Source organism: Pseudomonas sp. WS 5051, from assembly GCF_012985715.1.
Lineage (GTDB): Bacteria > Pseudomonadota > Gammaproteobacteria > Pseudomonadales > Pseudomonadaceae > Aquipseudomonas > Aquipseudomonas bubulae.
The window spans coordinates 1-56,495 of record NZ_JAAQWV010000010.1; the positions used below are offsets into that span (position 1 = coordinate 1).

Consider the following 56,495-nt stretch of genomic DNA (forward strand, 5'->3'; position numbering starts at 1 on the left):
GATATTAGCCAGTACCTGATGCATCACTACAACTGGATCCGACCTCATCAATTTAACGATGGATTGGCCCCAGCGAAAACGGAAGAAAAACTCAAAACCGTGTCCGGGATGAGTTGACCACTACAGACCGTACTCTTGGTTTCAAACATGTAGCCTTCAGTGAAGGTTTTTCCGAAGTTACTGCGTACCCACATGCCAGATTGAAAACGACCTTTACTGTCCAGTACGATTTCGTGAGCGAAAAGCGTCATGGGAAGTAGACCCAGACTCGTAAGTTTTTCCCTTTCAACCGGCGTCACGGTGAGGTCGATCAATATCCACTGTTTCACCACACAGAATGCTTTGCCCGGGAATGTCTTTGCTGCCAAAGAGATCAGGTCTTCTTGTGAGCCTTCCCAGCCGGCAACCTCCTCTCAAGCGCCGTACAAGAGTTGCGAAACATCTTCCAATGTCACCATCAAAAATCCTCCATCCCGTTGAGCTCGGCCAGCCACGCGAACGTGTCCAATAGCCAATCACTGATAATCAAAGCTCGATCAATAAATCAGGATCAAAGCCCGTGTTCTGCCCCGGATAACCGCGTGGATTGGACACCACTCGACACCCCTCCTTTGAGAAATCCGCCGCAACGTGGGTATGCCCATAAACCCAAAGATCAGCCTTACTAAGTAACTCTGACCAATCGTTTGCATAGGCTGCAGCCAGATGTCCTGGGTGATCATCCCCCAGATAATCCAACACAGGTGCATGGTGTGTGACCACTACTGTTTTGCCGTCGAAAGGTCTATTAAGCTCTTGGGTTAGCCATAGGTGAGCTCTCACTGACTTAGCGACTAGGTCGTCTGGACGCAAGCGCCTGTAATCCAAGTCGGCTCGAATCACCAAAAAATCGTTCATCGAATCCCAAGCAATTCTCTTTGCCGCAACCACATCACCCGTAGACGAATAATCCGTCCAGGCAGTTGTGACCAAAAAGCGTGTGCCATCGAGAATGAGCATCTCGTTTTCGAGTACATGCACATGGGGCAATGCAGCGTCTTTCATCTTTAGCAGTGTGTGACCTATGTGCCCGCCGTAGTACTCATGATTACCGCATACATAGATCACTGGGCATTGAAAAACCTCGCTTGCCCATTTCACGCCCCGCGATTTGATATCAATGTCGCCGGCGAGAATTACTACGTCCGCGTCGCTTGGGGCGGGATCGAACCGAGCGAACTCGAGGTGCAGGTCAGAGTAAATCTGAATTTTCATAACGGACGACCAGTTTCGATTTAGTTGTACTTTGGATGCCGCTGCGGCGGCCGGCCTCCGAGCATGGCTCGCCTTGCAAGGAGAGGCTGCGTTTGCGTACTTGGATTAAAAAATCACTCGAATATCTTTGAGAGACTGAACGTCGATAAGACGGCCAGGCGCATCGGTATAAGCTTTTTCGTTTTCAACGTTGTGAAGGAAAACCCGACCTCCTGTTGAGTCATATCCGACCAGCAACCCCGAAAGCCCCTCCATATTCCATTTGCCGGCTTTGTTCATCCACCCAGGCGTGACGACCTGAATTTCGGCAACGACGAAGTCGCTGGTTTGTTTGGAAAGTATTTCTTCGAGCATATCGACGTCACTAATCATCATGGTGCGTGGCCACACCTTGCCATCCAAGCACTCTTCAATAACGACGTGATACCAAGGATGAGCCAAGTGGCGTTCAAATATCCGCCAGTTTGAATAACCATCCCCAAAGATATTAGGGGTGCCCTCGGCAAAGGCTTCGTGACTTCTAAACATTTCACATTCCCGTGAATCTACAGACCGCAGTTGCAGCTGACATCATTGATAAAGAGACAGTATCGCGGCGAGACGGGCTGACTTTTCGTCGCCGTCTCCCATCAAAACGTACACAGTGTTTTTGGTTTCAAAGAGAAAACCATCTTGGAATGAAATGGCCATGGTGCTTCTCACCCAATTCCCATGATCGAAGCGTCTTCGGCTGTCTAGGATGACTTTTTCGGCGAAAACAAAGAGCGGCAGGTGGCCATGAACGTGGATTTTGGTGAGATCACCATCGCTCGCTATCGCGCGCACGATTGTCCACTGCTGGACGATGCAAAAGCCTTTGTTTGGGAAGCGGGTCTGCGCGATATGAATTAGTGCTTCTTGGCTTTCTCCAGATCCAGAGCGGGGCTCTCCGGTGGTGGAGAGGAGCTCGCTGGATGCTTGGATTTCTTCGAATTCCAATCAAAAAACCTCTGACAATACACGTGATATGTTTGGGTGCTCAGGTCGCTAAAACTGCCTGATGCCCATATCCAAAAGACCCTGAACCTATGATTGTGCGGCTTAGCTCTGAGAAAGCGTCACTGCGAACTTCCAATACTACCACCAAACGTGGTTTATCGGAAGGCAGGCGTTATGGCTCTATCCTCGCTTTTAGGGCTGACTATGTCGCTTAAGAATGAGATCGCCGGAGTACTCAGGGCAATCAGGACAATCCGGGGATTTGACTATGGTGATTTGGCAGACGTCAGTGCAAAAGCAAACATAGGAAAGCTGGAGCAAGGAAAGAGCAATATCACGGTCGCGAAATTGATCGAGCTAGCAGATGCCCTCCAGTTTGATCCTATTGCTCTTATAGCCCTATGTGTCGCTATCCAGAAGGATGAACCTACCGACACCACCTTTGAGAGAGCACGGGCAGAACTTGACTCATTCAAAGCAGAAGGAGGAGAGGAGCTTCTCCGGAGTCAGTTTGTGGGCAAAGAGCTGAAAAAGCGGCCTGCGGGTAAGCCTAGCAATACCAAGAATGCCGATGCTGTGAGAGAATTGAAGGCTCTAGGATTGAGTCAGGCTGAGGTGGTGCAGAGGCTTGGATTGGCCAGCTCAACGGTGTATCGGTACTGGCAGAAGGAATAAAGGCAATTTAGGGGAGGCTCGAGACCATGGGTCAGGAGAGGAGTTATTTGTCGCTAAAGATCTGAAACCTATTGTTCTGAGCCGACCTACAAGATCGCTTGGATGTTGGTTTAAGTTTCGGGCTCGATCAAAGAGGTTAGCCATGCTGAGTGAAACCTGCTCTACGGTCGCAATCAGAAAAGTGAGGATCGGCTGAAGTGTGTGTAGCAAGGAAAGCAGAGGCTCTGAATCTTGAGACGAACAGACCAGAAGAGGCACTAGGCTGAAATCCATCCGCAAGGTGAACATACGAAGGGAGAAGTGCAGAAAGGATGTGTCCCCTGCAGGAATCGAACCTGCATCTAACCCTTAGGAGGGGCTCGTTCTATCCGTTGAACTAAGAGGACGTAGCGTGTACATCTTGGATTTTTTTGCGGCTAGATTCAAGCAATTAACAGGAAAAACAAGGCATTAACTCGTAAAGCTTACACCTCTACATCCTTGCCCACGCACCAAAGACCGTGTCCATTCAGTCAGATCTCTTTACACCACTCCCAGTCAATTGCTGGATCTCAATAGGAGTCTAGTGAGTACCCCAGATAAGAACCTGCAACCTTCCCCTTAGGAGGGTCAACCGCAGACCAGCAGATACAGGACGACCCCAGCAAACAAAGGGCTTATCTGTCTGGTTGTGTGTTCTGATACTGACTGATACTGTACTTTCTTCTGTCACGCTGCTGTCACGACTGGAATCATGAAGACTAAGATCACCCAAAGACTCATCACCAGCCTGTCAGCAGAACCGAAAGTCTATCGTGTTCACGACACCCACCTTCCCGGTTTTTTTATTCGCGTTCTGCCCAGTGGGCACATGAGCTATATGGTGACGTGGGGGCGCAACAAGAATGCCACTCTAGGCCGAGTGGGAGTGCTGACGCTTGATCAAGCCCGCACGGAGGCTGGCAGGTATCTAACAGACGCGCATGAGCACGGAGAACCACTGGCGGTTACTCAAAACCGCAGAAATGCCAACACCCCTACCCTGCGTGAATTCCTCGACGACACCTATCTGCCGTGGTTCGAGGCCCACCACAAAGGGCATGAAAAAACGCTCCACACCTTGGACAATAACTTCGCCTCAATCCTGCTGCAGCGCCTTAATGAAATCACCGGGCGCGACCTGGAGCTACTGAGGACTTCTTGGCTCACAGGTGGAAATAAGCCTGCAACTGCGAATCGCAAGATGGGCACCATCAGTGGCGTGCTCAGTCGCGCCCTGGAGTGGGGCTTCATCAGCGAACACCCACTGACAAAATTGAAGCAACTAAAGGTCGATACCAAGGGAAAGGTACGCTATCTATCGAAAGATGAATCGAGAAACCTCAGAAACGCACTGGAAGTTCGAGAGCATCGTGCTTGCCTAGAGCGTGACAGCGCTAACCAATGGAGAGCAGAGCGTAACAAGCCACTACATTTAGACTTGCGAGAGCTGGCATTTACCGATCATTTAAAGCCTATGGTTCTTGTATCACTTAACACAGGAATGAGGCGCGGCGAACTATTCGGCTTAACTTGGCAAATGGTAAATTTTCAAAGTAAAACTATCACGGTAGGCGGCGATACCGCGAAGACTTCTGAAACGCGGCATATACCGATGAATGCCGAAGTATTCGGGACGCTCAGTGCCTGGAAAGAGCAAAACTTCGAATCTAAATTCGTGTTCGCGGGGATGGGTGGAGGCAGGATGGAAGACGTAAAAAGTGCGTGGCTCAAGCTGCTACAAGAGGCGTGCATCACCGGGTTTCGTTGGCACGATATGCGTCACGACTTCGCGTCACGCCTCGTAATGGCTGGTGTCCCGCTTAATACCGTGCGTGATCTGCTTGGGCATTCAGACATAAAAATGACTCTACGCTACGCTCACTTGGCACCTGACGTTAAAGCGGCAGCAGTCGAATTACTTTGATCCCGAGTTTTTAATCATCGATTTAAAACCATCATAATCAACATCCAATCCCTTGTTGCGCTCTATAAACTTCACGTATCCAGATATAAGATCCCATTCATCACGAATTAAATCTAGATCCAACCAAATTTCAGATGGAAAATACCCAATTTTTTTCCTACCAACACTTAGATCGCCAAATAAATTAAAATCACCCATAAAGTAAATATTATTAGCAACCAGAGTTGCCATATCCACTGTTTCCATATCAGCATACTTATAACCCAAACTCCCAACTCTAAGCTTATAAATAACTTCATCCTCCGACCATATATTTTTCATTAGTTGGAGGAATGAGGTTTTAGCGTCGGCAGTTTCTCCAAACGGATCATCCACAAGCGTCGTGCTTAGCACTCCCTGTATCCCGCACTCCAACAACGCCACGATCTTTTCATTTTGTGTGGTCGCTGCCAGCTCGAGCCCGGCCTTCAAAAACGGATCAATCCGAGCGGATATCACAGCCTTTTTTGATCGGTTTGCCATTCGTCGCTCCTCGAGAAAATCTTACAAGCAGATAGCTTGCATTGCTTGTTACTTACAAATACAGTGTCTACACCGTCCAGTATCGTCCGGGCGTTAGGCTTACACAACTGGAGTTTTATACAGATGAATCAAATCCACCAGGTCCCAGCCCTTGCCTTAGGCATCGATGAAGCAGCCCGAGTGATCGGCGTAGCTCGCTCGATGCTGTACGAAATTGTTGCCCGCGGTGAAATCGAGAGTTTCAAGCTCGGTCGCCGTCGTCTGATCTTAGTCAAGACGTTGGACACCTATATCAATCGTATCGCTAAGGAGAACGCACGATGAACATACGGATACTCGATAACGCCGGAAACATCCTGGGCACGCTTCAACTACCAGTCAGCACGCTCCTGACCGATCTTGAGGTAATGCGTCGTTTCGGGGCTCGGCGGGTAGAGGTAATAAAAACTATTGGAAGGGGAAGGTCATGAAGACAAGCATCGGTGGTGCCAAATATGACGCAAGCCTTTTAAAAGGCGCAGGAGTTTTTATAAAGACAGTGGCCTGTCTAATCGACATTAATTTAACTGAAGAAGATTTCGATGATGGCCGGCCCTTTATGACTAACTTTCATATTTCGGGGCTGATGACTGGTTTGCAGATGATAAGTGACGCGCTCAGCGAGCGCGGCGAATACATCGAGAACCTGGTGGAGAAAGAAGAAGCAAAGCAGGAAAAGATAGCCCTGGCAGCGTTGGCGCGCCGCCAGAGCGAAAACACACTGGATGACACCAATATGAGGAAAGAATCGTGACAGATTCCCATGCCGCTAGCAATCACTCCACAGCCGCACAAGCCAAAAGGCTTGTACACGCTTTACGCGCCGGCCCCGTGTCGAGCATCGACGCCGCCCGCTCATTGGATATCGTGCATCCACCATCATCAGTCAGGTGGCTTCGCAATCACGGATACTCAATCAAAACAGAGTGGACCTATAAAACCACAGGGCCTGGGCGTCGGCCGCACCGGGTAGGTTTGTACGTCTTGGCCAGCGAGCCTTCCTGATTTGAGTTGCCACATGGTTCCGTCTTTGCGGCGCCCTGTGGCCAGCCTGTGAGCTGCGCAATGGCATTAAAAGCAAAGGGGTTCAAACTCAAGGCCAAGCCCTTCGCCATGATGCTGTGGACGATGGGCCAATCTGCACCGTATCGATCTCTGAGCTTCACCGCGCGGGGCGTCTTAATGGAACTGCATATGCAGTACAACGGGAGCAACAACGGTGACTTATCAGCAACGCGCACCATGGCGAAAGAATGGGGGGTCAGTTCTCCAAACATCCTTCAAAAGGCTCTGTGCGCCCTGCTGGATGGCGGATGGATCATTCAGTCCCGTAGCAGTATGTTTTCAAGGCACGGCTCAAGGTGCGCACTGTATGCACTTTCGTGGTACGCAATCGATGAATGTCCCGGAAAGGGTCTAGAAATCGCGGCGACAAGAACGCCACCCAAAACCGTGGCGGAGCTAACTAATTCGGCTTAATCCGGTATCGAATCAATACAAGAAGCGGTATTGATTCGATACACGTAACGAGCGTAATTAGTCCCGTTGTGTCCGGTCTCGTTTTAAAGATTAATCATCGTGTATTGATTCGATACCACTAAATCAACTCATCCGGTATTGAATCAATACACCCTTATATATATCTACCAACCAAGCTCTGCTTTTCACGCCGTGGGGGTGAGGATTCATCACTGCGCAAAGGGGGCATCTGTTGCCGGGGTGCAACTCATGCGGGGTGCATATGCCGCACCCCGTCAGCCCAGATCAAGAGGTCAATCAAGCCAAGTTCGGCCGCATTACAACCAGCGCAATTCTGCACCCGTTACTCACCGTTAACGCACTGGCTGATAACCGTTAAAGCACCAGTGTTAGACAGAAAGCGCAGACAGGCCATTCTCATGCAGACAGGCGTTAGATTTGAAGATTCCGGTAATCGCTTGCAGGCCACGCAGTATAAGGGCTGTAGCGTTTTCAAGAATTAACCATAGGAGAGGATTGAAAACACTGGTTAGCGCTACTGAATGAACCGGACGACTCGCCAAAATGGGCGCATCGTCCGAGTGCTCGACAACTGTTCGACGATGGCTCGCCGAACAATCGAATAGGCCTCGTATAAACGGGGTGCAGCCGCCGCACCCCGCCGCCACCGTGTAATTTTCTACACAGTGGAGAGAACGAATAGCCCTCCACCATATGCCGTTCGTCTGAAACAATCCCGCCTGTATGTGCCCATAAGTCCCACGACACAAAACCGGACAGAGCGCATCACCGGCATACGGCAAGCCACTGTTTTGACAAATAAAACCCGCCTATGGTGAGCCCTGAGAAACCCTCATCCCATAGGAAATCCCCATGAAACTGAACGCCCTTCGTGAGCAGCGATCCACCAAAGTCGCCAGCATGAAAGCATTGGTGGACAAAGCCGCGACGGAGAGCCGCGACCTATCCGCCGACGAAATCAAACAGTTTGACTCGCTCAAGGTTGAAGAACGCACCTTGGCCAGCCAGATCGAGCGCGCCGAATACATGAGCGACATCGAACGTCGCGCTGCTGGTGAGCCTGTATCAGGTGCGCCTGCGTCTGACCTGGACAAGCTGGCCGGTTCCGTACTGACCATCAAGGTCATTCAAGCCCAAATGAATGGCACTCCGCTTGACGGCGCAGAAGCCGAGTACGCCAAAGAGGCCGAGCGCCGCAGTGGTCGCAAAGCCGAAGGAGCGTTCATTCCGTTCAAGAACCTTGAGCGCCGCGCCAACACCACGACCACAGCGTCTGATCTGGTGGGCGTCGATCACCGTGCCACAGATTACATCGGACCATTGCGTGAAAGCCTGGTGGCTCGCTCGCTGGGTGTCCGTGTTCTGTCTGGCCTGGTTGGTAACGTCAGCATTCCGAAATACGGGAACGGCCTCGAAACTGGCTGGGTCACTGAAGGTCAGGCCGTACCTGAAGGCGTGATGGGTTTCGATTCCGTCACCCTGACTCCGCGTCACGTTGGTGGCAAAACTGAAATGTCCCGCCAGTTGATCCAGCAATCGGCCCCAGGCATCGAGCAGTTAGTTCGTGAAGACTTGTCGTTCCTGATCGCCAAACAGATTGACCGCGCCATCATCAATGGTTCGGGCTTGCTGGGCGAGCCACTGGGCATCTTGAACACCGCGGGCATTCAAACCGCCGAAATGCCGGATACCTGGCTTGAAGTGCTGGCGATGCTGGAAAAGCTGGATGACGTGGAAATCGCCAATGGTCGCTGGTTGACCACCGCTGCGATACGCACGCTACTGGCCGGTACCGAAAAGGTCGTGGGTTCTGGCTCCGGCTTCCTGTACCAAGGCGGCAGCCTGGCCGACCTACCGCTGGTGACCAGCAAGAATGTTCCGGCCAAGAAACTGATCCTGGGCGACTTCAGCCAAGTGTTGCTGGGTGTCTGGTCAGAAGTGGACATCCTGGTAAACCCATTCGCCGAACCTGCCTATAGCCGTGGCGGTGTGCAAGTTCGGGCAATGGCCACCCTCGACACCGCAGTGCGTCACGCACAAGGCTTCGTCGTAGCGACAGGGGCTTAATCATGGAGCGGCGTACTTTCAGCATCGAGCAAAAGGGCCGGACGCTGTATGGCTACGCCGCCCGTTTCGGGGAGCCTGCTGCCATTGGCAACTTCTCCGAAGTGATCCATCCGGGAGCGTTCACCCGCTCCCTTGCAGGGCCTGCCGCCGCCAGCATCCGGGCTATTTACGAGCACGACGATGCAGCCCTATTAGGTCGTGTCGGAGCGGGCACCCTGCGCCTTAAAGAAGATGACGTGGGGCTGGCCTTTGAGCTGGATCTACCCGACACCAGTCTAGGGCGCGACGTGGCCGAACTGGTCAAGCGTGGCGACGTGGACGGCTGTTCGTTCGGCTTCGTGTCGGTCACTGATAAATGGGAAGGCGAGCAACGGAGCTTGCACGCGGTGGATCTGCACGAAATCACCATCACAGCGAACCCGGCCTACATGACCACCAGCGTTTCGGTGCGTAGCAAAAAAACAGTACAGGCGTTGGTTCATGCCCGCCGCTACCTTGAAATCCTGGAGTGCATCCGATGAAGTGGCTTCCTCGTTTCTTCGAGAAGCGCAACAACACACCCGCATTCGACAAATACTTCGACCGTTTTACCGATGCCCAGAACGTGGCGGGCGTATCCGTCACCGTAGATACCGCCGAATCAATCAGCGCGGTCTATGCAGCGGTGGCTGCGATCAGCGAGACCGTTGCCAGCCTGCCACTGGATGTGTACCGCCGCACCGATGATGGACGAGAGAAGGCCCGTACTCACCCGCTGTATGCCTTGCTCCATGATTCGCCCAACGACTGGCAGACAGCCCTCGAATTCCGGGAGCAGATGCAGCGCCACGTCCTGCTGCGTGGCAATGCCTATGCCGAGGTAGTGTGGAGTCGGTCAGGTCGTGTCGAAGCACTCAAGCCCTTACACCCTGACAGCGTGTCCATTCTGCGTACTGCTGATGATCGCCTGCTGTATGAGGCAACCGATCGTCATGGCCGTACCCGTCGCCTGCTATCTGATGAGATGTTGCACCTGCGCTATCACAGTGATGATGGCGTGCTGGGTCGCAGTCCATTGAAGGTAGCGCGTGACACCGTGGGTCTAGCACTGGCCGAGCGCACACACGGTGAACGGATGTTTGCCCAAGGCACCAAGCTCTCAGGCGTGATCGAGACCCAGGCCGGAACAACCAAAGCCCAGGCCGGTGAGATTCGTGAGAGCTGGGCTGCTGGCTATGGTGGCGTGGGAAGTCATGGCAAGACCGCTGTGTTGCCACAAGGCGCAGTGTTCAAAACCGTCAGCATGACGCTAGAGGATGCCGAGTGGATCGAAGCCCGACGCCTCTCCGTTGAGGAGGTAGCCCGTTTGTTTCGTGTGCCACCTGTACTGATCGGTGATCTGCGCGAAGCGAACTACAGCAACGCCGTAGAGCTGGGCCGCTACTTCGTCACTCACACCCTGCGCCGCCACTTGGTCATGTGGGAGCAGTCAATCAGCCGCACCCTTATCAATGACTCAGGTAGCTACTACGCTGAGCACAACGTGGAGGGATTGCTGCGTGGTGACAGTGTGGCCAGATCCAACTTCTATCAGCGCGGCATCGAGGACGGATGGATGCTCCGCTCCGAAGTCCGCAGCCTAGAGAACCTACCGACAATTGAAGGTATCGATGATGTCCAAGAAACCCCGCCTAAAGATGTTGCAACCCCGCATTAAGGAAGCACCAACCCCACTCGAGGCAATGAAAGCCAAGGCAAAGGAGAAGAAGAATGAGCAAGTACAAACCGAAGGCAAGGATAGTTCCTCTGGGTAGCGCAGCCTGGAAGCGTCTGCGCGCACAAGTACTGGCAGAGGAGCCTTTGTGCCGATGGTGCCTGGCTCGCGGCTGGTATGTGGCATCGACAGACGTTGACCACATCAAAGACAGCCGCGAAGACTACAGCGACGACAACCGTCGCGAGAATCTGACAGCCATGTGCCATGAGTGCCACTCAGTGAAGACCGCTTTAGATATGGGTAAGAGCACGACTCCGGGCCATGATATCAACGGTTTCCCGATTGATCCGGGTCACCATTGGAACCTAAAAAGCGCACCAGATCAGTGCAAAAAAGAGGGCCTCAGACGTGCTACAGAATGTGACAGCTAAAATCACCAGCAACCGTAAGCACGTGCTCCGCCCCCTCCCAGCTCTTCAATCGCTAACTGCCTAAAAACATGAAAACGACCGAGCGCCGCACCCGTTCCGACAGTGCCAAGGCCGCTGTAGCTGCTAGCCAGGCTGTAGCACTTGGCCCACTCCAACCGCCAAGCCATATTCGGCTGCGCGGTTGTGACCGACCTTTCTGGGATGCCATCGTGACCGCTCGCCCACGAGACACCTGGACCGACGCCGACTTGGTGCTGGCCGGGAACCTCGCCCGAGCGTATGCCGATATGGAAACTTTGCAGGAGAGCATCGAGCGCGACGGGATGTTGATCGAGGGCAAGATCAATCCGGCGTGCGACCTACTGGACAAGATGACCCGCCGAGCCCTGGCGACTGGTCGACAACTTATGGTCGCCACCATCGCCACCGTGGGCAAGGCCCAAGACATTCACAAGGGTGCTGCCCTGGAGCGGGGAGCGCGCCAGCACGAGGATGACGATCTGATCCCAACACTGGGAACATTGCAATGACCCGCGCCGAAAAGATCATCACCTTTATCGAGCGCTACTGCGTCACACCAGAGGGCGCGGACGTAGGCAAACCCATGAAGCTGGCAGAGTTCCAATGCCAGTTCCTGCGCGACGTGTACGACAACCCAGCGGGCACCCGGCGAGCCATACTGAGTGTGGCTCGCAAAAACGGTAAGTCAGGCCTAATCGCTGGTCTGCTGCTAGCGCACCTGATCGGCCCCGAGGCAAAGCAAAATAGCCAGCTTGTGTCGGGTGCCATGAGCCGCGACCAAGCCTCCCTGGTATTCAACCTCGCCAGCAAGATGGTGCAACTGTCACCATCCCTATCCAAGATCGTCCGTATCGTGCCCAGTGGTAAACGTCTGCTGGGACTGAACCTAAACACCGAGTTTCGCGCCCTGGCTGCAGATGGCAAGACAGCACATGGTCTGTCGCCCGTACTGGCCATCCTCGACGAGATCGGCCAGATACGCGGGCCGCAATCTGACTTTGTTGACGCCATCACCACTAGCCAGGGCGCCCACGAAGCGCCTCTACTGATTGCTATCAGCACCCAATCAGCCAACGACGCCGACCTGCTGAGCCAATGGATCGATGACGCCAAGATAAGCAAAGACCCGCGCATCGTGTGTCGGCTCTACGCAGGGGCCAAGGGTTGCGATCTGATGGATGTGGAAGCCTGGAAAGCAGCCAATCCAGCACTGGGCCTGTTCCGCTCCGAGACCGATCTGCGCGAACAGATGCAACAGGCCGAGCGGATGCCCAGCATGAGCAACACAGCCCGTAACCTGCTGCTGAATCAGCGCGTAAGTCTCGACAGCCCGTTCATCAGCCCAGACGTGTGGATGCTTTGCGATGCTGAGCCGGAACCATTCGAGGGGCAGGTTTACGCCGGCCTCGATCTTTCCGCTCGAACTGACCTGACTGCTTTGGTGTTGATCGGAAAGACCGCGGGCGTCTGGCAGGTTCGCTCGTACTTTTGGACACCAGAGCTGGGGATATTCGACCGGGCCAAGAAAGACCGGGCGCCCTATGACTTGTGGGCGCGACAAGGATTTATCCGCACCACGCCAGGCGCTACAGTGGATTTGGAAGCCGTCGCCCTCGATCTAGCCGAGATACTGAGTGACTGCGACGTTGCCGCAATCGCGTATGACCGTTGGCGCATCGACGTACTGAAAAAGGAACTGGAACGCCTGGGCCTGGAATTGCCACTGGTGCCACACGGTCAGGGCTTCCGAGATATGGCACCGGCCCTCGATGCCCTGGAAGGTGAACTACTGAATGGCCGGATTGCCCACGGTGGCCACCCAGTCCTGACCCTGTGCGCAGCCAACGCCGTGGCAGTGAAAGACCCCAGCGGTAACCGCAAGCTGGACAAGAGCCGTCGTACTGGCCGCATTGACGGCTTGCAAGCCCTTGCGATGGCGTTCGGTGCCTCGCTGGTGGCTGAGGCCCCCTTTGATATCGACACTGAGGTATTTTTCGTATGACCACCCTGGACGAAGCCAAGCTACACCTGCGTGTCGATCATGATGCAGAGGACGAATATCTGCGGGGGTTGATCCTGGCTGCCGAGACGCACGTCGGTATGTACCTAGGCGATACCTTGCCCGATCCTATGCCCGCCCCAATCAAGGCCGCTATTCTGCTGCTGGTGGGCGATCTGTACGAAAATCGAGAGCGCCAGGCCGACCGCACCTTGAGCGAGAACACTGCATATTCAATGCTGCTGGCACCATATCGCTCGATGGCGGTGCAGTGATGATGATCGGCAAGCTGCGTCACCCTATAGATATTCAAGTGTCTACCTTCCTGCAGAACCCAGAGACAGGGGAAATGAAACAGACCTGGGCCACGCTGAGTAGAGAATGGGCGCGAGTAGAAGGGATCAGTGGCCGGGAGTTCATCGCCGCCGGGGCGGAGCAAAGCGCGACCACAGTCAGAGTGACGCTCAGGTTCAGAGCCGACTTAGATGCCACGATGCGATTTAGGCATTCAGGCAAGGTCTACAGCATCAAAGCCGTACTGCCCGACAATGAGGGCAAGCTGCTGGTGTGTATGTGTGAGGAAGGCCCGGGCTACTAACGCGCCACCCGTTCCCTTTGGTGGAAAACAAAAGGCCTCGCCTGCACGGATCCGCGCAGACGAGGCCTTTCTTTTGCCGCCTGCTGTCACCCTGCTGTCAAAACCAAACTGACTGTCACGGTAAATATGCTGGAAGCCTTGAATTATATGGTGTCCCAGGCGGGGTTCGAACCTGCAACCTTCCCCTTAGGAGGGGGATGCTCTATCCAATTGAGCTACTGAGACAAATAACGGCGTGCATGGTAACGGGCATGCCTGGGTTTGTCATGTCGTGAGTGGTCTTTTTAACTGTAAGACAGCGGCCTAAACAGACTTTTTTGCCTCCGATGAGCGGTACGAGGTTGCGATCGACTGCACAGCACAGGCAAGGCTCAGGCGGCCATCGTGCAATTTGCACTACATCAAAAAGCCATCATTGCAAAATGCAATTAAACACTCTTGAATATACGGCTCAACTCGCTGTTTTATAAGGTTTTTTAGCCTTGTTACAGTTGGCACGAAGACTGCTCTATTAACAGTATCCCGTCCATGCTCTCAGAGATGACCGCCATGAACAGCACGCTACTACTGTTAAATACCCTCGCGCTGGCCGTATTGCTGGTTTTTCATTTTCTGCCCGAGCCCGTTTCGGCCGAGCAGCCTGTTGAAATGACGGCTACCTTCAACAAACCGCGGCCACAGGTTGCGGTGATGAAAGAGACCAGCCGCGTGACACCTCGTCTGGCTGCCAACCAGCCCGTCGCCGACCAGGCACCTGCGGGTGAACGCTGGGTCTTTTGAAAGCACATTGAGAGATGGGTAAGAAATCATGTCCAAAATCGCTTTGGCTCTGTTAATGCTGGCACTGTCGAGCCTTGCCCTGGATGTATTCACCAGTAACGAATTTGGCAATCTGCCCTTGATCGCCGCCGCGGTATTTTTCGCTTGCTGGCTGGTGGCGCTGATGCTTGGTCGCAGGTTCAAGTTTGACCCGCAATTGCGCTGAAACTGCCCATAGGCAAGGGGGAAAACCCATTAATTTGCTGGGTTAATCGCTAAGCCACCCATTCGAGTGTATATTTTTAACAAGACCTACTGGCATAACGCCTTTATCCGGTTCAATATTTGTCACAGAATTGACGCCAGGGAAGTGGCAGATTTGAGGCATGATGCGCGCCTCTTAGCAATTCAGGTTGAACATTTGGCTATAAGGACGGTCTTAAACACATCCTGCGGCCAATTCCCGAGAACCGCTCCCCTGAACTAACCGGTTAACTAAAATGCGCCCATTGAAACAGGCAATTTACTCCAGCCGCACGGCTGACAAGTTCGTCGTTCGCCTGCCAGACGGAATGCGCGAGCGCATCGCCGAAGTGGCTCGCAACCATCACCGCAGCATGAACTCTGAAATCATTGCTCGTCTCGAGCAAAGCCTTATCCAGGAAGGCGTTCTGGGTGATGAGCTCAGCATGCGCCTCGACAGCCCCGAGCTTTCCCTGCATGAGCGTGAGCTGCTGCAACGCTTCCGCCAGTTGTCACACCGCCAGCAAAACGCCCTGGTATCACTGATTGCTCACGATGCTGAAGCAGCCTCTGAAGAATCCTGATTTAACCCAGGCATAAAAAAAGCCAGCAAATGCTGGCTTTTTTTATGGGCGCTGTTCGCGCCCTGTACAGAATGATCAAAGCAGGAAGATAGTCGCCAGCCCCAGAAAGATGAAGAACCCACCACTGTCGGTCATGGCGGTGATCATCACGCTTGCGCCCATGGCCGGATCACGCCCCAGCCGGGCCAGCGTCATGGGTATCAATACCCCCATCAGTGCTGCCAGCAGCAGGTTGAGGGTCATCGCTGCGGTCATCACCACGCCGAGCGACCAGCTGCCATACAGCAGGTAGGCCACAACACCAATCACCCCACCCCACACCAGACCATTGATCAGGCCCACGGCGAGCTCCTTGCGCATCAACCGCGAAGTGCTGCCGGTGTTAACCTGATCCAGGGCCATAGCGCGCACGATCATGGTAATGGTCTGGTTGCCGGAGTTACCGCCAATACCTGCCACGATGGGCATCAGTGCTGCCAGAGCCACCAGCTTTTCAATCGAGCCTTCGAACAGGCCAATCACCCGCGAAGCAATAAATGCCGTGACCAGGTTGACTGCCAGCCAGGCCCAACGGTTACGCAGGGACTTCCACACCGAGGCGAAGATGTCTTCTTCTTCTCGCAGACCGGCCATGTTGAGAACTTCGTTTTCGCTCTCTTCACGAATCAGGTCGACCATTTCATCGATGGTCAGACGGCCGATCAGCTTGCCGTTCTTGTCGACTACGGGGGCCGAAATCAAGTCATAACGCTCAAATGCCTGAGCAGCATCGTAGGCATCTTCGTCCGGGTGAAAACTCACCGGGTCGTTGGCCATCACTTCTGACACTTGCTTTTCAGGGTCGTTGACCAGCAAACGCTTGATCGGCAACACGCCTTTGAGGGCGCCGTCATAATCGACCACAAACAGTTTGTCGGTATGGCCCGGCAACTCCTTGAGGCGACGCAGGTAACGCAGCACGACTTCAAGGCTGACATCCTCACGGATGGTCACCATCTCAAAGTCCATCAAGGCACCGACCTGGTCCTCGTTATAGGACAGTGCGGAGCGCACGCGCTCACGCTGCTGGCCATCCAGGGTCTCCATCAGCTCATGGACGACGTCTCGCGGCAGCTCGGGAGCCAGGTCAGCAAGTTCGTCGGCGTCCATCTCCTTGGCGGCTGCCAGGAGCTCGTGATCGTCCATGTCGGCGATCAGGGTTTCACGCACCGAGTCGGATACTTCGAGCAGGATGTCGCCATCGCGATCAGCCTTGACCAGCTGCCAGACCGTCAGGCGGTCGTCCAGAGGCAATGCTTCGAGGATATAGGCAACGTCTGCGGAGTGCAGGTCTTCCAGCTTGCGCTGGAGTTCAACAAGGTTTTGCCGATGGACCAGGTTCTCGACCCGGTCATGGTGATGTCCTTCCTGACGATGAGTCAGATCTTCGACCACACGCTGGCGATTAAGCAGCTCAATAACTTGAGCAAGGCGGCTTTGCAGGCTTTCTTGGGTTTTCTTTACTTCAACTTCGGTCATAGGCGAACTCCACTCCCAGCAGCAGGGCACGCCGGAAGGATCAATCAGTCAATTCATGATTGGTAAAGCGGGATGCTGAGTTACTACTGGGTAAGTCCATGGAGGTATTCCACAAGCCCCGGCGGGGCTGACGGGCGCAATCATACACGGCTTGAAAATTAATGACGCAAAAATCTTGGAGATAACAAAAGCTTGCGAAAAACCGCCAGACGGCGCCTGCGCACTGCTTGTGCGACGAAGGATGAGTTGCACAGGGCACAACTCAAAGCTGAAATTCAACCTTGTAGCCGTTGACGAGCAGGGACAAGAACCAGAATAAACACAAGACAAGTCGCGAGGATGACAGCAATAGCCAAATCGCAGATAACAAAAAGCCCGCACAATGTGCGGGCTTTTTGATGTTTGGTGCACTCGACAGGATTCGAACCTGTGACCGCTCGGTTCGTAGCCGAGTACTCTATCCAGCTGAGCTACGAGTGCAGGTTGTGTTTGTTAAACCAGACCACCGCTGGCTGAAGCAAAGCCAACTGCCTGGGCAATTGACTCTTAAATGGTGCACTCGACAGGATTCGAACCTGTGACCGCTCGGTTCGTAGCCGAGTACTCTATCCAGCTGAGCTACGAGTGCAAGTTGTGTTTGATAGACCAGACCACCGCTGGTTGAAGCAAAGCCAATCGCCTTGGCAATTGACTCTTAAATGGTGCACTCGACAGGATTCGAACCTGTGACCGCTCGGTTCGTAGCCGAGTACTCTATCCAGCTGAGCTACGAGTGCATTTGAAGCGGCGCATTATAGACCGTTGAATCTCTCTGGCAAGATTTTTTTCAGTATTTTCAACAACTTACTGAACTGCCTAGATTACAACGTGCTACATGAATAATGGCGGAGAAGGGGGGATTCGAACCCCCGACACCCTTTTGAGATGTACTCCCTTAGCAGGGGAGCGCCTTCGGCCACTCGGCCACCTCTCCGCAACACGGGGCGTATAATAACCAGCCTTTTCCCCGCATGCAACTAAAAACTTAAATAAAATTAAAGACTTGGTTCTTCATCCTTTTCATTCTTGATCCGCAGGTAGATCTCTTCACGGTGTACGGCCACTTCCTTGGGAGCATTGACGCCAATGCGCACCTGGTTGCCTTTGACGCCCAATACGGTCACGGTAATTTCGCCATCGCCTATGATCAGGCTTTCCGCACAACGGCGAGTCAGAATCAGCATACGTTTCTCCTCACACTTATCTTTTCAGGGACAACAGTCTGCAAAAAAAAAGAGCCCGAGCCTACTAGCGACTAGTAGCACTCTGCGCTCCTTAGTATTGACCAACATGACAAAACGGGTGGGCTTCGTGCATGCCTGCCAAAAAACAAAGGGCGCGGATTAACCGCGCCCTTCTGCCAACGCCTTACTCGCCCTGTCGGGCTGGCGCATCCAGATCAAAAGCGGTGTGCAGGGAACGCACGGCCAGCTCCAGGTACTTTTCTTCGATCACAACAGACACTTTGATCTCGGAAGTCGAGATCATCAGGATGTTGATGTTTTCCTTGGCCAGCGATTCAAACATGCGGCTGGCAACGCCTGCATGAGAGCGCATGCCCACACCCACGATCGAAACCTTGGCAATGTTGGTGTCGCCCACCACTTCACGGGCACCGATCTCGCGAGCGGTATTTTCCAGCACGCTTTGCGCCGCATTGTAGTCATTGCGGTGTACGGTGAAGGTGAAATCGGTTGTGTTATCGTGCGCAACGTTCTGCACGATCATGTCGACTTCGATGTTGGCCGCGCTGATCGGGCCCAGAATCTTGAACGCCACGCCCGGGGTGTCCGGCACGCCACGGATGGTCAGCTTGGCTTCGTCACGATTGAACGCGATACCAGAAATGATCGGCTGTTCCATGGATTCCTCTTCATCAATAGTAATGAGGGTACCTGGACCCTCCTTGAAGCTGTGCAAAACGCGCAGCGGAACGTTGTACTTGCCGGCGAACTCGACTGCGCGGATCTGCAACACCTTGGAACCCAGGCTGGCCATTTCCAGCATTTCTTCGAAGGTGATCTTTTCCAGACGCTGCGCCTTGGCCACAACCCGCGGGTCAGTGGTGTAGACGCCGTCAACATCGGTGTAGATCTGGCATTCATCAGCCTTGAGGGCCGCTGCCAGCGCCACACCCGTGGTGTCGGAACCGCCACGGCCCAGCGTGGTGATATTGCCGAGCTCATCAACGCCCTGGAAACCGGCAACCACAACCACACGACCGGCCTTGAGATCAGCGCGAATCTTCTGATCGTCAATTTTCAGGATACGGGCCTTGGTGTGCGAGCTGTCCGTGAGGATGCGCACCTGGCTGCCGGTGTAGGACACGGCCGGCACACCACGCTTGTTCAGCGCCATGGACAGCAGACCAATAGTCACCTGCTCGCCCGTGGATACAATCATATCCAGCTCACGCGGCAACGGCTGATCGCTGATTTGCTTGGCCAGGTCGATCAGGCGATTGGTTTCGCCGCTCATGGCCGATAGCACGATCACCAGATCATTGCCGGCTTCGCGGAACTTCTTAACTTTATCGGCGACCTGCTCGATTCTCTCGACAGTGCCGACCGAGGTGCCTCCGAATTTCTGTACGATCAAAGCCATTTCAAAGCAGCCTCAGCCCATAAAGGGCGCCCATTTATCATTCAAACGACGCGCCGTTACTAGACAACGGCGCGTTCTGGACCTCAGATACCCTGCTCGACAAATGGCACGGTCAGAGCCAGCGCGGCGTCCAGGGCTGCAGCATCAACACCGCCACCTTGCGCCATGTCCGGACGACCACCGCCCTTCCCGCCCACTGCCGCAGCAGCCTGCTTCATCAAATCACCGGCTTTGAGTTGGCCAGTCAGGTCTTTGGTTACGCCTGCAACCAGTACAACCTTGTCTTCATGGACACTGCCGAGCAGGATCACCGCACGGCCGAGCTTGTTCTTCAGCTGATCTACCAGCGCCAGAAGCGCCTTGCCGTCTTGACCGTCCAGGCGGGCGGTCAACACTTTCACGCCTTTTACGTCCACCGCCGACGATGACAGATCATCACCCGCTGCGCTTGCGGCCTTGGCCTGCAACTGCTCAAGCTGTTTTTCCAGCTGACGGTTGCGCTCAAGTACCGCCGACAATTTGTCGACCAGGTTCTCGCGCGAGCCCTTGACCAGGCTGGCGGCTTCCTTGAGCTGCTCTTCGGCAGCATTGAGGTAAGCCAGTGCGGCTGCGCCGGTCACCGCTTCAATACGACGGATACCGGAGGCTACACCGCCTTCGCTGATGATTTTCATCAGGCCGATATCACCGGTGCGCTTGGCGTGGATACCACCACACAGCTCAACCGAGAAATCACCACCCATGCTCAGCACGCGCACGCTGTCGCCGTACTTCTCGCCAAACAGCGCCATGGCGCCTTTTTCCTTGGCGGTTTCGATGTCGGTTTCTTCAGTCTCGACCGGGGTATTCTTGCGAATCTCGGCGTTGACGATATCTTCCAGCGCCTTGATCTGCTCAGGCTTGATCGCTTCGAAGTGGCTGAAGTCAAAACGCATGCGCTGGCTGTCAACCAGAGAGCCTTTCTGCTGAACGTGCTCGCCCAGAACCTGGCGCAAGGCGGCGTGCAGCAAGTGGGTGGCCGAGTGGTTCAGCGCCGTGGCGTGACGCACATCGGCGTCCACCTGGGCTTCAACGGTTTCGCCCACTTTCAGGCCGCCCGCAGCAACCACGCCGTGGTGCAGGAAAGCGCCACCGGTCTTGGTGGTGTCGCGCACGTCAAAGCGGGCAGCACCCGCCTGCAGGTAACCGCAATCGCCGACCTGACCGCCCGATTCGGCATAGAACGGGGTCTGGTCGAGAATCACCACACCCTCGTCGCCTTCGTTCAGGCTGGCAACCGACTGCCCTTCTTTATACAGCGCAACCACCTTGGCCGAGGCCTGGGTAGCGTTGTAACCGACAAACTCGGTCGGCACGTCGACTTTGACCAGGGTGTTGTAGTCCAGGCCAAACGAGCTGGCCGAACGGGCACGCACACGCTGGGCTTCCATCTCGCGTTCGAAGCCTTCTTCGTCCACGGTCAGGTTGCGCTCGCGGGCGATATCGGCCGTCAGGTCCATCGGGAAGCCGTAGGTGTCGTAGAGCTTGAACACTACGTCGCCAGGCACCACGGTACCCTTGAGCTCAGCCAGATCCAGCTCGAGGATTTTCAGACCCTGCTCCAGGGTCTTGGAGAACTGCTCTTCTTCAGCCTTGAGCACGCGCTCGATATTGGCCTGCTCGCGCACCAGCTCCGGGAAGCTGGCACCCATCTCGGCCACCAGGGCCGCGACGATCTTGTAGAAGAAATTGCCGGTAGCACCCAGCTTGTTGCCATGACGGCAGGCGCGACGAATGATGCGGCGCAGCACGTAGCCGCGACCTTCGTTCGATGGCAGTACACCGTCGGCGATCAGGAAGCTGCACGAACGGATATGGTCCGCTACCACCTTGAGCGATGCCTGGCCTTCGTTGGCGCAGCCGATCGCGTCCGCCGCTGCGGTCAGCAGGCTCTGGAACAGGTCGATATCGTAGTTGGAGTTGACGTGCTGCATCACCGCACTGATCCGCTCCAGGCCCATGCCGGTGTCTACCGACGGCGCTGGCAACGGATGCAACACGCCATCGGCGGTGCGGTTGAACTGCATGAAAACGTTGTTCCAGATTTCGATGTAACGGTCGCCGTCTTCGTCTGGCGAGCCCGGCGGGCCACCCCAGATTTCCGGGCCGTGATCGTAGAAAATCTCGGTGCACGGGCCGCACGGGCCGGTATCGCCCATGGTCCAGAAGTTGTCCGATGCATACGGCGCGCCCTTGTTGTCGCCGATACGGATCATGCGCTCGGCAGGCACGCCGACGTCCTGGGTCCAGATGTCGTAGGCTTCGTCATCGCTGGCGTAGACGGTCACCCACAGCTTGTCTTTGGGCAGCTTGAGAACACCGGTCAGGAAGGTCCAGGCGAAATTGATCGCATCTTTCTTGAAGTAATCGCCAAAGCTGAAATTGCCGAGCATTTCAAAGAAGGTGTGGTGACGGGCGGTGTAACCGACGTTTTCCAGGTCGCTGTTCTTGCCGCCGGCACGCACGCACTTCTGGCTGCTGGTCGCTCGGGTGTAGGCACGTTTTTCTTGACCCAGGAAACAGTCCTTGAACTGGTTCATCCCCGCGTTGGTGAACAGCAGGGTCGGGTCGTTATTAGGGACCAAGGAGCTGGAAGGGACACGGGTGTGACCTTGCTCCTCGAAGAAGCGAAGGAAGGCTTCACGGATTTCTGCGCTTTTCATAGGTTCTTCCACGGAGGCTGCGGCCAGAGGCAAGTAAATCACGTCAATCGACAGTGCGACTCGCAAAGGGCCGCATTATATCGGCCCTTCGCCCCGGGTACAGCGTGTTTATACGATAGCGACAAGCAATTGGACGGATTGAACGCTTATTGAAGGGAAAACTCGGCAAAAACCGCTATCACCTGCTCAATCTGGCTGCGACTGACATCCATGTGCGTCACCATTCGCAAGCGCGGCGCGGCACTGAGCCTGATCCCCTGGCCGGCCGCAAAGGCCTTGAGTGCCTCGGCACGCTCACCGATCTGGACGTAGACCATATTGGTCTGCACCGGCTCAACCTCATAACCGGCAGCACGCAGGCCCTCGGCCAGCAACTGGGCATTGGCATGGTCATCGGCCAGACGCGCCACCTGATGATCCAGTGCATACAGCCCGGCAGCCGCCAGTTGACCGGCCTGGCGCATGCCGCCCCCGACCATCTTGCGCAGGCGTCGGGCGCGGGAGACAAGCTCGGCGGTGCCGCACAGCACCGACCCCACGGGCGCGCCCAGGCCTTTGGACAGGCAGACCGATACCGAATCGAAATGGCGGGTGATATCACCGGCGTCAACGCCCAGTTTGACCGCCGCGTTGTACAACCGCGCGCCATCAAGATGCAGCGCCAGGCCGTGCTCGCGGGTCAGGCGGCCGGCAGCTGCCAGGTACTCGGTGGGCAGCACCTTGCCTTGCATGGTGTTTTCCAGCGCAAGCAGGCGGGTGCGGGCAAAGTGGAAGTCATCCGGTTTGATCGCGGCAGCCACCTGTTTCAGATCAAGCGAGCCATCGGCCTGCACCTCCAGCGGCTGCGGCTGAATGGACCCCAGGACCGCCGCCCCGCCACCTTCATACTTATAGGTGTGAGCCTGCTGACCGACGATGTATTCATCACCGCGCTCGCAATGCGCCATCAAGGCCAGCAGGTTGCTCATGGTGCCGGTGGGCACAAACAGCCCCCTGGCAAAGCCCAGGCGCAATGCCAGCTCGGATTCCAGTTTGTTCACCGAAGGATCTTCGCCATACACATCATCGCCCATAGGCGCATTTGCCATGGCTTCACGCATGCCTGGGGTGGGTTGGGTCACGGTGTCACTACGAAGATCGATAACAGACATGGCATTGGCCTCGGCAAGGTTTGATCAGTGTTGAATGCTAAACGTGCGATTCCCGCCAGAACAAGCCTACTCTGCAGCGATCGACAATATTCGGATGCTCACGTAGGAATTACCTTATTAATGAAATGGAAAAACTGATAGCTATTAGCAAAAAGCATCAATGCATACTCGAAAAATATGTGATACAAAATGTCCGCCGCCAGAAAGGCTGGTGGCAACGTTCTCAGGGCGGGGTGCGACTCCCCACCGGCGGTAATTGCGCGCAAAGCGCATAGCCCGCGAGCGCTTGGCACATTCTTGAGCTTCGGCCAGGAATAAACCAAGGTCAGCAGACCCGGTGTGATCCCGGGGCCGACGGTCATAGTCCGGATGAAGAGAGAACGGGATTGGCGCCAAAGGGCCGTCAACCAGGCGGGATAGTGGCGATGCCGTATGGCCGTGCGCTGCCCTCCTGAACGTACCCTTTAATCCCATTCGATTCATATGCCCTGTTTTTCACACAAACAGGAATCTGAACATGCAACCTACAGCTATTCACCACAACGAACGTGTCGCATTTATCCAGGCTTCCTGGCACAAAGAGATTGTCGACCAGAGCCGCAAGGGCTTCCTGGCCGAAATGCTGGTGCTGGGCTATCAGGAAAGCGACATCGATTTCTTCGAAGTCGGCGGCGCATTCGAGATCCCGCTGCACGCCAAACTGCTGGCCAAGACCGGTCGTTACGCCGGAATTGTCGGCGCCGCACTGGTCGTGGATGGCGGCATCTACCGTCACGACTTTGTTGCCCAGACGGTCGTCAGCGGCCTGATGCAAGTACAACTGGAAACCGAAGTGCCGGTGTTCTCCGTCAGCCTCACGCCGCACCACTTCCACGCCGGTGAGGAGCATCAGAAGTTTTTCTTTGAGCACTTCGTGCACAAAGGCCAGGAAGCCGCCCGGACGTGCGTAGACACACTGCAGAAAATCCGCACCATCAAGCGCATGGATACCCAGCAAAAACGCGCGGTGTAATGCCTGATTCCCCGGCCAGCCCTGAAACCAGGCTCGCCGGGGAGCACACCATAAACATGTAACGCACACATAAGCCATCCAGGCGTTTCAATTGTCGATACAGGTGCCCGGTCACCGATGACATTTGAACTTGACGCCCAGGAGCATCTCTTATGTGCCCAACCCCGCCCCCAGTAACAACTACCCCTCTGCCAGCCCCTCATCATTTCGAGTTTGACGGCGGTGCCCAGGCCCCGCTCGAAAGAACCGAAACAACGGTTTCACACCCCCTGCCCCATGTGACAGAGAGCACCACACAAAGCATTCTTCATATTGGCGATAACGCCACCCTCGTGCGCTACGTCACTGAAGGCGTCCTGTACCCCCGCCCCATTGACCGCCTGGTCTTCCGTGCCTCGGTGGCGCGGGCATCCATTTGCGTCACCAAGGGCGACAACGACTCTCTGCTGATCGACCTGAACCATGAGCGCTATCGGATAAAGCCTGCAAGTGCAAAGCAGATCATCGAAATTCATACCTTGAACGGCAACGATACGGTTTACATCGCCGACACCCTGAAAAACACCTTTCATATCGAAACCGGCCCCGGCAATGACACCGTCGTGACCAGCAGCGGCAAGTCCACGGTGCTGACCGGTACTGGCGATGACATGGTGATGACCCGTGGGGGCACCAGCTACGTAGACACTGGAGATGGCAATGACATCGTCAACGCCAATGGCACGGGCACAACCGTTGCCTACACGGGCAAAGGGGCAGACTTTTTTCGTGGCGGGGCCGGCATGGCCTTTATCGACGCAGGAGAAGGTGACGATGTAGCCGTCGGAGGCCAGGGCCACAGCATTCTATGCGGGGGCGACGGCGATGACCTTATTACAGCCGGAGCGGGCTCCAATGTGATCTATACCGGCCAGGGCCAGGACATCCTCAATCAAATAAAAGACAGGGACAAAGTATTCACCGACAGCGAGCCCACCTATATCGCCGAAGGCAGAATCACCCCGCACAAAAAGGTCGCCAATACATTTATTGGCAGCCCAATCCCCCTGCCGGAATCAGGGCTGATTATTCAAGGCAGCGAAGAGTTTATCGTAAGGGTTCAGGATGACTTGAAACTGTTGCTGAGCTCCGGCAACGGGAGCCAGCTACTGCGCGAACTGACAAAAAGTATTCGTAAAAGCCAGAAACCCATCACCATCGCCGAACTCAAGCAGGTAAATAACGGCCTATTCATACCCAATCTGGGTGATGGCCGGTCTTTTATTCAGGTCGGGATGGCAGGTCTGCCTGATTTCGGAGGAACGGTGTACTACAACCCGGCATTTTCCACACCCGGCGCGATACCGCTTACCTCTCTCTACCACGAGCTATGCCACGCCTACAACTTTGTCACGGGCACACGATTTTTAGGCGCAAGCCCCGACGGGCATCAGGGAACCAAGCAAGCTGCGCTGGTGAAAAATGATGAACTGCAGGCCGTGGGCTTACCTTGCAACACAGAGCCCTTTGACTTCGATAAAGACCCTGCAACCCCTGCCCTCCCCACGAACCCGGCACAGTTCAGCGAAAACGGCATACGCGAAGAACTGGGGCTGCCCCTGCGCAAAACCTATATCCATTACTCGGATGATTAACCCTGTGGGGCCAGGGTTGTCGGTTCGATAATGATACCGGCGCGCAGGCCATTTTTGACTTTAGGGTTGGGAAAGATGATCCGCGCACCCTCTTCTTCAATAATCCAGCGGGTTTTGCCGGCGTCTTGCGCCAGCAGATAGCCCTTGGGCAACTCGCTGAAATTTTCGATATCGGCAGGCAAGTGCAGGATAAAGGCATCACTGTGCTTGATGACTTCACGCGCCACACTGAACAACTGCAAACCCTCGAGCGAAGCATCGGCCAGTGCTGGCTCGCTACCCTCGATCATCTGCTGCAAACGCTGCTCCAGACGTTCGACATTGACTCCGCCGTTCTGCCCGAAAGGCCGGGCCTTGCCCAACTCAAGGGTAAACGCCTCGGCGCCCAAGCGATCGTAGGTATAGGCACTGAACACAATGGAGGGCTTGTTTTGCAACAGCACCGCTTCCATCCCGGCCGCACGCAAGCGCGACAGCTCTTCGCGAGAGTGGCTACGGCCCACCTTGAAGGGATACAACGCAAACTGCTCGATCTTCGACCCTCGAATGGCCGTGTGCAAGTCGTAGTGCAGACGAGTACGCCCGGGAGGGCTGAAAAAGGTTTCAGCCAGGTGCTCAAGCTCGCACGCACGCAGGGCTTCGGGGCCACTGCTGCTTTCGTGACGGCCGTTGAACAGCCGGTTAAGGTCTTCCTCGACAAAACGTGCGCCAGTACGCATGGCGCCGGGGTTGCCGAACAGGAACAGAATTCGCGCACGGGGTTTGATAATACCCCGTGCAATGGCCTGCAACAGGCGATCAAGCAACTCGATCGGCGCTGTTTCATTGCCATGGATGCCGGCTGACAACAACAGATCCATACCGTTGTCACGAGCCTCGGGCGGGCGCACTTCAAGCGCGCCTTCGGTCAGCCAGCGCATCCGCACGCCGTCGACAGTCAGTTGAGTTTTCTCGGCCGGTTCACGTCCGGCCAAGGTCAGTTCAAGCAGTTTGCCGAGAGCGAGCATAGAACTTCCTTATCAGTGGTTGCAGTCCGGACCGTGTACGTGACCGTCTTCATCATCGCCCAGATCAGCCGGTTCCATTTCCAGTTGCAGGCTCACAAGGTTAGTCGCCAATGGGCGCAGCAGCAGGTTGGCGTATTCGGCATCGCCTTCTTCAACGTCTACACCGATCAGCAACTGGCCACGGCCGTCCTGCTGAATCCACAACTCCTTGCCCTGCCACATGACAGCAACGCGCGTGCAGGACGTTTCCAGCTGGGTACCGTCGGTGTCTTCAAGGATCAGCTTCAGGGTATCAGTCATTTCATCGCTCTCATTGGGGTGTGAAGGTGCGTGCCCGGCGTCAACTATCGCCCAGGCACAGCGCCTTTCAATTGATCTGGAAGGGGTAAACCGCGCCCAGTTTAAGGATTTGCGTCAGTTCATCCAATGCCGTGCGGCATTCAAGCAGCAATTGTGGATCAGCCAGGTCACTTTCGCGCAAAGCATCACGATAATGTTTGTTCACCCAGACCGTCAGGGTGTCGTACAGCGCCGGGGTCATGATCACGCCGGGGTTGACGGCCGCCAGCTCGGTTTCGTTGAGCGCGACCCGCAGGCGCAGGCACGCCGGACCACCGCCATTCTGCATGCTCTGCTTGAGGTCGAACACCTTGACCTCACGGATCGGCCCGCCAGCGGCCGTCAGCCCTTGCAGGTACTGCCACACGCGCGGGTTGGCACGACACTCTTCAGGCACGATCAATAGCATCGAGCCATCGGCGCGGCTCAGCAGCTGGCTGTTGAACAGATAAGAGCGCACGGCATCTTCCACGGCCACCTGATCACGGGGCACGCTGATCGACTGGAAGTTGGCGCCGCGGGTCGCCAGCTTGGCCTGCAACTCGGCCAGCATCTGCTCGGTATTGAGGAAAGCATCCTGGTGATGGAACAACAGTTCACCATTACCCACGGCGATTACGTCGTTATGAAACACACCCTGGTCAATGACCGCAGGATTTTGCTGGGCAAACACCACACCCTCCTCGCTCAGGCCATGCAGGCGAGCCACTGCCTGCGAAGCCTCGAGGGTCTGGCGCGCCGGGTATTTTTGCGGTGCCGGGTAACGACTGTCGAACGCACTGCGGCCGAACACAAAAAACTCGACACCGGCCTCACCATAATCGCGGCAAAAACGCGTGTGGTTGGCTGCACCTTCATCGCCAAATTGCGCCACTGCCGGCAAAGCCGCGTGGTGGGCAAAATGCTCCTGATCGGCAAACATCGCGCCCAGCACGCGACTGGTGGTCGGGTGCTCGATACTGCGATGGTATTTGCAATTGAGGTTGGCAGCGGTGAAGTGCACGCGACCGTCAGCGGTGTCGGCACTGGGGCTGACTGTGGCCGCATTGGCTACCCACATGCTCGAGGCCGAGCAGCTGGCGACCAGCAATGGCATGGCCTCTTTGGCGGCGCGCTCGATCACCTGAGCATCAGTCCCGGCAAAACCCAGGCTGCGCAAGGCAGCAACGTCCGGACGCTCTTGCGGGGCCAGCACGCCCTGGACAAAGCCCATGTCCATCAACGCTTTCATTTTTTCCAGGCCTTGCAGCGCAGCTTCCTTAGGGTTGGAAGCCTGCTGGCTGTTGCTCTGGGAAGCGACGTTGCCAAACGACAAACCGCCATAGTTATGGGTCGGCCCCACTAAACCGTCAAAATTGACTTCAAAGGACTTCATCAGCGAGGCTCCGGAAAACGGTTATAAGTCATACAGCACCTGTGGGAGCGAGCCTGCTCGCGAATGGCCTTTAAGGCTTTCGCGAGCAAGCTCGCTCCCACAGGGTTGAGATAAGCGTTACGACATCCGCACGCCCGGGGTCAGCGCTGCTGGCAAAGCCAGGGTCGGCGTTTCAAGGGAAGCCACCGGGTATGCGCAATAATCCGCCGCGTAGTAGGCACTGGCGCGATGATTGCCCGACGCCCCGATACCACCAAATGGCGCACTGCTCGCCGCGCCGGTCAATTGTTTGTTCCAGTTGACGATACCGGCGCGGCTTTCGAGCCAGAACTGCTGGTAACGCGCTTCGGAATCCGACAGCAACCCGGCCGCCAGACCAAACGCCGTGTTGTTGGCTTCAGCAATCGCCGCATCAAAGTCAGCGTAGCGAATCACTTGCAGCAATGGCCCGAACAGTTCTTCGTCCAAACGATCGCCAACCTCTGTCACATCGATAATGCCCGGCGTCAGCAAGGCGGCATTACTGTCTGGCTGGTGCATTTCCAGCAAGGCCACAGCCCCCGACCCCAGCAACACTTCCTGGGCATCCATCAAGGCGCGCGCTGCGCCAAGGGAAATCACCGACCCCATGAATGGCGCCGGCTGCTGATCGAAAGCACCCACTTCGATGCTCTGACTCACTTCAACCAGGCGCGTCAGCAGGCTGTCGCCCCATGCGCCTTGCGGCACCAGCAAGCGGCGGGCACAGGTGCAACGCTGCCCGGCGGAGATAAAGGCCGACTGGATGATGGTGTACACCGCTGCGTCCAGGTCCTCTACCTGATCGACCACCAGCGGGTTGTTGCCACCCATTTCCAGAGCCAGGATTTTGTCCGGGCGCCCGGCAAATTGCTGGTGCAGGGCATTGCCGGTGCGGCTCGAACCGGTGAAGAACAACCCGTCGATACCCGTGTGCGCCGCCAGGGCGATACCGGTGTCGCGTGCGCCCTGCAGCAGGTTGAGCACGCCCGCAGGCAGACCCGCTTCGATCCAGCACTTGACCGTCAGTTCGGCGACTTTAGGGGTCAACTCGCTCGGTTTGAATACCACGCTGTTACCCGCCAGCAACGCCGGAACAATGTGCCCGTTGGGCAAATGACCGGGGAAGTTGTACGGACCGAAAACAGCCACTACACCGTGAGGCTTGTGACGCAAAACGGCCGTGGCATCGCCCAGCGGTCCACTTTTTTCACCCGTGCGCTCGCGGTAGCTCTGTACCGAAATCGCCACTTTATTGATCATGCTGGTGACTTCGGTGGCCGACTCCCAGAGGGGTTTGCCGGTTTCTTCACCGATGCAGCGCGACAGTTCGTCGGCGTGGTTTTTAAGGCTTGCGGCAAACGCTTCGAGCACGCTCAGGCGCTGCTCGAAAGTCTGTTTGGCCCACTGCGGGAAAGCCTGGCGCGCAGCCTTCACGGCGGCATCCACTTGCCCGGCATCGGCGCCCTTGCCCGCCCAAAGCACGTGTTGGGTAACCGGGTTCAGCGACTCCAAAGCCTCGCCCTGCCCGCTCTGCCAGGTACCTGCGATATACAACGTACTCATTATTTTGACTCCCGTGGGGCCACTGACTGGGCGGACAAGGCAACGGCGCGCACCTGGTCGCCCGCGCTCAGTTGCAGGCGTTTGGCGGTCAGCGGGTCGACCACCAGGGTGCCAGCAGCCAGCCGCGCAGGGGCGGCCGTGATGCGGCAATCTTCGCGTTTGCGGTTGTGCATCAGGTAAGGCGTTGCGTCGTCACCCGGCGTGCCAATAGCCAGCACCAGCGCTTCGCTGTCGCGCACTGCGCGGATCTTGCTGGTTTCACACTCCACCGCCGGGCCTGCGTCAAAAATATCGACGTAGCCCTGATAACTGAAGCCTTCGCTTTTAAGCATGTTCAAGGCCGGTTCGGTGTGGGTATGCACCTTGCCGATCACCGCTCGGGCATCTTCGGACAGGAAACAGGTGTACACCGGGAACTTGGGCATCAACTCGGCGATAAAGGCTTTGTTGCCCACGCCGGTCAGGTAGTCGGCCTGGCTGAACTCCATTTTGAAAAAGTGCCGGCCCAGGCTTTCCCAGAATGGCGAGCGGCCACTTTCATCGGACATGCCACGCATTTCGGCAATGATCTTGCTGCCAAACAGCTCCGGGAACTCGGCGATAAACAGCATCCGCGCCTTGGCCAGCAGGCGGCCATTGAGCCCGGTACGGTAATCGGCACTCAGGAACAATGAGCACAGCTCGGAGTTGCCGGTCAGGTCATTGGCCAGAAACAGGGTCGGGATTTCGCGGTAAATATTCAACTCTTGAGAGGCGCTGACCGTCAGGCCCACACGGAAGTTGTACCAGGGCTCACGCAAGCCCACGGCACCGGCAATGGCGGAAATACCCACCACTTTGCCATCGTCGTTTTCGAGCACAAACAGATAGTCCGCATCGCCACGCTCGGCTTCGCCACGGAAGGTTTTCTCAGCCCAGGTGACCCGATGCAGCAAGCGCTCTTCGTTGGCCGGCAAGGTGGTCAGGCCGGTGCCGGTGCTGCGTGCCAGCTCAATCAGGGCCGGTAAATCGCTGTTGCGTACAGGACGAACGATCATGCTATCTCCTTGGACGGGGCTCGCTGACGACCCCCGCGAAACTCGCTCAAACGCGTTATACCGCTACCACTCGTACGCTGGCACCTTCGCCAACACCAAGTGCTTCGGCCGCTTCCAGATCCAGCGTGACCGGTTTGCCCGGCGCCCAATCCAGCTCCAGCAATACGGCGCGGTAATCCTGTAGCTGGGCATTGGCCACCAGATACTGACGTCCACCGCCTGTGCTCAGTACGCCGATCTTGACCGGAACCACGCGGCTCTGGGCGATTGAGCGGATGCCCGAAACCCGGGCATGCAAGGTCGGGCCACCGTCGAAAATATCGATGTAGTGATCGGTCTCGAAACCTTCGCGCATCAGGATGTCAAAGGTGATCTGCGCACGCGGGTGGACTTGCCCCATGGCCTCTTGGGCGGTGTCAGGCAGCAGCGGCACGTAAATCGGGTAATGCGGCATCAGCTCGGCAAGGAAGGTGCGGCTTTTAAGCCCGCACAGACGCTCGGCGGCGGCATAGTTCAAGTCGAAGAAGTTGCGGCCAATGGCGTCCCAGAACGGCGAGTCGCCATTTTCATCGCTGTAGCCAACGATCTCGGTGACCACGGAGTCGGCAAAACGCTCCGGGTGGTTGGCCACAAACAGCAGGCGGCCACGGGAGTTGAGTTCGGACCAGGCCGACCCCACCAGTTCCGGGACCACATAAAAACTGGTCAGCAGGCTGTTACCGGTCAGATCATGGCACTGCGACAGGACGTGAATCTTGTTGTGAATCTTAAGTTCGCGGGAGGCGTGCACGAACGTCTCGTTACGGAAGCTGTAAAACGGCTCCGAATAACCGGCCGAGGCCACGATCGCCGAGCACCCCACCAACTTGCCGGCAGCGGTGTCTTCAAGGACGAAAAAATAGCTTTCTTCGCCATTGAAGCTCACTTCGGCAGCGAACGAGGTTTCAGACGCGGCGATCTTGTCGCGCAGGCGTTCGATATCGTCCGGCAATGAAGTGACACCAATCGGGCTGTCCGCAGCCAGACGCTGTACCTCGCCCAGATCAGCCATTTGCGCAGGGCGCATCACCAGCATGGTGTCACTCCTTAATCCTTGAATTACATAGAGGGGTATAGGCCGAACAGTCGAGTACACCCGGGATTTCAACTGTGGGAGCGGGCTTGCTCGCGATGACGTCACTGCGGCGTGACTGACACACCGCGCTGCCTGTATCGCGAGCAAGCCCGCTCCCACATTGAAAGCCCTGTGCATTGAGCCTGGCCCGGCACATTAAATTCGGTTCGACGCCCGGCAAGCCGGGCGTCGAGGTCACACTCAGGCTTGCGTCAGATTCTTTACGGCACGTTCGAAGCGGTTCAGACCTTCTTCGATATCGGCCTCCTCGACCACCAGACTTGGTGCGAATCGAACCACGTCGGGGCCGGCCTGCAGAATCATCAGGTTTTCTTTTTCAGCGGCATTGAAGATGTCCTTGGCGCGGCCCTTCCAGGCATCGTTCAGCACACAACCCAGCAGCAGGCCCATGCCACGCACTTGAGTGAACAGGCCGTATTGCTGGCCGATTTGCTCAAGGCGGGTCTTGAACAGGTCATGCCTGGCCTTGACGCCTTGCAGTACCTCTGGCGTGTTGATCACATCGATTACCGCATTGCCGACTGCACACGCCAGCGGGTTACCGCCGTAGGTGGTGCCGTGGGTGCCGACAACCAGATGCTTGGCCAGCGCTTCGGTGGTCAGCATGGCTGCGATCGGGAAACCGCCGCCCAGGCTCTTGGCGCTGGTCAAAATATCCGGGGTCACGCCGTAATGCATGTAGGCAAACAGCTCGCCGGTACGACCCATGCCGGTTTGAACTTCGTCAAACACCAGCAACGCATTGTGCTGGTCGCACAGTTCGCGGGCGCCTTGCAGGTAAGCCTGCTCGGCCGGCAGCACGCCGCCTTCGCCCTGGATCGGCTCCAGCACCACTGCGCAGGTCTTGTCCGAAATCGCCGCTTTCAGCGCGTCAAGGTCGTTGAACGGAACATGGGTAATGCCGGTGATTTTCGGACCAAAACCGTCGGAGTACTTCGACTGCCCGCCCACGTTCACGGTGAACAGCGTGCGGCCGTGAAAGCTGTTGAGCGCAGCGATGATTTCGTACTTCTCGCTGCCGAAACGGTCATGGGCGACACGACGGGCCAGCTTGAAAGCGGCTTCGTTGGCTTCAGCGCCCGAGTTGCAGAAGAACACACGCTCGGCAAAGGTCGAGTCCACCAGTTTTTTCGCCAGGCGCAACGCCGGCTCGTTGGTGAACACGTTGGACACATGCCAAAGAGTATTCGCCTGCTCAGTCAAGGCACCGACCAATGCCGGATGCGCATGGCCAAGAACGTTAACGGCAATGCCGCCCGCGAAGTCGATCAGCTCCCGACCGGCCTGATCCCATACTCGGGAACCGGCACCACGCACAGGAATAAAGGCTGCAGGCGCGTAGTTGGGAACCATGACCTGGTCGAAATCGGCGCGTTGCACCGGGGCTTGCTCAACGGACATCGGAGTCTCCTGAAGAGGAACGCCTGCCTAAACTGGCGAGCGATGGGGGGATTGTAGGGACACATCGGGAGCACGCCTTGTCGCCAAGCGACAACTTCTTATAGCGCCAAACCACGATTTACAAAGGCATTACGACAATGCGACATATTCCGTCACAAAGGCGCAGTTTAAACGCTGGGGCGTCTTTGCGGCAGCACTCTGGCGCGCTGATTTGCCCGGAAAACGCGAGTTTTTGCCGATCACCGCCGGATCTGTACGTATGGGTGCTAAATATGTATGGATTGATCGCTGATTGTTGATGCAAAGCCTCCGCCAGCCAGCAAATATTTGCGCTTTTTAACGGGCTCGTACTGGCGGATCTTGAAGGTACTCCATCAGGACATTCGAGTACCGGACATGCCCGATCCAACACCTCTTGCGCCCCTGAAACCGCCCCCTGAAAAAGGGTTAACAGCGGCGAACCGACTCCAGACCATCCCCCACTTCACGACCATTGCCGAGGCCATGCCGCCCTGGGCCACGTCCCTGGGCCGACCGACCCTGAACGCATTGAAAGGGACGCCCCCCAGCCTTCACCCAACCTTGAGGACCCTCACGCCCGCTCAGGGCGACACCTTGCGCAAAACGTTTGCAGCGCGATGGGCCGCCCGCAACGATGTTGAAAAAGACCTGGCAAGGGTCGTAGATGTTCACGGGTTTGCGGCGCCCTTGCTGAACAACCTTATTAAACGCCAATATCAGCTGGACCTGGATGTACACAACACCTTTATCAATCTGTATATCCCGAACTACCTGCCTGTCATCGGCCTGCGCGAAAGCGGTACCACGACCTGGCGCGTGTCCCTGCTAGACGCGGCCCTGCACAACTTTGAACTGCATGAAACCCTGCCCTATGCCTACCTCTCAGGCTCGGGGTATATCAGCCGCCCCGATGCCCAGGGGCATTTCAAGCAGCTCAATCACATCACCGAGCACATGCCCGTGCAGGCGTTCACGGCCTTGTGCCGAACACTGAATCTGGGCGCCCGCTACAAGGACCATCTCACGCGCCATCTGGGTCTTGACGATCATGGCAGGCAGTTAAGGCTGAAAAACAAAATACTGGACAGTCAACGCGCCGACCTGAAGGCCGATCTGACCTACGCCGTGATGACCAGACAGATCGGCCTGCCCCTGTATGAGTCACTGGATGCCTTTCTCATAGGCCTGGACAACCGTTGGCTGACCTATCGCCTGACAGTGCTCTCCCTCGACATCGAAAGCCCGCTGATCTTCATGCCGGTACATCAACGATCGGTAGTTGCGTACATACCCCACGACCCCCTGCATCCGGTCAAGGAATACTCATCGATCGGCGAGTGCATGGCGCATCTGACCGAACGCCTGAAAAGCACTTCCTACCAGCATTTCTTCAGCCGCTTCGTCGCCCACGACCGATTGGGGGCTTTTCTGGAGGGTCTTAAAAGAACCTACTGGCAGGTCATCCCCGACACCCCCATCGCACCGGGCGCAACGCTACCAGACGCACTGGTTGCGCAAACCCTGATACCGATCGAAAAACCCGCGATTGAATACCTGTTGGTGCCGATAACTGATGACCTCTGGGAAACTCTTTACAGCAGGCAACTGGCAAAAATTTTCAACGATGCCAAAAGCCTCGCCGTGTCGACCGATGCCGAAGACCGCAAAACCCGTGAGGCACGCCTTGAACGCCTGAAAGGCATTGGCATGGCACTGCTGAATGCCGCAGCCTTTGTCATCGCGCCTTTTGTACCTGTCGTCGGCGAACTGATGCTGCTGCAAATGGCCTGGCAACTGCTGGACGACACCTATGAGGGTATCCACGACTGGGTGCAAGGCAAGACCACTGAAGCATTCGAACACCTGTTCGGGGTGCTGGAGAGCGGTATCCAGGCAGGTTTTTTTGCGGCGGGCACAAAAGTGCTGGGAGGCTTGCTGCCCAAGCCATCCGCCTTTGTACAAGGCATGAAACCTGTCACCTGCAACGATGGCGCCACTCGATTGTGGAACCCTGACATCAGCGCCTACCACCACGACCTGGCACTGCCCGAACACCTCGCGTCCGACGAACTGGGCCTGCAGTACCACCAGGACAAAACACTGCTGACCCTCAGTTCCGGGCAGCAAGCCCGACACACGCTGGTACTGGACAAGACCGAAAGCGCCGGCCCTTATACCTTGCGTCACCCGACACGGCCCCACGCCTACGGCCCCCGGATGCAGCACAACGGTGAAGGCGCCTGGCTGATGGAGGGTGAGCGCCCGCAAACCTGGCAAGGCTCGATCCTTATGCGTCGGCTCGGCCCTGTCGCCGAGGGCTTCAGCGATGCCGAGCTGGAAAAGCTGCGAATTATCAGCGGCACCGATGAAGGCGTGTTGCGAAGGGTTCACCTGCATAACGAACCGACTCCGCCTCTGCTCAAAGACTGTATGGCACGACTGAGGATCCAAAAACAAAATATCGAGGACATCACCCGTATTCGCCAAGGGCGAGCCCTTTCAACCAAGGGGAACTGGCTGGAAAGCCTGCCCACCGAATTACCCGGCTGGCCGCCAGACAAAGCCCTGAATGTCTTTGTCGATGAAACCCTCAGTGGCATGGCCCATGTCTACGGTGCCCCCGAGGCACTCCCCGAGGACTCTCTCAGGATTTCTCAGCAGGACATCAAGAACGGCAAACTGTGGCCCCTGATTGTCGACAACTTCAACACGCCTCAACTCGATGCCCTGCTGGGCCCGCGCGCAACAAAGACAGAAGCCGTCAACACCCTGCAGGCCAAGGTGTCCGACTACGCCCGGCAACGACGGGAAGACATCTTCGACCATCAGTACGCCAGGGAGCGCCAGACAAAAAACCCGGCAGCGCGATTGATAGAAAGCACCTTTGCGCACCTGCCCGCCCCTGTCACCCAAGCGCTGCTTGAGACCACCAGCACGCTCGAGAAAACCACCCTCCTCGAGAATGGCAGAATCCCCCTGAGGGTAAAAAATCTGGCCACCGAGCTGGAACACCAAACCCGCATAGCTCACGCCCAGGAGGGACTGCTTGAAGATGACCTGCTGACTCCAGACGGCGAAAAACTGGCCATAAACATCCTGAAAACCTACACCGATGCGATCCACGACCTTCATCTCGAGGTGCGCGATCTGGTCGTTGACGGCACCTTGCGCTGCAGCCATGCCCCCAAGGACGCCAGGCACACCCGAATACTGGTTCGTAAAGGTCCGGACGCCTATGAGACCTACGATGGCGAGCATGCCCTGCTGCATCCAGCCTCGCGCTTTCACGGTGCGCTGATGAAGGCGCTCCCCGAACGCAACAGCGAGCACCTGAAATCCAGGTTCGCCATTGGCCAGAACTTCAAACAATGGCTGGCAGATAAGTACAGCGCCCCCGGTGAAATCCGAACGGCACTTGATCTGCCATCCCCGGCAGCTTGCGTGGCAACCGAAAGCGAAACCCTGTTGCGCGGCGCCGCCAGCAGCCGGGTCAATACCACGCCTGCAGCCAATCCCTTGCAGGAACGGGTCAAGGCCCTCTACCCCTATCGAAATAGCGACGAGATAGCGTTGATCACGGCGCGAATCGACAGCGAGCAGGCCCTTGAACACCTGCGCGCCACCGAGGAGGAAAAAGACCAGCTTTTCGAGACACTGGACAACTGGATCAGCGCTGCGATCGGCGTCACCACCGACAACGCATTGCCACCCAACCTTCATGGTTTAAGGCGCCTGATAGGCTCCAGAATAAAGAACTCCTGGCTATCGGCCGACAAGGTCCATATCAACAAAACAGGACAGGCTGCCATAGTGGCCGAACTGGACTTCAGCAGCACCCTATTCGGCCATGCCGGCACCGACAGCCTGGTTTTAAGCCGCCCCCTGAGCCATGTAGGCCTGCTGAGGCTCGACGATTGCAGCTTTTCCCCAAACCAGGGCGACTTCCTGACCTACTTTCCCAATCTGAAGGTACTTTCGCTCAACGCCAACGACCTTGAAACCCTGCCCGAGACACTCGATACACTGCCGCACCTCAGGTCGCTGCACCTTGCCCATAACCGCCTGACCCTGAACGCCGGGATGCAGAGTCAGCTCAAGCACCTTACCCGTCTTCAACACCTTGATCTGGGTCACAACCCTCTTGGCAGCCCTTTGGCCGTGGGGCATATGCCCGAACTCAGGACACTCGTACTGGAGAACACCCGCATCACTCAATGGCCCCCGGGGTTGTTCGACCAGCCACGACCGAAGGCTTTCAAATTGAACCTGCTGGGCAATGAGATCCATACCGTGCCCGACTACCCCGATCAATCGGCCGAATCCTGGTTGATTGCCAATGCCCGCCTTGAACGCCAGAAGCTCGACCTGGAGAGTCAGGACCGTGTCACTCAGTATCGCCGCGCCCTTGGCCTAGACCCTCATCGCACTTATCCGCCACGAGGGTCAGAGCAAAGCTCATTCTGGTTGTTCGGCCCCCCCGGGTCACAGGTATCCATGCAGGAACTCTGGGAGACTCTAGAGCACGAGCATGGCTCACAGGGATTTTTTGAAGTCATCGCCCGAATGGAAATCCCCCCGGACGTATTTGAAACACCCTCTGACCAAATTGCCTATCAGGAAGGCCTGGGAGATTTGACGCAGAAAGTCTGGCGCTTGATCGATGCTGCCAGTAACGACACCCGCATGCGCGAGCTACTGTTCACCATGGCCAGTTCGCCCACCAATTGCGCCGACGCCGGCGCCCAGATATTCAATGCCATGGGCCTGGAAACCATGGCCCATGAGTTCTATAACGCCCGAAGCACACCGCTGGAACTGGAAAAAAACCTGATAACGCTGGCACGCGGCAAGGCCCGGCTGGCCAAGATCGGTGACATTGCCCGGGCTGATGTGGCGCAACGCGTCAGGCCTGTGAGTGAGGGCGGCCAGGGCTTGAGGTTTACCAGCGAAGTGATCGATGGTGCGCCCGGAACGGTCGACGAAGTCGAAGTCCACACCGGCTACCAGACCCGGCTGAGCACAAGCCTCGAACTGCCCTGGGTACCTAACTACATGGTCTACAGGATGACTGCCCAGGTGGGCGATACGGAGTTTGTCAGGGCCTATCGCCTGATTCATGAGGGCGAAGCCGGTGACGGGCTGGTCAATCAGATCCTTGATGTGCCCTTCTGGGAGACCTACCTGAACAAAACTTACGCCTCGGAACTGGACGCCAACGCCAGCCTCTTCGAACAGAAGGCCGAGTGGCTCGAGCAGCTCAGGGAGCTGCAGGATAATTGGGTTCGCTCGGATACGCGCCTGGAGCAGCGCCATGCAGGGCAGCGTGTCGAGCTGCAGGAACTCGCCCTAAAACTGGCAGTGCCTGAGCCTCAGGTATTCACCTCCGAGCCCATGAATGACAGGTTCTACTACCGGATCTACAGCCAGATCGCCGATGAACGCAAAGAGCTCAGCCGGCAGTTGACCCGTCAGGCTCTGACCAAAGCCAGGCTGACCTGACCTCAGCCGCGCTCGGCCGGGGCCGAAGACAACTCGAAAGGGCTGCTGCTACGGCGCTGATTGCGATCTTCACGGGGAGTCGCACCAAAGAAGTTGCGATAGGCGCTGGAGAAATGCGGCCCCGACGAGAAACCGCAGGACAAGCCGATCTGGATGATCGACTTGCTGGTTTGCATCAACATCTGCCGGGCTTTATTCAGGCGCAGTTCGAGGTAGTACTGACTCGGCACGCGATTGAGGTACTGCTTGAAGATACGCTCCAACTGACGACGGGAAACGCACACATGCTGGGCGATTTCGTCGGTGGTCAGGGGCTCTTCAATATTGGCCTCCATCAGCAACACAGCCTGGGTCAGCTTGGGATGGCTGGAGCCAAGACGGTTCTGCAGCGGGATACGCTGACGCTCACCGCCTTCACGGATGCGCTCGACCACCAGCTCCTCGGACACCGCACCGGCCAGTTCGGCACCATGATCGCGAGCCAGCACCGCCAGCAACAAATCGAGTACCGACAGCCCGCCGCAAGCGCTCAGGCGATCACGATCCCAGTCGAACAAATGACTGGTGGCGATTACTTTGGGGAAGCGCTCGGCGAAATCGTCCTGCCAGCGCCAGTGCACGGCCGCACGGTAGCCATCCAGCAAACCCAATTGCGCCAGCGGGTAGACACCCGCCGACAGCCCGCCAATCACGCACCCTGCCCGCACCAGTTGCTTGAGCGCACTGCTCAGGGCCGAGGTCAGGGCGGCAGGCGGCTCATCCGCCAGCAAAAACAGCTTTTGGCAACCTTCAAGCTTGCCGTTCCAGGGCTCACCCGGCAATTGCCAGGCTCCTTCAAGCGGTGCCTCGGCCTGCAAGAACAACAACTCGTAGACGACTTCAGGATGCACGCGCTGGGCAACACGCAACGCTTCCTCGGCCAGCGCCAGAGTCAAGGCTTTGGTGCTGGGCCAAATGAGGAAACCAATTCGATGGGCGGTCATGGCGTGCTATCCGGAACGAAAACGGGAATAAAACCTGTGCACCCAGCCTGGGCCAGCTACGCAGGATGCGGAGCATGACCTATTTTGGTGCACAGCGGCAGTCTTAAAATTGCAGTTATTTCAAGCTGCCCGACAGAAACTGCTGCAACCGCTCGCACTGCGGGTTAACCAGCACTTCACGCGGGTCACCGCTTTCTTCGACAATACCTTTATGCAGAAACACCAACTGGTTCGACACTTCACGGGCAAAACCCATTTCGTGGGTCACCACCACCATGGTGCGGCCTTCCTGGGCCAGATCCTGCATCACCTTGAGCACATCACCCACCAGCTCAGGGTCAAGGGCCGAGGTCGGCTCGTCAAACAGCATGACCTCAGGCTCCATCGCCAGCGCACGGGCAATTGCCACACGCTGCTGCTCGCCACCGGACATATGCCCCGGGTAAGCATCCTTGCGGTGCGACACGCCTACTTTCTGCAGGTAATGCTCAGCCTTGTCACGGGCTTCGGCCTTGGACATGCCCAGTACATGCACCGGCGCTTCCATGATGTTTTCCAGCGCGGTCATGTGCGACCACAGGTTGAAATGCTGGAACACCATCGACAGGCGCGAGCGCATGCGCTGCAACTGCTTGGGATCGGCGGCCTTGAGCGCGCCGTCCTTGTTGGCAATCAGCTTGAGCTCTTCACCATTGAGCAGGATCTTGCCTGCATGGGGTTGCTCGAGCAGGTTGATGCAACGCAAAAAGGTACTTTTGCCGGAGCCACTGGAACCGATGATGCTGATCACATCACCTGCCTTGGCGGCCAGCGAAACGCCTTTGAGCACTTCATGACTGCCATAGCGTTTATGCAGGTCTTGGACTTCAAGTTTGTACATGCTGTCGGTTCTCACAAAAACAGTCAGTCGTTGAGCAAGCGCCCGTGACGCAAAGGCTTGCGCCCCGCCACTTTAGCCAGCCAGAAACCGGGTTGGGCATAGCGCAGTCGCTCAACGGCAAATAACACACCGGCGGTGCCCGCGCATACCGTACTGACCCGGTCAGATAAAGGATCAATCACTTCAAACAGCGGCTCGCCGGGCTCAACCCAGGCGCCCACCGGACGTAAAAAACTCACCACACCGGGGTGCGGTGCAAACAACAACTCAGTGCCTTCAAATGGCATGCCTTCACATGCCTCATGCTGCGCTGCAGGCCAGTCACCTGTGATCAGGCCCTGTTCGGCCAGAAACGCCAGAATGCCCTCGGCATAAGCCTCGGCCTGCGGGCGGCCGGTGTCCGCCTGCCCGCCCAGCTCCAGGGTGGTCGACATGCAGGCCAAAGGGATCTGCGCATCGGCAAACTGGCGCTGCAAACGCAGCCAGGGCACTGAGCAGGCTTCATCGAAGGAGCTGCCACCCGAGTCTTCAGCCAACAGCCCAACCCGCACACCCAGATGCGCAGCCAGCGAACGCCACTGCGGCCAATGCTGGGGCAAGGCGTACAGATGCAGTGCGGCATCGGTCTCGCAGTGCAGATCCAGGACAATGTCTGCATCACAGGCATGACTCAACAAAACACGCTGCATACCTTGCAACTGACTGACCGGATCTGGCAACTCGGACAATATATCAAGCATTGTCTGACGGATCAGTCGGGTGTTGGCGTGAGGATCATCCCCCAGGCGACCTGCCAGCCTCTGCGCTACCGGCTCACTCAACTCGACGAAATCGCGGTTGAAGTTTTTGCCGCTGCCAAACTCGAAACGTCCCTGATGACTGCCTTGCAGCAACTGGCCGAGCCCCAGGGGGTTGGCCACGGGCACCAGTTCGATCACGCCATTCAAAGCACCCCGGGCTTCAAGTTCGCTCAGGCGCTTTTTCAGTTCCCAGGCACAACGCATGCCCGGCAGTTCGTCTGCATGCAGGCTGGCCTGGATATAGGCTTTGCGCTCACCTTCACCGAAACGGAACACCGTCAAGTGACGCTCGGAACCCAGGCTGCTCCAGGGCAGCAGGTGATCGATACGCTCCATGACTCAGGCCTTGCGCGGGGCCATATAGCCCAGCCAGCGGCGCTCGGCCAGTTTGAACAGGCGCACCAGAATGAAGGTCAGGCACAGGTAGAAAGCACCGGCCGTGATGTAGGCCTCAAACGGCAGGTAGTACTGGGCATTGACGGTACGCGCAGCGCCCGTAATGTCGATCAGGGTCACGATGGAGGCCAGACTGGTGGTCTGCAACATCATGATCACTTCATTGCTGTATTGCGGCAGAGCCCGGCGCATGGCCGACGGCAGCAAAATGCGGCGATACATCTTGGAGCGGGACATGCCCATTGCCTTGGCCGCTTCAATCTCACCATTGGGCGTGGCCCGCAGGCTGCCGGCTATGATTTCGGCGGTATAGGCACTGGTATTGATGGCAAACGCCAGGCAGGCACAGAAGGTGGCACTGGACAACAGCGGCCACATAAAGCTGTCACGAATCACTTCGAACTGGGCCAGCCCGTAGTAGATCAAGAACAGCTGCACCAGCATCGGCGTGCCGCGAATCACGTAGGTGAACAGCCAGGCCGGAAAGTTGACCCAGGCCTGCTTGGAGACCCGCATCAACCCCAGCGGCACGGCTGCCAGCAGGCCGAAAAACAGCGAAATACCCAGCAGTTTCACGGTTTCCAGCATGCCGCTCAAGTACAGCGGCATGCTGGCCCAGATGACGTTGTAGTCAAAGATCATAGATCAGCCGCCCTTACGCCTACCGAGTAGCGCTTCTCAAGTTGTCGCAATGCCAGCAGCGAAACACTGGTCAGTACCAGGTACATCGCCGCAACGGCCAGGAAGAAGGTGAACGGCTCGCGGGTGGCATCAGCCGCCTGCTTGGCCTTGAACATCATGTCTTGCAGGCCCACCACCGAAATCAGTGCAGTCGCCTTGGTCAACACCAGCCAGTTATTGGTAAAGCCAGGGATCGCCAGGCGAATCATCTGTGGCACCAATACCCGGAAAAACACCTGAAACGGGCTCATGCCATAAGCCATGCCGGCTTCAGCCTGCCCCTTGGGAATGGCCATGAAGGCCCCACGAAAGGTCTCGGACAGGTAGGCACCAAAAATGAAGCCCAGGGTGCCGATACCGGCCGCCAACGGATTCAAGTCAATGTAATCGTCGTAGCCCAGCATCGGCGCAACGCGATTGAGCAGGTCCTGACCGCCGTAGAAAATCAGCAAAATCAGCACAAGGTCGGGAATCCCGCGGATTACCGTTGAATACAGATCGCCCATCCAAGCCAGCCAACGTACCGGCGACAAGCGCAACGAAACACCGATCAGACCTAGAACAATGGCCAGGGCCATGGACGACAAGGCGAGCTGAAGCGTCAGCCAAGCGCCATCGAGGATGACAGCCCCGTAGCCTTTCAACATGATTCCGGCCCTCTAAAAAATAGCTCGAAAATGGGGGAATAAAAAATGGCGCAAACTTCAGAGATTCTGTCGCTTGCGCCATTTCGGACGTACTGCTGCGATGTATTACTGACCGTAAATATCGAAGTTGAAGTACTTGTCCTGGATTTGCTTGTACTTGCCGTTTTCACGCAGAGCCGTGATAGCAGCGTTGATCTTGTCTTTCAGGGCGTCGCCCTTGCGTACGGCGATACCCACGCCATCACCAAAGTACTTGACGTCGGTGAATGCCGGGCCTGCGAATGCGTAGCCTTTGCCAGCCGGGGTCTTCAGGAAACCGTCTTCCAGCAGGGTGGCGTCTGCAACGGTGCCGTCGAGACGACCCGCTTCCACGTCCAGGTAGATTTCGTTCTGCGAGCCGTAAGGAACGACAACGGCACCTTTAGGCGCCAGAACTTCCTTGGCGAAACGGTCGTGAATCGAGCCGCGCTGTACGCCGATTTTCTTGCCTTTGAGTTCATCAAGGCTGTCGCTGACCACAGTACCTTCCTTCATCACCAGGCGCGCTGGCGTCAGGTAGTACTTGTTGGTGAAATCAACGGACTTCTTGCGGTCTTCGGTGATGGACATCGAGGACAGGATTGCGTCGATTTTGCGCACTTTAAGTGCCGGGATCAGGCCATCGAATTCTTGCTCGACCCACACGCACTTGACCTGCATCTGCTCGCACAGTGCATTACCGATGTCGTAGTCAAAACCCACGATACTGCCATCCGGGGCTTTGGAAGCGAACGGAGGGTAAGCCGCTTCAATACCAATTTTCAGAGGTTTGTCAGCAGCAAAAGCCTGCAGGGACAGCACGGACAGTGCCAGGGCGCCAAGAAGCACGAGTTTCTTCATCTTAGGACTCCATCGGTAAAGGCAATAAAAGCAGAGTGAGCCTGAGCCCAATATGCGGAGGTTAAACCGGGAATGCGGCGCCACGTCCTACTGGCGTTGCACTGTGACCAGCACAACAACGACGAGCGGGTGATCGGCATTCTAACGACAGGCTTCAAGCCGTTATTTCTTCAATGCGACAACTAGTTACAGATGCACCGAAAAAAGCGACTCCAGGCATTGACAGCTCTTCATGTTTATGCAAGAGCAAAAGACATAGAACCTATGTGAGTTGCAAATAGCGGGCCTATTATTCGCAAAGCCTTCTATTCCGGCAAGTGCAGCGTTTCATCTTATTTATTCAGGAGCCGAAAAGGGCTCTAAAACGGTGCTTTGAGTATCAGAAGGCCCCGCTAACGGGCAACCGGTTACATCTGCGGTAACACATAGTCGGCTCCCACAGGATCTGCAGTTGCCCAATAAAAAGCCCCGCCAGGTTATGCCGGACGGGGCTTGGTGACCTTCAGGCCGTGTTAGGCGACCTTCATGCCTTTATGGGTATCGATCAAGTGCTGCACCACACCCGGGTCAGCCAGAGTAGAAATATCACCCAGACCGTCGTATTCGCCGGTAGCTATCTTGCGAAGGATACGACGCATGATTTTGCCCGAACGGGTTTTCGGCAGGCCGGGCGCCCACTGGATGACATCCGGCGAAGCGATCGGACCGATCTCTTTGCGCACCCAGTTTTTCAATTCAAGGCGCAACGCCTCACTTGGCTCTTCGCCACCATTGAGGGTGACATAGACATAAATCCCCTGCCCTTTGATGTCATGGGGCACGCCAACCACTGCAGCCTCTGCCACTTTAGGGTGGGCCACCATTGCGCTTTCGATTTCAGCAGTCCCCATCCGGTGGCCGGACACGTTGAGCACGTCATCTACACGACCGGTGATCCAGTAGTAACCGTCTTCGTCACGACGCGCGCCGTCGCCGGTGAAGTACATGCCACGGAAGGTCTTGAAGTAGGTATCGACGAACCGGTCGTGATCGCCATACAAGGTGCGCGCCTGTCCAGGCCAGGAGTCCAGAATCACCAGGTTACCTTCAGCGGCCCCTTCTATAAGGTTGCCAAGGTTATCCACCAGCCCCGGCACCACACCAAAGAACGGACGCGCTGCAGAGCCTGGCTTGAGTGCATGCGCCCCAGGCAGCGGGCTCATCATGCAAGCGCCGGTTTCGGTCTGCCACCAGGTATCCACAATCGGGCAACGCTCTTTGCCGACCGTAGTGTAGTACCAGTTCCAGGCCTCAGGGTTGATCGGCTCACCCACCGAACCCAGCAAGCGCAAGCTGGAGCCATCGGCATCCTTAACCGCCGCCTGACCTTCGGCCATCATCGCGCGAATGGCTGTAGGCGCGGTGTAGAGAATATTGACCTTGTGCTTGTCGACAATTTTCGAAACGCGGGTAATGTCCGGGTAGTTCGGCACACCTTCGAACAGCACGGTGGTTGCGCCGTTGGCCAATGGCCCGTAGACGATATACGTGTGACCGGTCACCCAGCCGACGTCCGCCGTGCACCAGTACACCTCGCCCGGGCGGTAGTCGAACACGCGTTCGTGGGTCAACGCCGCATAGAGCAGATAGCCACCCGTGGTGTGCTGCACACCTTTGGGCTTGCCGGTAGAGCCGGAGGTATAAAGGATAAACAAGGCTTCTTCTGCGCCCATTTCTTTCGGGGCGCAGTGAGTCGAGGCCACGGCCATCAGGTCGTGGTACCAGATATCACGATGCTTGTACCAGGCGATGTCCCCGCCGGTACGCTTGAACACGATGATCTTCTGAACGCTGGAGGTATCCGGGTTGGTCAGTGCCACATCGACATTGGCCTTGAGCGCGGTACGCTTGCCGCCACGCAGGCCTTCGTCAGCGGTGATCACTACCTTGGATTTGCAGTCGATGATCCGGCCGGCCAGCGCCTCTGGCGAGAACCCACCAAATACAACCGAGTGGATTGCACCGATCCGGGTACACGCCAGCATGGCGACCACAGCCTCAGGCACCATCGGCATATAGATGGTGACTACGTCACCCCGGTGCACATCCTGACCGCGCAAGGCGTTGGCCAGCTTGCACACCTCTTCGTGCAGCTCACGGTAGGTAATGTTGCGCTGCTCGGAAGGATCATCCCCTTCCCAAATGATGGCCACTTGATCGCCGCGCTCGGCAAGGTGACGGTCCAGGCAGTTGTAGGAAACGTTGAGAGTGCCGTCCGCGAACCATTTGATATCGACATGATGATCGTCGAAAGAGGTCTGTTTGACGGTGGTAAAAGGCTTGATCCAGTCGAGGCGCTTTGCTTGTTCGCGCCAGAAGCCATCCGGGTTGACGACGGACTGCTGGTACATCGCCTTGTAGGTCGCCTCGTCAGTCAGCGTATTGGCAGCGACTTCAGGGCGTACGGGATACAGGGAAGCGGCACTCATGTTTCATACCTCAATGCTTGTAGTTGTTGTTTTATGACCCTGTTTTAGCCGGGCCAGGCCGTGAGATCCATTCGACGTTGGTAGTAAGAAACACGCAGAAAAGTCATGGTTTTTCTGCGCAAGGCTCAAGCACAGTACTTACAGCGATTTCCTGCTCGTCACGCGCCTTGTAAACGTCAGAAATGAGCTCTGTTTTCGACGATTGTTGCAGAAACTGTCAACAGTCTTTATCAAAACTCCCTCTATATGCCCGCACGGCACAGGCCTAAAATTCATCTCGCCAACCAAGGCACCGCGATTAACCCAAGTTACAGCCCCCACGAAGGCAAGTTAAGTCGCTCTTCAATACTCAGTTTCACGCACAGCCTCACAAGGGCTGTGTGACCCCACTCGACCTAAAACAGGTAACTCTGAAATGAAAGCGTTGTTAGTTCTGGCCCTGAGCAGTGTGTGTCTGACCGCCATGGCTGAGGAAGTGAACACACAAGCTGCGCACCCGCAACCTGCCGTCGAACAGTATTCCTACTCATCCGAACTGGACATCGCCAAAGTGATTTCCATGAGCGAAATCCCCAGCGTTTGCGAAGTTGTGCCGGCCCAGATGGTCTACGAAGACTCGCAGGGCAAGCAGCACACTCTTGAATACCGTGTCATGGGCAACGGCTGCTCCAACGGCTGATTAATAACCTGCGATTTATTCCAGCGTTAATCAACTCACTTATTCACGCGAACCAACGCGGTGTTTAATTGCAACTTTCAACCTGGCTTATATAACTTTGAAACGTTGCCCGCCGCGCATGTATCGCCCGGGAATTATCTAATGAAACGTTCTTTGATAGTGGCTTTCAGTTTGTCTGTTCTGGCCAGTTCAGCTTTTGCCGCTGACGGTTATGACCGTACCCACGCCGCCACTTTTACTGAAGATGGCTACAACAGCACCCGCTCGGCCAATTTTGCCGAAGACGGCTATGACAGCACCCGCTCGGCCAGCTTTGCCGAAGACGGCTATGACAGCACCCGCTCGGCCAGCTTTGCTGAAGACGGCTATGACCGTACCAACGGCCATCGTCTCAGCTAACACCGCTTCGACCTGACGCCCGGTAGCTGCCGGGCGTGGTCTGCCTTGCAACAAATCTCCCTTCCCTCCCGCTCATGCCACAGGTCATTTGGTCGCCCAGACCCATGACAAAAAAACTTCTGCCCCGGCAAACCCTCGCCCAGCCGCAGCCTTGCTTAAGCCCTGGACAAATTTAGGGCGTTTCGTCGCATCTCCAGCAAAAAAACTGGCTGAAATACCTTGTGCAAAAGCCTTATACTGCGGCCATCAAAAAGGCTTGGCATATCCCCTTCGCGGGCTAAAAAACCACGCTGCTACGGCCTCAAGGCCCAGGGCAAGTGCAGGCACGACCTCCTTCCCTGAACGACAGCGGTACAAGCCAACGTACACATTCATGTTTTTGCGTGAGCACAACGCTACTGCAAGCAACATTTCTTAGATCCAAGTGGCCTATGGCCGCGTAAAAACCAAACCATAAGTGTTTTCACGCAGCTATCAGGCCCTCACGCAGGAGACGACACGTCATGCTGAGCTGGGACGAATTCGACAAAGAAGACGAAGGCGAAGTCGCTGTTAAAGGCGCCAACGCAGGCCACGCAACCGAAGCCAACATGGACCGCCTCGACGCCGCTGGCGGCGTAGCTGCCCAGGAAGCCCGCGCAGTCACGGCTACCGACTCGGCCGCGATCATTCGTGCCAAAGCCGCGCTGGACAACCTCGACATTGCTGAAGGTCTGGCCGAACTCGAAGGCGCTTCCGCCCGTGTAGCGGTTGACGAAAAAATGATGATCAACTGCCGCGCCGACCTGAACCAGCTCGTACCGTTCAAATACGACTGGGCGTGGCAGAAATACCTGGACGGCTGCGCAAACCACTGGATGCCGCAAGAAGTCAACATGACCGCCGACATCGCCCTCTGGAAAAACCCGGAAGGCCTGACCGACGACGAGCGCCGCATCGTGATGCGCAACCTGGGCTTCTTCTCGACTGCCGACTCCCTGGTAGCCAACAACCTGGTACTGGCCGTATACCGCCTGATCACCAACCCGGAGTGCCGCCAGTACATCCTGCGCCAGGCTTTCGAAGAGGCGATCCATACCCACGCCTACCAGTACTGCATCGAATCGCTGGCCATGGATGAAGGCGAGATCTTCAACATGTACCACGAGATCCCGTCGGTTGCTAAAAAAGCTACCTGGGGCCTGAAATACACCCGTTCGATCTCTGATCCGAAGTTCGAAACCGGTACTGTCGAAACCGACAAAGAGCTGCTGCGCAACCTGATCGCCTACTACTGCGTTCTGGAAGGCATCTTCTTCTACTGCGGCTTTACGCAGATCCTGTCGATGGGTCGTCGCAACAAAATGACCGGGGTTGCCGAGCAGTTCCAGTACATCCTGCGCGACGAATCCATGCACCTGAACTTCGGCATCGACGTGATCAACCAGATCAAAATCGAAAACCCGCACTTGTGGGACGCTGAAATGAAGGAAGAAGCTTCGCAGATGATTCTGCAAGGCACCCAGCTGGAAATCGAATACGCACGTGACACCATGCCACGCGGCGTATTGGGCATGAACGCAGCGATGATGGAAGACTACCTCAAGTTCATCGCCAACCGCCGCCTGTCGCAAATCGGCCTGAAAGAAGAATACCCGGGCACGACTAACCCGTTCCCATGGATGAGCGAAATCATGGATTTGAAGAAAGAGAAAAACTTCTTCGAAACACGGGTCATCGAATACCAAACCGGCGGTGCATTGAGCTGGGATTGATACACCGGGTTGGTTAAAGCCACACCGGGTAAATAAAAAGGGCCAACCATGTTGGCCCTTTTTATTGGCATCGAAATTTTCAATTACCCTTTATTAAACTCAAAAAGCCGGAATCCGCCTGCCATAGTGCGGCGAGTTTCGTGTGAGACTTCCCAGCAGCTTCCAGATTTCTCAGCTCCTCAACGGCTACAGCCCACCAAAGAGGCTTACACGCCTCAAGATAGGGTAATTGGCTACCCGCCTTACCCAGCAGATAGAGTTTGGCAATTTTTCGAGAGGTACTGCATTGCCCCCTCAATTTCCACCTCAGCTGTAAACGATGACGCAGCGAGACCCTGGGAAGACGGTCAGGAACGGCAAATGATGCTTGCGGCAAACCCTCACGATAGCCCTCATCCTGCTTATTAAAAAAAGCCCGGTACATTGCATGGTGATAGTGCTTCACCGAGAAGTAATGATTAATGCAGTCATTGGCCGCAATCACTTTTCGACCATGCAGCATAAACGATATAGCAATTTGCTCAATCGTAAGAAGTGTTGCTCCATGATGAGCCCATTGATCAATCAAACTAATTACACCTTCAAAAATATGACCGTTGGTTTTGGTCATCCCGCAAACCCCGCTATTGAACAGCTTCAACCACGGTGCGGGGGCTTTATTTTCAGCGTCGAGCTGTGTAACCAGTTTACGAAACCCCAGGCGCCGGGAAGCATCTGCCCAACTCAACTCAAACTTATCCATCAAAAAATGACTATCAGAGACCCGTTTAAACAATTGGGCCGGGTCTTTGAAAAAAACCGTATCGGTATCAACGAAAATGGTTTTGCCAGACAGCGCAACGCCCGCCTGGATAGCGCAAGCCTTACGCCGGTGATAATAACCGCCTGCCCCTTGCCAGGCGTCCAGCACCTCAACGCTCAGAGGCAACACGCTCACAGGCCAGCCATCAAATGCCTCAGGCTGATCAGTCATCAGTGTGATCGTAAAGTCAGCCGGATCTTTTCTGTAGCGCAACGCCGACAAAATACTGAATTTTGCTTCAAGCCGATAAACTTCTTTGCCGCCATACAGCAAATACAGGAGTTGATTGATACTGTTGGTGGGCTCACCTATGGCTTCCATCATCTTTTTTATACCGTTCTTGCAGATAAGGGTAAACGTTTAAACAGTCATCATCCGACCACTGAAAAACTGTTTAAAAGTTCTCTTTTACATTAACCGCACACACCCAGCGACAGAGAAAACCCCAGATACCTTTTGCAACTGACTTATTGCTGATTTTCGCCGCAAGGCTCCCACCCTGAATACAACGTGGGTGTCTTCGTAGAAGGTGATGACTGCTTCAACAGATACAAGTGTGCAAACTTTATGGGCATTATATTTTGATAGCGTCAATGTGCAGGCTAAGCACTGGGACATCCCTGATATGGGAACCAGTCTTAAGCTTATTTAAAATAAAAGAGTTAGGATTTTTCTGATTTCAACGAAGAAAGCTCTGCTAACCGTGTCCCCGCGATGACGTGAGCAACATGGCCGTTTTCCGCGAAAAAATTACACACACCCCACTATCGAAATTTTCGACCCATGCTCTTCGCGCAAAAGCTCATAAAAATGCAGCCAGACAACAGATTTCGCCCCTCGGCACTTATCAAAAAATGAGTTTGTTCCGGCACCAAGATAGCTGTATAAAAACACAGTACATTTTCAAGCACTGACTCAGCCCTGGAGAAACCCATGCCTCATTCAGCCACGCGCAGTACGTTTGAACGTATCGTCATCAATCAATTTACCCCGCTGCACTGCTCGCAGGCCCGCGAAATGCTGGGCTGGAATCGCGAGTACCTGAGTGAGCAGTCCGGGGTTTCAGTCTCGGCCATTGAACGCTTCGAGGCACAAGCCCCCGTTCGCGACGTAACCCGGCTGGCCCTGGCCTATAGCCTTGAGGCGCAGGGCCTGGTGTTCTTTCCCGGCTTTACCCCCGGTCGCGGGGGAAATGTTCGCGGCACAACACCAGATCCGATGGGGCGCGAAGATTTTGCTCTGATCGAGTGAAATACGGCCCTATTGCCCTGGGGTTTCTACCTCAAGCCACCAGGCACGGCCCCGGTGAGGGGTTAGCAGATTGAAAGCCTCACCCATTTGTGGCGTTGTAATCAGCACTTTGCGTTGCTCTGCCAACGCCACAATGCGCTCAAACGGCTCGAACCAGGCATGAAAAGCCAGATCAAAGGTGCCGTTGTGAATAGGTAACAACCAACGCCCGTTGAGGTCGTTGTGCGCTTGCAGGCTGTGTTCGGGCTGCATATGCACATCGGGCCAGTCGGTGTTGTAGGCACCTGTCTCCATCAGGGTCAGATCAAATGGCCCAAACTGCTCGCCGATCAGCTTGAAACCGTCGAAGTAACCTGAGTCTCCACTGAAGAAGATTCGCACGTCATCAATGATCATGACCCAGGATGCCCAAAGCGTCTGGTTATGATCAAACAGGCCGCGGCCTGAAAAGTGCTGGGAAGGAGTCGCGATAAAGCGGATACCTGCAAGTTGGGTGCCCTGCCACCAATCCAGTTGCTGAACCTTGCTGGCTGGTACTCCCCATTTGACCAGCAAGTCGCCCACACCCAGCGGCGCCAAAAACTGCTGTGTTTTGGCGGCCAGTTGCAATACGGTTTTTTGGTCCAGGTGATCGTAATGATTGTGGGAAAGAATCACTGCTTCCAGTGGCGGGAGCTCATCAAGGCTGATGGGCGGCGCATGGAAGCGCTTGGGGCCAGCCCACTGGAACGGCGATGCACGCTCAGCATAGACCGGGTCGGTCAACCAGTACTTTCCCTTGAGCTTGAGCAGCAGAGTCGAGTGACCCAACCGGTACACACTGAAATCCGCAGCCTCGTCCAATTGCTCACGGGTCAGCGGTTTGACCGGGATCACACCTGCAGGGCGAGTGCTCGCAGGCTTTTGGAATATCATTCTCCAAAAAATGCCCAAGGTTTTGCCGATACTGGAAGGCGGCTTGACGCCAGCATTTTGAAATGCACCTTTATGACGCTCAGCGGGCTTAGGCCCCTCTGCACTGCTTGAGTCGAGTGCCATGGCTTGAAGGCTCCAGTCAAAAGTGATTAATACTCTGTTTACAGGCCTGTTAGAGGATGATCGACATTCTACTGGCATCCTTCTGCGCCGCAGCTTGCCCTCGACTTATTAAGCTAATCTAGTCCCCATAACTGTTTCAGAATTTTCGGAACAGATGGGGTGTATTCTCGACAAGGCTGACCGACCAGCCAACAATCGATAATGCAGTACCCGGCAGTTGCCAGAAACTCCGCCCGCACATCTTGCGCAGATAGACATGGACAATAAAAGAGGCAAAGGGTTGTCGTTCGCCAAGCGTATTTATGCGCCGCGAGTGATTGGCTCAGGGTTTGGCAGTATCGGGCTAATGGCCGCCCTCTACCCCCTCGACAGATCCATATGGGTTTGGCCACTACTGCTGCTAAACGCGTTCGTATGGCCTCACCTGGCCTATCAATTGTCATCGCGTGCAGCCTATCCCTACCGGGCTGAACGTCGAAATATTTTGATTGATTCCATGTGCGGAGGGTTTTGGGCGGCGGCTATCGAGTTCAATCCGCTGCCTACGGTGATCATCGTGTCGATGATGACCATGCACAACGTGGCTGCCGGAGGGCCAAAACTGCTGGTTCGCGGAGCGCTGGCGCAGCTGGCAGGCGCCCTGGTTGCGTTGCTGCTGTTCGGCTTTGCGTTTACACCCCATACCACCAGCCTGCAGGTCTATGCCTGCGTACCCGTGCTGATTCTTTACCCTTTTGCTGTAGGCATGGTCAGCTATGGTCTGGCAATCACCCTGGCCGAGCATAAACGCACCCTCAGTACCCTCAGCCGCACCGATAGCCTGACCGGGCTGCTTAATCACGGCTCATGGAAAGACCTGCTGCAACTCAGTTTCCAGCAAAGTCTGGAGCGCAATTCTCCGGCGACTCTGGCGCTGATTGATATCGATCACTTCAAACAGATCAACGACACCTACGGGCATATTGTCGGCGACAGTGTATTGCGCCAGCTCAGCAAGGAGCTCAAGGACAATTTGCGTACTGAAGACCTTGCAGGCCGCTACGGCGGTGATGAATTCTGCGTCATCCTGCCCAATCGCACCCTGGACCAGGCCCGGGAAATCATGGAACGGCTGCGCCACGTGATTGACAACTATCAACACGCCGACGAGCCCGGCCTGTGCGTTAGCCTGAGTATCGGGCTTGCCACTTGCCGCCCCGAACTCCTCCAGGCCAGCACGTGGCTGAACGAGGCAGACAAAGCGCTGTATATCGCAAAGAATACAGGGCGCAACAAAATCAGTGTTGGCGCAGCAGACACCCTTGCTGAATCACAGCTGAGCAATGATCCGGTATAGAAACAGGGCCCGGGCAGCGCTATTCAACTGATGCAGCGACGCAAGGCCGAAATCTCGGGCACATCCTGGCGCTGCATATACACCCTCAAGGGCTCGGTGATGTTCAGGCGGTCATCGATATTCTGATCCAGCAACAACTGAATCAACTCGCGCTTGAGAGTCATGGTGCCAGCACCATCGGCCTGCCAGACAAATTCGCTGGTGGGCGTGATGTTGTCGTCGGCGACATCCATTCCAAATGAATCTTCACTGAAACGGACAATGTGCTGGCCTGTCTTACGATTGAAACCAACAAAGCCGCTAAGTAGGTCGGCGGCCTGACAGATGAGTTGCGAAGTGATACGCATGGTAAACCTCACTGATGAGCCTGAAAGGCTCCGGGACGGTGGTTTACACGCAAGTTCGATTGCCTGCCCCTCTGCCGGGGACGTTGATGTGGCCAAGAATACTGCACATCTTCACGAAAAACCGCTAAAAAACACCCTCTGTTTTTCTGATTGAAAGGAACTCAACCAATGCCTGACACTTTTGGCAAAAACGCCCTGCTGCTGAGCCTGCTCCTGGGCTTGGGTGGCGTACAGAATGCTGGCGCATCCAATGCGACCGAGGCGGCACTGGCCAACGCTCATGGCATACCGCGCCCGGCGGTGATCGCCCATCGCGGTGCGTCCTTCGATGCTCCGGAATCAACCGCTGCCGCCTACACCCTTGCCAGGGATCTGGGGGCTGACTATCTGGAAATGGACCTGCAACGCAGCAAGGACGGCGTTCTGTTTGCGCTGCATGACAACAGCCTGTTGCGCACCACTGACGTCGCCAAAAAGTTTCCGCAACGCAAGGACAGCCCGGCCAGCGCCTTTACCCTGGCCGAGCTTAAAACCCTGGATGCCGGCAGTTGGTTCAACCAGGCTTATCCGGATCGCGCGCGCCCGTCCTATGTCGGGCTGCCGATCCTGACCCTGGACGAAATTATCGATATCGCCCAGGGCAATCCACAGTACAAACCGGGCCTCTACATCGAAACCAAAGAGCCCAGGCAGTTCCCGGGCCTTGAACACGATCTGAAAAACAAGTTGAGCGAACGCGGCTGGCTTGAGCCCGTTGCCTCGGCAGAGGCGGAAGGCAAACCACTGGTCGGCCAGGGCAAAGGCCGGGTCATGTTGCAAACCTTCGACAAAAACAGCCTTGAGCTGCTGCAAAAAGAAATGCCCGACACGCCGAAGATCCTGCTGTTATGGGTAGGTGAAGGCGGCATGAAGCCCAACACCTCAGTCAGTTTCGCCGACTCCGGCGAAAAGGATAAAGCCGCGTACTACGCCAAACAGCAACCCAAGGACAAAGCCGAGTTCATCCAGTGGCTCGACTTTGCCAAGGCCAACGGTGCCATCGGTACAGGCCCTTCGGCAGCCTTGACCCACGGGGGTGACCAGAGCTACTTCGACCTGATCCAGCCCTGGATGAACAGCGCCGCCCATGACCGGGGCATGCTGGTACATGTTTACACCCTCGATGCCCCCGTTGACTTCAAAAAGGCAATGGACGCAGGTGTCGACGGCATCTTCACCAACCGCGCCAGCGAGTTGCTCACGTATTACCAGCGCCCGGTGCCACAAAGCGTCAATCAGTTGCTGGAGAAAAATGGCTTTTAAACCTGCAAGGGGCGAAAATTAAGGGTGAGTTAAGTTGCGCCGGTTAATCTGATCCCACTTGAACAGATCAACCCAAAGGGACTCAACATGAAAAAACTTAATCTGGTATTTGCAACTGTTGCCCTGGCTCTGACTGCCGGTATTGCTCAGGCCGATGTACGCCCGGACCATATCCCGGGCCTGATCAAATCGGGTGAAATCACCTCGTTTGAAAAGTTGAATCAAGCAGCACTGGACAAACACCCTGGCGCGACCATTCTCGATACCGAGCTTGATCACTCCTACGGCAAGCTGGTGTATGAAGTTGAATTGCGCGATACCAAAGGCATCAAATGGGACGTAGATCTCGACGCAAAAACCGGCGAAGTGCTGCAAGACAAACAAGACACCTGAGTTGATTTGAATAAAAGGCTGCGCCACTCTTCATGGGTGGCGCGGCCTTTTTATTTAGCGCTTGCTTAGGAATAAGTGCCGCGCTCAAGTG

53 protein-coding genes, 6 tRNA genes and 1 riboswitch are annotated in these 56,495 nt (G+C 56.1%); of the genes, 27 read left to right on the top strand and 32 right to left on the bottom strand.

The features are described from left to right. Positions 1–525: 525 nt before the first annotated feature. From HBN79_RS16410 to HBN79_RS16420, 3 genes are all read right to left on the bottom strand, one after another. Positions 526–1,254 carry a metallophosphoesterase family protein gene (locus tag HBN79_RS16410; protein ID WP_095018361.1) on the bottom strand — a complete coding sequence of 243 codons (729 nt, stop codon included), beginning with the start codon at positions 1,252–1,254 and terminating at the stop codon, positions 526–528. A 105-nt stretch (positions 1,255–1,359) separates the two neighbouring features. Beyond that, positions 1,360–1,782: a hypothetical protein gene (locus tag HBN79_RS16415; RefSeq protein WP_047296627.1), complete on the bottom strand. Its 423-nt coding sequence runs from the start codon at positions 1,780–1,782 to the stop codon at positions 1,360–1,362. A 42-nt stretch (positions 1,783–1,824) separates the two neighbouring features. Further along, positions 1,825–2,232 (bottom strand): hypothetical protein, encoded by a 408-nt coding sequence (locus tag HBN79_RS16420; protein WP_186348336.1) that lies wholly within the window; start codon positions 2,230–2,232, stop codon positions 1,825–1,827. A 174-nt stretch (positions 2,233–2,406) separates the two neighbouring features. On the opposite strand from HBN79_RS16420, the gene HBN79_RS16425 reads away from it, so the two are divergent. After that, the gene (locus HBN79_RS16425) at positions 2,407–2,907 is read left to right on the top strand and encodes a helix-turn-helix transcriptional regulator (RefSeq protein ID WP_262372594.1); all 501 of its coding nucleotides are present in this window, start codon (positions 2,407–2,409) and stop codon (positions 2,905–2,907) included. A gap of 314 nt (positions 2,908–3,221) precedes the next feature. Here HBN79_RS16425 and HBN79_RS16430 read toward each other — a convergent pair. Beyond that, a tRNA-Arg gene (locus HBN79_RS16430) sits at positions 3,222–3,293 on the bottom strand. Between the two features lie 347 nt (positions 3,294–3,640). Between HBN79_RS16430 and HBN79_RS16435 the strand changes: the two genes are divergently transcribed. Beyond that, positions 3,641–4,852 (top strand): tyrosine-type recombinase/integrase, encoded by a 1,212-nt coding sequence (locus HBN79_RS16435; RefSeq protein ID WP_169916894.1) that lies wholly within the window; start codon positions 3,641–3,643, stop codon positions 4,850–4,852. Here the strand turns inward: HBN79_RS16435 and HBN79_RS16440 are convergent. Further along, positions 4,844–5,374 carry a hypothetical protein gene (locus HBN79_RS16440; RefSeq protein WP_169916895.1) on the bottom strand — a complete coding sequence of 177 codons (531 nt, stop codon included), beginning with the start codon at positions 5,372–5,374 and terminating at the stop codon, positions 4,844–4,846. The genes HBN79_RS16435 and HBN79_RS16440 overlap by 9 nt on opposite strands. A gap of 123 nt (positions 5,375–5,497) precedes the next feature. On the opposite strand from HBN79_RS16440, the gene HBN79_RS16445 reads away from it, so the two are divergent. The 12 genes from HBN79_RS16445 (at position 5,498) to HBN79_RS16500 (ending at position 13,725) form a co-directional block, all read left to right on the top strand. Next, complete coding sequence (locus HBN79_RS16445; RefSeq protein WP_169916896.1) at positions 5,498–5,698, top strand: helix-turn-helix domain-containing protein; 201 nt, start codon at positions 5,498–5,500, stop codon at positions 5,696–5,698. A 142-nt stretch (positions 5,699–5,840) separates the two neighbouring features. Then, positions 5,841–6,167 (top strand): hypothetical protein, encoded by a 327-nt coding sequence (locus HBN79_RS16450; protein WP_169916897.1) that lies wholly within the window; start codon positions 5,841–5,843, stop codon positions 6,165–6,167. Beyond that, positions 6,164–6,418, top strand: a complete 255-nt coding sequence (locus HBN79_RS16455) for a helix-turn-helix domain-containing protein (RefSeq protein ID WP_346010144.1) — start codon at positions 6,164–6,166, stop codon at positions 6,416–6,418. The genes HBN79_RS16450 and HBN79_RS16455 overlap by 4 nt, the downstream gene beginning before the upstream one ends. Positions 6,419–6,478: 60 nt before the next feature. Continuing rightward, on the top strand, positions 6,479–6,892 hold the full coding sequence (locus HBN79_RS16460) for a hypothetical protein (protein ID WP_169916898.1): 414 nt from the start codon (positions 6,479–6,481) through the stop codon (positions 6,890–6,892). Between the two features lie 873 nt (positions 6,893–7,765). After that, positions 7,766–8,980: a phage major capsid protein gene (locus HBN79_RS16465; RefSeq protein WP_169916899.1), complete on the top strand. Its 1,215-nt coding sequence runs from the start codon at positions 7,766–7,768 to the stop codon at positions 8,978–8,980. Positions 8,981–8,982: 2 nt separating this feature from the next. After that, positions 8,983–9,501, top strand: coding sequence for an HK97 family phage prohead protease (locus HBN79_RS16470; RefSeq protein WP_169916900.1), 519 nt, complete (start codon positions 8,983–8,985; stop codon positions 9,499–9,501). Then, positions 9,498–10,676, top strand: a complete 1,179-nt coding sequence (locus HBN79_RS16475) for a phage portal protein (RefSeq protein ID WP_169916901.1) — start codon at positions 9,498–9,500, stop codon at positions 10,674–10,676. Before HBN79_RS16470 ends, HBN79_RS16475 begins: the two co-directional genes overlap by 4 nt. A 53-nt stretch (positions 10,677–10,729) precedes the next feature. Next, entirely contained in the window at positions 10,730–11,107 is a 378-nt protein-coding gene (locus HBN79_RS16480) for an HNH endonuclease signature motif containing protein (protein ID WP_169916902.1), read from the top strand. Positions 11,108–11,316: 209 nt separating this feature from the next. Next, positions 11,317–11,637, top strand: coding sequence for a P27 family phage terminase small subunit (locus tag HBN79_RS16485; protein WP_244165909.1), 321 nt, complete (start codon positions 11,317–11,319; stop codon positions 11,635–11,637). After that, positions 11,634–13,130: a terminase TerL endonuclease subunit gene (locus HBN79_RS16490; protein ID WP_169916904.1), complete on the top strand. Its 1,497-nt coding sequence runs from the start codon at positions 11,634–11,636 to the stop codon at positions 13,128–13,130. Before HBN79_RS16485 ends, HBN79_RS16490 begins: the two co-directional genes overlap by 4 nt. After that, positions 13,127–13,402 (top strand): head-tail connector protein, encoded by a 276-nt coding sequence (locus HBN79_RS16495; RefSeq protein WP_169916905.1) that lies wholly within the window; start codon positions 13,127–13,129, stop codon positions 13,400–13,402. The genes HBN79_RS16490 and HBN79_RS16495 overlap by 4 nt, the downstream gene beginning before the upstream one ends. After that, positions 13,402–13,725 carry a phage head closure protein gene (locus HBN79_RS16500; RefSeq protein ID WP_169916906.1) on the top strand — a complete coding sequence of 108 codons (324 nt, stop codon included), beginning with the start codon at positions 13,402–13,404 and terminating at the stop codon, positions 13,723–13,725. The genes HBN79_RS16495 and HBN79_RS16500 overlap by 1 nt, the downstream gene beginning before the upstream one ends. A 148-nt stretch (positions 13,726–13,873) precedes the next feature. Here the strand turns inward: HBN79_RS16500 and HBN79_RS16505 are convergent. Further along, positions 13,874–13,950: transfer RNA gene (locus HBN79_RS16505), tRNA-Arg, on the bottom strand. 324 nt (positions 13,951–14,274) lie between these two features. On the opposite strand from HBN79_RS16505, the gene HBN79_RS16510 reads away from it, so the two are divergent. The 3 genes from HBN79_RS16510 (at position 14,275) to HBN79_RS16520 (ending at position 15,311) form a co-directional block, all read left to right on the top strand. Then, positions 14,275–14,505 (top strand): hypothetical protein, encoded by a 231-nt coding sequence (locus tag HBN79_RS16510; RefSeq protein WP_095019285.1) that lies wholly within the window; start codon positions 14,275–14,277, stop codon positions 14,503–14,505. Positions 14,506–14,533: 28 nt separating this feature from the next. Continuing rightward, a complete protein-coding gene (locus HBN79_RS16515) occupies positions 14,534–14,710 on the top strand; it encodes a PA3371 family protein (RefSeq protein ID WP_165446519.1) in 177 nt (58 codons plus the stop codon). 274 nt (positions 14,711–14,984) lie between these two features. Then, on the top strand, positions 14,985–15,311 hold the full coding sequence (locus HBN79_RS16520) for an Arc family DNA-binding protein (protein WP_016782142.1): 327 nt from the start codon (positions 14,985–14,987) through the stop codon (positions 15,309–15,311). A gap of 75 nt (positions 15,312–15,386) precedes the next feature. On the opposite strand, the gene mgtE is transcribed toward HBN79_RS16520, so the two are convergent. The 9 genes from mgtE to ltaE form a co-directional block, all read right to left on the bottom strand. Continuing rightward, positions 15,387–16,829, bottom strand: coding sequence for a magnesium transporter (mgtE, locus tag HBN79_RS16525; RefSeq protein WP_016782141.1), 1,443 nt, complete (start codon positions 16,827–16,829; stop codon positions 15,387–15,389). Between the two features lie 403 nt (positions 16,830–17,232). Next, positions 17,233–17,309, bottom strand: a tRNA-Arg gene (locus tag HBN79_RS16530). A 71-nt stretch (positions 17,310–17,380) separates the two neighbouring features. Beyond that, positions 17,381–17,457 (bottom strand) — tRNA-Arg (locus HBN79_RS16535). A gap of 71 nt (positions 17,458–17,528) precedes the next feature. Beyond that, positions 17,529–17,605 (bottom strand) — tRNA-Arg (locus HBN79_RS16540). 106 nt (positions 17,606–17,711) lie between these two features. Then, positions 17,712–17,802: transfer RNA gene (locus HBN79_RS16545), tRNA-Ser, on the bottom strand. Between the two features lie 61 nt (positions 17,803–17,863). Beyond that, positions 17,864–18,052, bottom strand: a complete 189-nt coding sequence (csrA, locus tag HBN79_RS16550; RefSeq protein ID WP_095003370.1) for a carbon storage regulator CsrA — start codon at positions 18,050–18,052, stop codon at positions 17,864–17,866. A gap of 184 nt (positions 18,053–18,236) precedes the next feature. Beyond that, entirely contained in the window at positions 18,237–19,472 is a 1,236-nt protein-coding gene (locus HBN79_RS16555) for an aspartate kinase (protein WP_095003369.1), read from the bottom strand. A gap of 83 nt (positions 19,473–19,555) precedes the next feature. Further along, positions 19,556–22,174, bottom strand: coding sequence for an alanine--tRNA ligase (gene alaS / locus HBN79_RS16560; protein WP_095019219.1), 2,619 nt, complete (start codon positions 22,172–22,174; stop codon positions 19,556–19,558). 146 nt (positions 22,175–22,320) lie between these two features. Then, the gene (gene ltaE / locus HBN79_RS16565) at positions 22,321–23,325 is read right to left on the bottom strand and encodes a low-specificity L-threonine aldolase (RefSeq protein WP_095003367.1); all 1,005 of its coding nucleotides are present in this window, start codon (positions 23,323–23,325) and stop codon (positions 22,321–22,323) included. A gap of 215 nt (positions 23,326–23,540) precedes the next feature. Further along, a riboswitch (FMN riboswitch) is annotated at positions 23,541–23,711 on the top strand. 131 nt (positions 23,712–23,842) lie between these two features. Here ltaE and HBN79_RS16570 point away from each other — a divergent pair. Together HBN79_RS16570 and HBN79_RS16575 are read left to right on the top strand one after the other, a co-directional pair. Next, entirely contained in the window at positions 23,843–24,337 is a 495-nt protein-coding gene (locus tag HBN79_RS16570; protein WP_095003366.1) for a 6,7-dimethyl-8-ribityllumazine synthase, read from the top strand. A 152-nt stretch (positions 24,338–24,489) separates the two neighbouring features. Next, on the top strand, positions 24,490–25,971 hold the full coding sequence (locus HBN79_RS16575) for a M91 family zinc metallopeptidase (protein WP_169916907.1): 1,482 nt from the start codon (positions 24,490–24,492) through the stop codon (positions 25,969–25,971). Here the strand turns inward: HBN79_RS16575 and astE are convergent. From astE to HBN79_RS16610, 7 genes are all read right to left on the bottom strand, one after another. Next, positions 25,968–26,978 (bottom strand): succinylglutamate desuccinylase, encoded by a 1,011-nt coding sequence (gene astE, locus HBN79_RS16580; RefSeq protein WP_169916908.1) that lies wholly within the window; start codon positions 26,976–26,978, stop codon positions 25,968–25,970. The two genes, HBN79_RS16575 and astE, sit on opposite strands and share 4 nt — an antisense overlap. Positions 26,979–26,990: 12 nt before the next feature. Continuing rightward, positions 26,991–27,278, bottom strand: a complete 288-nt coding sequence (locus HBN79_RS16585; protein WP_003440880.1) for a hypothetical protein — start codon at positions 27,276–27,278, stop codon at positions 26,991–26,993. A 67-nt stretch (positions 27,279–27,345) separates the two neighbouring features. Then, on the bottom strand, positions 27,346–28,692 hold the full coding sequence (gene astB / locus HBN79_RS16590) for an N-succinylarginine dihydrolase (RefSeq protein ID WP_095003230.1): 1,347 nt from the start codon (positions 28,690–28,692) through the stop codon (positions 27,346–27,348). A 117-nt stretch (positions 28,693–28,809) separates the two neighbouring features. Further along, positions 28,810–30,279 carry a succinylglutamate-semialdehyde dehydrogenase gene (astD, locus tag HBN79_RS16595; RefSeq protein ID WP_169916948.1) on the bottom strand — a complete coding sequence of 490 codons (1,470 nt, stop codon included), beginning with the start codon at positions 30,277–30,279 and terminating at the stop codon, positions 28,810–28,812. Continuing rightward, positions 30,276–31,313: an arginine N-succinyltransferase gene (gene astA, locus HBN79_RS16600; RefSeq protein ID WP_095003232.1), complete on the bottom strand. Its 1,038-nt coding sequence runs from the start codon at positions 31,311–31,313 to the stop codon at positions 30,276–30,278. The genes astD and astA overlap by 4 nt, the downstream gene beginning before the upstream one ends. 55 nt (positions 31,314–31,368) lie before the next feature. After that, entirely contained in the window at positions 31,369–32,388 is a 1,020-nt protein-coding gene (aruF, locus tag HBN79_RS16605; RefSeq protein ID WP_169916909.1) for an arginine/ornithine succinyltransferase subunit alpha, read from the bottom strand. A gap of 240 nt (positions 32,389–32,628) precedes the next feature. Next, positions 32,629–33,849, bottom strand: coding sequence for an aspartate aminotransferase family protein (locus tag HBN79_RS16610; RefSeq protein ID WP_095019710.1), 1,221 nt, complete (start codon positions 33,847–33,849; stop codon positions 32,629–32,631). A 396-nt stretch (positions 33,850–34,245) separates the two neighbouring features. Between HBN79_RS16610 and HBN79_RS16615 the strand changes: the two genes are divergently transcribed. Further along, positions 34,246–39,369, top strand: a complete 5,124-nt coding sequence (locus HBN79_RS16615) for an NEL-type E3 ubiquitin ligase domain-containing protein (RefSeq protein WP_169916910.1) — start codon at positions 34,246–34,248, stop codon at positions 39,367–39,369. A gap of 2 nt (positions 39,370–39,371) precedes the next feature. Here HBN79_RS16615 and argR read toward each other — a convergent pair whose 3' ends face one another. The 7 genes from argR to acs form a co-directional block, all read right to left on the bottom strand. Then, positions 39,372–40,352 carry a transcriptional regulator ArgR gene (gene argR, locus HBN79_RS16620; RefSeq protein ID WP_095003236.1) on the bottom strand — a complete coding sequence of 327 codons (981 nt, stop codon included), beginning with the start codon at positions 40,350–40,352 and terminating at the stop codon, positions 39,372–39,374. Positions 40,353–40,467: 115 nt separating this feature from the next. Then, complete coding sequence (locus tag HBN79_RS16625; protein ID WP_095003237.1) at positions 40,468–41,232, bottom strand: ATP-binding cassette domain-containing protein; 765 nt, start codon at positions 41,230–41,232, stop codon at positions 40,468–40,470. 23 nt (positions 41,233–41,255) lie between these two features. Further along, positions 41,256–42,368, bottom strand: a complete 1,113-nt coding sequence (locus tag HBN79_RS16630) for a succinylglutamate desuccinylase/aspartoacylase family protein (RefSeq protein ID WP_095003238.1) — start codon at positions 42,366–42,368, stop codon at positions 41,256–41,258. Positions 42,369–42,371: 3 nt separating this feature from the next. Further along, on the bottom strand, positions 42,372–43,070 hold the full coding sequence (locus tag HBN79_RS16635; protein WP_095003239.1) for an ABC transporter permease: 699 nt from the start codon (positions 43,068–43,070) through the stop codon (positions 42,372–42,374). Further along, positions 43,067–43,756: an ABC transporter permease gene (locus HBN79_RS16640; protein WP_095003240.1), complete on the bottom strand. Its 690-nt coding sequence runs from the start codon at positions 43,754–43,756 to the stop codon at positions 43,067–43,069. The genes HBN79_RS16635 and HBN79_RS16640 overlap by 4 nt, the downstream gene beginning before the upstream one ends. Before the next feature lie 105 nt (positions 43,757–43,861). Next, positions 43,862–44,635, bottom strand: a complete 774-nt coding sequence (locus HBN79_RS16645) for an ABC transporter substrate-binding protein (RefSeq protein ID WP_095003241.1) — start codon at positions 44,633–44,635, stop codon at positions 43,862–43,864. Positions 44,636–45,147: 512 nt separating this feature from the next. Then, positions 45,148–47,103 carry an acetate--CoA ligase gene (gene acs / locus HBN79_RS16650; RefSeq protein ID WP_086798394.1) on the bottom strand — a complete coding sequence of 652 codons (1,956 nt, stop codon included), beginning with the start codon at positions 47,101–47,103 and terminating at the stop codon, positions 45,148–45,150. A 415-nt stretch (positions 47,104–47,518) separates the two neighbouring features. Here acs and HBN79_RS16655 point away from each other — a divergent pair, with 415 nt between their 5' ends. The 3 genes from HBN79_RS16655 (at position 47,519) to HBN79_RS16665 (ending at position 49,935) form a co-directional block, all read left to right on the top strand. Beyond that, on the top strand, positions 47,519–47,782 hold the full coding sequence (locus HBN79_RS16655) for a DUF2790 domain-containing protein (protein WP_095003243.1): 264 nt from the start codon (positions 47,519–47,521) through the stop codon (positions 47,780–47,782). 141 nt (positions 47,783–47,923) lie between these two features. After that, positions 47,924–48,181 carry a heme utilization protein gene (locus HBN79_RS16660; protein ID WP_095019707.1) on the top strand — a complete coding sequence of 86 codons (258 nt, stop codon included), beginning with the start codon at positions 47,924–47,926 and terminating at the stop codon, positions 48,179–48,181. Positions 48,182–48,684: 503 nt separating this feature from the next. Further along, a complete protein-coding gene (locus HBN79_RS16665) occupies positions 48,685–49,935 on the top strand; it encodes a ribonucleotide-diphosphate reductase subunit beta (RefSeq protein ID WP_016782118.1) in 1,251 nt (416 codons plus the stop codon). A gap of 79 nt (positions 49,936–50,014) precedes the next feature. On the opposite strand, the gene HBN79_RS16670 is transcribed toward HBN79_RS16665, so the two are convergent. Beyond that, on the bottom strand, positions 50,015–51,061 hold the full coding sequence (locus HBN79_RS16670) for a hypothetical protein (protein WP_169916911.1): 1,047 nt from the start codon (positions 51,059–51,061) through the stop codon (positions 50,015–50,017). A 609-nt stretch (positions 51,062–51,670) separates the two neighbouring features. Here HBN79_RS16670 and HBN79_RS16675 point away from each other — a divergent pair. After that, on the top strand, positions 51,671–51,988 hold the full coding sequence (locus HBN79_RS16675) for a helix-turn-helix transcriptional regulator (RefSeq protein ID WP_095027181.1): 318 nt from the start codon (positions 51,671–51,673) through the stop codon (positions 51,986–51,988). Between the two features lie 9 nt (positions 51,989–51,997). On the opposite strand, the gene HBN79_RS16680 is transcribed toward HBN79_RS16675, so the two are convergent. After that, positions 51,998–53,026, bottom strand: a complete 1,029-nt coding sequence (locus HBN79_RS16680) for an MBL fold metallo-hydrolase (RefSeq protein ID WP_169916912.1) — start codon at positions 53,024–53,026, stop codon at positions 51,998–52,000. A 256-nt stretch (positions 53,027–53,282) separates the two neighbouring features. Between HBN79_RS16680 and HBN79_RS16685 the strand changes: the two genes are divergently transcribed. After that, the gene (locus HBN79_RS16685; protein ID WP_169916913.1) at positions 53,283–54,362 is read left to right on the top strand and encodes a diguanylate cyclase; all 1,080 of its coding nucleotides are present in this window, start codon (positions 53,283–53,285) and stop codon (positions 54,360–54,362) included. Positions 54,363–54,385: 23 nt separating this feature from the next. Here HBN79_RS16685 and HBN79_RS16690 read toward each other — a convergent pair whose 3' ends face one another. Further along, positions 54,386–54,709: a DUF2025 family protein gene (locus HBN79_RS16690; protein ID WP_095003249.1), complete on the bottom strand. Its 324-nt coding sequence runs from the start codon at positions 54,707–54,709 to the stop codon at positions 54,386–54,388. Between the two features lie 168 nt (positions 54,710–54,877). Here HBN79_RS16690 and HBN79_RS16695 point away from each other — a divergent pair, with 168 nt between their 5' ends. Further along, on the top strand, positions 54,878–56,011 hold the full coding sequence (locus tag HBN79_RS16695) for a glycerophosphodiester phosphodiesterase (RefSeq protein WP_095027183.1): 1,134 nt from the start codon (positions 54,878–54,880) through the stop codon (positions 56,009–56,011). An 87-nt stretch (positions 56,012–56,098) separates the two neighbouring features. Beyond that, on the top strand, positions 56,099–56,404 hold the full coding sequence (locus HBN79_RS16700) for a PepSY domain-containing protein (RefSeq protein WP_095003251.1): 306 nt from the start codon (positions 56,099–56,101) through the stop codon (positions 56,402–56,404). Positions 56,405–56,495 lie beyond the last annotated feature (91 nt).

What these genes read in the sequence shown, in the direction of transcription:
- HBN79_RS16625 (WP_095003237.1), bottom strand. Translation starts at nt 41,232, where the DNA reads ATGTACAAACTTGAAGTCCAAGACCTGCATAAACGCTATGGCAGTCAT.
- HBN79_RS16585 (WP_003440880.1), bottom strand. Translation starts at nt 27,278, where the DNA reads ATGACTGATACCCTGAAGCTGATCCTTGAAGACACCGACGGTACCCAG.
- aruF (WP_169916909.1), bottom strand. Translation starts at nt 32,388, where the DNA reads ATGCTGGTGATGCGCCCTGCGCAAATGGCTGATCTGGGCGAGGTACAG.
- HBN79_RS16435 (WP_169916894.1), top strand. Translation starts at nt 3,641, where the DNA reads ATGAAGACTAAGATCACCCAAAGACTCATCACCAGCCTGTCAGCAGAA.
- HBN79_RS16685 (WP_169916913.1), top strand. Translation starts at nt 53,283, where the DNA reads ATGGACAATAAAAGAGGCAAAGGGTTGTCGTTCGCCAAGCGTATTTAT.
- HBN79_RS16570 (WP_095003366.1), top strand. Translation starts at nt 23,843, where the DNA reads ATGCAACCTACAGCTATTCACCACAACGAACGTGTCGCATTTATCCAG.
- HBN79_RS16495 (WP_169916905.1), top strand. Translation starts at nt 13,127, where the DNA reads ATGACCACCCTGGACGAAGCCAAGCTACACCTGCGTGTCGATCATGAT.
- astA (WP_095003232.1), bottom strand. Translation starts at nt 31,313, where the DNA reads ATGATCGTTCGTCCTGTACGCAACAGCGATTTACCGGCCCTGATTGAG.
- HBN79_RS16470 (WP_169916900.1), top strand. Translation starts at nt 8,983, where the DNA reads ATGGAGCGGCGTACTTTCAGCATCGAGCAAAAGGGCCGGACGCTGTAT.
- HBN79_RS16695 (WP_095027183.1), top strand. Translation starts at nt 54,878, where the DNA reads ATGCCTGACACTTTTGGCAAAAACGCCCTGCTGCTGAGCCTGCTCCTG.
- HBN79_RS16440 (WP_169916895.1), bottom strand. Translation starts at nt 5,374, where the DNA reads ATGGCAAACCGATCAAAAAAGGCTGTGATATCCGCTCGGATTGATCCG.
- HBN79_RS16480 (WP_169916902.1), top strand. Translation starts at nt 10,730, where the DNA reads ATGAGCAAGTACAAACCGAAGGCAAGGATAGTTCCTCTGGGTAGCGCA.
- mgtE (WP_016782141.1), bottom strand. Translation starts at nt 16,829, where the DNA reads ATGACCGAAGTTGAAGTAAAGAAAACCCAAGAAAGCCTGCAAAGCCGC.
- HBN79_RS16510 (WP_095019285.1), top strand. Translation starts at nt 14,275, where the DNA reads ATGAACAGCACGCTACTACTGTTAAATACCCTCGCGCTGGCCGTATTG.
- HBN79_RS16670 (WP_169916911.1), bottom strand. Translation starts at nt 51,061, where the DNA reads ATGATGGAAGCCATAGGTGAGCCCACCAACAGTATCAATCAACTCCTG.
- HBN79_RS16640 (WP_095003240.1), bottom strand. Translation starts at nt 43,756, where the DNA reads ATGTTGAAAGGCTACGGGGCTGTCATCCTCGATGGCGCTTGGCTGACG.
- HBN79_RS16425 (WP_262372594.1), top strand. Translation starts at nt 2,407, where the DNA reads ATGGCTCTATCCTCGCTTTTAGGGCTGACTATGTCGCTTAAGAATGAG.
- HBN79_RS16630 (WP_095003238.1), bottom strand. Translation starts at nt 42,368, where the DNA reads ATGGAGCGTATCGATCACCTGCTGCCCTGGAGCAGCCTGGGTTCCGAG.
- acs (WP_086798394.1), bottom strand. Translation starts at nt 47,103, where the DNA reads ATGAGTGCCGCTTCCCTGTATCCCGTACGCCCTGAAGTCGCTGCCAAT.
- HBN79_RS16690 (WP_095003249.1), bottom strand. Translation starts at nt 54,709, where the DNA reads ATGCGTATCACTTCGCAACTCATCTGTCAGGCCGCCGACCTACTTAGC.
- HBN79_RS16475 (WP_169916901.1), top strand. Translation starts at nt 9,498, where the DNA reads ATGAAGTGGCTTCCTCGTTTCTTCGAGAAGCGCAACAACACACCCGCA.
- HBN79_RS16645 (WP_095003241.1), bottom strand. Translation starts at nt 44,635, where the DNA reads ATGAAGAAACTCGTGCTTCTTGGCGCCCTGGCACTGTCCGTGCTGTCC.
- astB (WP_095003230.1), bottom strand. Translation starts at nt 28,692, where the DNA reads ATGAAGTCCTTTGAAGTCAATTTTGACGGTTTAGTGGGGCCGACCCAT.
- HBN79_RS16615 (WP_169916910.1), top strand. Translation starts at nt 34,246, where the DNA reads ATGCCCGATCCAACACCTCTTGCGCCCCTGAAACCGCCCCCTGAAAAA.
- HBN79_RS16655 (WP_095003243.1), top strand. Translation starts at nt 47,519, where the DNA reads ATGAAAGCGTTGTTAGTTCTGGCCCTGAGCAGTGTGTGTCTGACCGCC.
- HBN79_RS16660 (WP_095019707.1), top strand. Translation starts at nt 47,924, where the DNA reads ATGAAACGTTCTTTGATAGTGGCTTTCAGTTTGTCTGTTCTGGCCAGT.
- HBN79_RS16490 (WP_169916904.1), top strand. Translation starts at nt 11,634, where the DNA reads ATGACCCGCGCCGAAAAGATCATCACCTTTATCGAGCGCTACTGCGTC.
- HBN79_RS16520 (WP_016782142.1), top strand. Translation starts at nt 14,985, where the DNA reads ATGCGCCCATTGAAACAGGCAATTTACTCCAGCCGCACGGCTGACAAG.
- HBN79_RS16675 (WP_095027181.1), top strand. Translation starts at nt 51,671, where the DNA reads ATGCCTCATTCAGCCACGCGCAGTACGTTTGAACGTATCGTCATCAAT.
- HBN79_RS16610 (WP_095019710.1), bottom strand. Translation starts at nt 33,849, where the DNA reads ATGTCCGTTGAGCAAGCCCCGGTGCAACGCGCCGATTTCGACCAGGTC.
- astE (WP_169916908.1), bottom strand. Translation starts at nt 26,978, where the DNA reads ATGCTCGCTCTCGGCAAACTGCTTGAACTGACCTTGGCCGGACGTGAA.
- csrA (WP_095003370.1), bottom strand. Translation starts at nt 18,052, where the DNA reads ATGCTGATTCTGACTCGCCGTTGTGCGGAAAGCCTGATCATAGGCGAT.
- HBN79_RS16460 (WP_169916898.1), top strand. Translation starts at nt 6,479, where the DNA reads ATGGCATTAAAAGCAAAGGGGTTCAAACTCAAGGCCAAGCCCTTCGCC.
- HBN79_RS16700 (WP_095003251.1), top strand. Translation starts at nt 56,099, where the DNA reads ATGAAAAAACTTAATCTGGTATTTGCAACTGTTGCCCTGGCTCTGACT.
- HBN79_RS16415 (WP_047296627.1), bottom strand. Translation starts at nt 1,782, where the DNA reads ATGTTTAGAAGTCACGAAGCCTTTGCCGAGGGCACCCCTAATATCTTT.
- HBN79_RS16445 (WP_169916896.1), top strand. Translation starts at nt 5,498, where the DNA reads ATGAATCAAATCCACCAGGTCCCAGCCCTTGCCTTAGGCATCGATGAA.
- HBN79_RS16575 (WP_169916907.1), top strand. Translation starts at nt 24,490, where the DNA reads ATGTGCCCAACCCCGCCCCCAGTAACAACTACCCCTCTGCCAGCCCCT.
- HBN79_RS16635 (WP_095003239.1), bottom strand. Translation starts at nt 43,070, where the DNA reads ATGATCTTTGACTACAACGTCATCTGGGCCAGCATGCCGCTGTACTTG.
- ltaE (WP_095003367.1), bottom strand. Translation starts at nt 23,325, where the DNA reads ATGTCTGTTATCGATCTTCGTAGTGACACCGTGACCCAACCCACCCCA.
- HBN79_RS16450 (WP_169916897.1), top strand. Translation starts at nt 5,841, where the DNA reads ATGAAGACAAGCATCGGTGGTGCCAAATATGACGCAAGCCTTTTAAAA.
- alaS (WP_095019219.1), bottom strand. Translation starts at nt 22,174, where the DNA reads ATGAAAAGCGCAGAAATCCGTGAAGCCTTCCTTCGCTTCTTCGAGGAG.
- argR (WP_095003236.1), bottom strand. Translation starts at nt 40,352, where the DNA reads ATGACCGCCCATCGAATTGGTTTCCTCATTTGGCCCAGCACCAAAGCC.
- HBN79_RS16515 (WP_165446519.1), top strand. Translation starts at nt 14,534, where the DNA reads ATGTCCAAAATCGCTTTGGCTCTGTTAATGCTGGCACTGTCGAGCCTT.
- HBN79_RS16680 (WP_169916912.1), bottom strand. Translation starts at nt 53,026, where the DNA reads ATGGCACTCGACTCAAGCAGTGCAGAGGGGCCTAAGCCCGCTGAGCGT.
- HBN79_RS16410 (WP_095018361.1), bottom strand. Translation starts at nt 1,254, where the DNA reads ATGAAAATTCAGATTTACTCTGACCTGCACCTCGAGTTCGCTCGGTTC.
- HBN79_RS16500 (WP_169916906.1), top strand. Translation starts at nt 13,402, where the DNA reads ATGATGATCGGCAAGCTGCGTCACCCTATAGATATTCAAGTGTCTACC.
- HBN79_RS16555 (WP_095003369.1), bottom strand. Translation starts at nt 19,472, where the DNA reads ATGGCTTTGATCGTACAGAAATTCGGAGGCACCTCGGTCGGCACTGTC.
- HBN79_RS16665 (WP_016782118.1), top strand. Translation starts at nt 48,685, where the DNA reads ATGCTGAGCTGGGACGAATTCGACAAAGAAGACGAAGGCGAAGTCGCT.
- HBN79_RS16465 (WP_169916899.1), top strand. Translation starts at nt 7,766, where the DNA reads ATGAAACTGAACGCCCTTCGTGAGCAGCGATCCACCAAAGTCGCCAGC.